The sequence below is a fragment of the Caulobacter sp. GW821-FHT09A05 genome, from assembly GCF_059418465.1.
This window is the reverse complement of the sequence record NZ_JBWKPX010000005.1, coordinates 227,685-283,141: the sequence shown is the minus strand read 5'-3', so window position 1 is coordinate 283,141 and position 55,457 is coordinate 227,685. Positions and strand designations below refer to the sequence as shown.

The 55,457-nt window shown below is 70.5% G+C and carries 49 protein-coding genes (2 of these 49 cut by a window edge); 23 read left to right on the top strand and 26 right to left on the bottom strand.

Going from position 1 to position 55,457, the window contains the following annotated elements:
- The 5 genes from AC07NX_RS07325 to lpxK all read left to right on the top strand — a co-directional run.
- On the top strand, positions 1-1,713 hold the 3' portion of the coding sequence (locus tag AC07NX_RS07325) for an ABC transporter ATP-binding protein (protein ID WP_494640402.1). It extends 93 nt beyond the left edge of the window; 1,713 of the gene's 1,806 nt are visible here — the last part of the coding sequence; its start codon lies off the left edge, out of view; it ends in the stop codon at positions 1,711-1,713.
- Positions 1,710-2,423, top strand: a complete 714-nt coding sequence (locus AC07NX_RS07320) for a lysophospholipid acyltransferase family protein (protein ID WP_494640400.1) — start codon at positions 1,710-1,712, stop codon at positions 2,421-2,423. Before AC07NX_RS07325 ends, AC07NX_RS07320 begins: the two co-directional genes overlap by 4 nt.
- Positions 2,424-2,580: 157 nt before the next feature.
- On the top strand, positions 2,581-3,579 hold the full coding sequence (locus AC07NX_RS07315) for a cation diffusion facilitator family transporter (RefSeq protein WP_494640398.1): 999 nt from the start codon (positions 2,581-2,583) through the stop codon (positions 3,577-3,579).
- Positions 3,576-4,859, top strand: coding sequence for a 3-deoxy-D-manno-octulosonic acid transferase (locus AC07NX_RS07310; RefSeq protein ID WP_494640396.1), 1,284 nt, complete (start codon positions 3,576-3,578; stop codon positions 4,857-4,859). Before AC07NX_RS07315 ends, AC07NX_RS07310 begins: the two co-directional genes overlap by 4 nt.
- Complete coding sequence (lpxK, locus tag AC07NX_RS07305; protein ID WP_494640394.1) at positions 4,856-5,863, top strand: tetraacyldisaccharide 4'-kinase; 1,008 nt, start codon at positions 4,856-4,858, stop codon at positions 5,861-5,863. Before AC07NX_RS07310 ends, lpxK begins: the two co-directional genes overlap by 4 nt.
- A 131-nt stretch (positions 5,864-5,994) precedes the next feature.
- Here lpxK and AC07NX_RS07300 read toward each other — a convergent pair whose 3' ends face one another.
- Together AC07NX_RS07300 and purD are read right to left on the bottom strand one after the other, a co-directional pair.
- Positions 5,995-7,074, bottom strand: a complete 1,080-nt coding sequence (locus AC07NX_RS07300) for a phosphotransferase family protein (RefSeq protein WP_494640392.1) — start codon at positions 7,072-7,074, stop codon at positions 5,995-5,997.
- A gap of 285 nt (positions 7,075-7,359) precedes the next feature.
- On the bottom strand, positions 7,360-8,643 hold the full coding sequence (purD, locus tag AC07NX_RS07295; RefSeq protein ID WP_494640390.1) for a phosphoribosylamine--glycine ligase: 1,284 nt from the start codon (positions 8,641-8,643) through the stop codon (positions 7,360-7,362).
- 309 nt (positions 8,644-8,952) lie between these two features.
- Here purD and AC07NX_RS07290 point away from each other — a divergent pair, with 309 nt between their 5' ends.
- Positions 8,953-9,330: a hypothetical protein gene (locus AC07NX_RS07290; protein WP_494640388.1), complete on the top strand. Its 378-nt coding sequence runs from the start codon at positions 8,953-8,955 to the stop codon at positions 9,328-9,330.
- A gap of 914 nt (positions 9,331-10,244) precedes the next feature.
- A complete protein-coding gene (locus AC07NX_RS07285) occupies positions 10,245-10,445 on the top strand; it encodes a hypothetical protein (protein ID WP_494640386.1) in 201 nt (66 codons plus the stop codon).
- Between the two features lie 77 nt (positions 10,446-10,522).
- Here AC07NX_RS07285 and AC07NX_RS07280 read toward each other — a convergent pair whose 3' ends face one another.
- Entirely contained in the window at positions 10,523-11,152 is a 630-nt protein-coding gene (locus AC07NX_RS07280; RefSeq protein ID WP_494640384.1) for a TetR/AcrR family transcriptional regulator, read from the bottom strand.
- Positions 11,153-11,412: 260 nt separating this feature from the next.
- On the opposite strand from AC07NX_RS07280, the gene AC07NX_RS07275 reads away from it, so the two are divergent.
- Together AC07NX_RS07275 and AC07NX_RS07270 are read left to right on the top strand one after the other, a co-directional pair.
- On the top strand, positions 11,413-12,243 hold the full coding sequence (locus AC07NX_RS07275) for a UDP-2,3-diacylglucosamine diphosphatase (RefSeq protein WP_494640382.1): 831 nt from the start codon (positions 11,413-11,415) through the stop codon (positions 12,241-12,243).
- A complete protein-coding gene (locus AC07NX_RS07270; RefSeq protein ID WP_494640380.1) occupies positions 12,243-13,334 on the top strand; it encodes a glycosyltransferase family 4 protein in 1,092 nt (363 codons plus the stop codon). Before AC07NX_RS07275 ends, AC07NX_RS07270 begins: the two co-directional genes overlap by 1 nt.
- A 134-nt stretch (positions 13,335-13,468) precedes the next feature.
- On the opposite strand, the gene AC07NX_RS07265 is transcribed toward AC07NX_RS07270, so the two are convergent.
- From AC07NX_RS07265 to AC07NX_RS07240, 6 genes are all read right to left on the bottom strand, one after another.
- A complete protein-coding gene (locus tag AC07NX_RS07265) occupies positions 13,469-16,102 on the bottom strand; it encodes a glycoside hydrolase family 3 C-terminal domain-containing protein (RefSeq protein ID WP_494640378.1) in 2,634 nt (877 codons plus the stop codon).
- A gap of 141 nt (positions 16,103-16,243) precedes the next feature.
- A complete protein-coding gene (locus AC07NX_RS07260) occupies positions 16,244-16,555 on the bottom strand; it encodes a hypothetical protein (RefSeq protein ID WP_494640377.1) in 312 nt (103 codons plus the stop codon).
- Positions 16,552-16,800, bottom strand: a complete 249-nt coding sequence (locus tag AC07NX_RS07255) for a hypothetical protein (RefSeq protein WP_494640375.1) — start codon at positions 16,798-16,800, stop codon at positions 16,552-16,554. Before AC07NX_RS07255 ends, AC07NX_RS07260 begins: the two co-directional genes overlap by 4 nt.
- A gap of 19 nt (positions 16,801-16,819) precedes the next feature.
- Positions 16,820-17,152 carry a DUF6481 family protein gene (locus AC07NX_RS07250; protein ID WP_494640374.1) on the bottom strand — a complete coding sequence of 111 codons (333 nt, stop codon included), beginning with the start codon at positions 17,150-17,152 and terminating at the stop codon, positions 16,820-16,822.
- Positions 17,153-17,157: 5 nt separating this feature from the next.
- Positions 17,158-17,283: a hypothetical protein gene (locus tag AC07NX_RS07245; protein ID WP_019848182.1), complete on the bottom strand. Its 126-nt coding sequence runs from the start codon at positions 17,281-17,283 to the stop codon at positions 17,158-17,160.
- Between the two features lie 407 nt (positions 17,284-17,690).
- A complete protein-coding gene (locus AC07NX_RS07240; protein WP_494640371.1) occupies positions 17,691-18,446 on the bottom strand; it encodes an enoyl-CoA hydratase/isomerase family protein in 756 nt (251 codons plus the stop codon).
- 296 nt (positions 18,447-18,742) lie between these two features.
- On the opposite strand from AC07NX_RS07240, the gene ccrA reads away from it, so the two are divergent.
- Positions 18,743-20,029 (top strand): crotonyl-CoA carboxylase/reductase, encoded by a 1,287-nt coding sequence (gene ccrA, locus AC07NX_RS07235; RefSeq protein WP_494640369.1) that lies wholly within the window; start codon positions 18,743-18,745, stop codon positions 20,027-20,029.
- Positions 20,030-20,113: 84 nt separating this feature from the next.
- Positions 20,114-21,205, top strand: coding sequence for a hypothetical protein (locus AC07NX_RS07230; RefSeq protein WP_494640367.1), 1,092 nt, complete (start codon positions 20,114-20,116; stop codon positions 21,203-21,205).
- Between the two features lie 8 nt (positions 21,206-21,213).
- Here AC07NX_RS07230 and AC07NX_RS07225 read toward each other — a convergent pair whose 3' ends face one another.
- On the bottom strand, positions 21,214-22,179 hold the full coding sequence (locus AC07NX_RS07225) for an NAD-dependent epimerase/dehydratase family protein (protein WP_494640365.1): 966 nt from the start codon (positions 22,177-22,179) through the stop codon (positions 21,214-21,216).
- Positions 22,180-22,334: 155 nt separating this feature from the next.
- On the opposite strand from AC07NX_RS07225, the gene AC07NX_RS07220 reads away from it, so the two are divergent.
- On the top strand, positions 22,335-23,807 hold the full coding sequence (locus AC07NX_RS07220) for a M20 family peptidase (protein WP_494640363.1): 1,473 nt from the start codon (positions 22,335-22,337) through the stop codon (positions 23,805-23,807).
- A gap of 115 nt (positions 23,808-23,922) precedes the next feature.
- Complete coding sequence (locus AC07NX_RS07215) at positions 23,923-25,047, top strand: Rieske 2Fe-2S domain-containing protein (protein WP_494640361.1); 1,125 nt, start codon at positions 23,923-23,925, stop codon at positions 25,045-25,047.
- A 177-nt stretch (positions 25,048-25,224) separates the two neighbouring features.
- On the opposite strand, the gene AC07NX_RS07210 is transcribed toward AC07NX_RS07215, so the two are convergent.
- The 6 genes from AC07NX_RS07210 to phnC all read right to left on the bottom strand — a co-directional run bounded on the left by AC07NX_RS07210 (position 25,225) and on the right by phnC (position 32,024).
- Complete coding sequence (locus AC07NX_RS07210) at positions 25,225-26,520, bottom strand: hemolysin family protein (RefSeq protein WP_494640359.1); 1,296 nt, start codon at positions 26,518-26,520, stop codon at positions 25,225-25,227.
- Positions 26,521-26,630: 110 nt separating this feature from the next.
- Positions 26,631-27,674 carry a substrate-binding domain-containing protein gene (locus AC07NX_RS07205; protein WP_494640357.1) on the bottom strand — a complete coding sequence of 348 codons (1,044 nt, stop codon included), beginning with the start codon at positions 27,672-27,674 and terminating at the stop codon, positions 26,631-26,633.
- A gap of 68 nt (positions 27,675-27,742) precedes the next feature.
- Positions 27,743-29,029: an OprO/OprP family phosphate-selective porin gene (locus AC07NX_RS07200; RefSeq protein ID WP_494640355.1), complete on the bottom strand. Its 1,287-nt coding sequence runs from the start codon at positions 29,027-29,029 to the stop codon at positions 27,743-27,745.
- 160 nt (positions 29,030-29,189) lie between these two features.
- Positions 29,190-30,020 carry a phosphonate ABC transporter, permease protein PhnE gene (gene phnE / locus AC07NX_RS07195; RefSeq protein WP_494640353.1) on the bottom strand — a complete coding sequence of 277 codons (831 nt, stop codon included), beginning with the start codon at positions 30,018-30,020 and terminating at the stop codon, positions 29,190-29,192.
- A gap of 175 nt (positions 30,021-30,195) precedes the next feature.
- On the bottom strand, positions 30,196-31,233 hold the full coding sequence (phnD, locus tag AC07NX_RS07190; protein WP_494640351.1) for a phosphate/phosphite/phosphonate ABC transporter substrate-binding protein: 1,038 nt from the start codon (positions 31,231-31,233) through the stop codon (positions 30,196-30,198).
- On the bottom strand, positions 31,230-32,024 hold the full coding sequence (gene phnC, locus AC07NX_RS07185; RefSeq protein WP_494640349.1) for a phosphonate ABC transporter ATP-binding protein: 795 nt from the start codon (positions 32,022-32,024) through the stop codon (positions 31,230-31,232). Before phnC ends, phnD begins: the two co-directional genes overlap by 4 nt.
- 305 nt (positions 32,025-32,329) lie before the next feature.
- Here phnC and AC07NX_RS07180 point away from each other — a divergent pair, with 305 nt between their 5' ends.
- From AC07NX_RS07180 to AC07NX_RS07160, 5 genes are all read left to right on the top strand, one after another.
- Positions 32,330-33,589: a type III PLP-dependent enzyme gene (locus AC07NX_RS07180; protein WP_494640347.1), complete on the top strand. Its 1,260-nt coding sequence runs from the start codon at positions 32,330-32,332 to the stop codon at positions 33,587-33,589.
- 248 nt (positions 33,590-33,837) lie between these two features.
- Positions 33,838-34,890 (top strand): 1,9-bis(guanidino)-5-aza-nonane synthase, encoded by a 1,053-nt coding sequence (locus tag AC07NX_RS07175; protein ID WP_494640345.1) that lies wholly within the window; start codon positions 33,838-33,840, stop codon positions 34,888-34,890.
- A gap of 240 nt (positions 34,891-35,130) precedes the next feature.
- Entirely contained in the window at positions 35,131-35,904 is a 774-nt protein-coding gene (locus tag AC07NX_RS07170; RefSeq protein WP_494640344.1) for an acid phosphatase, read from the top strand.
- Between the two features lie 52 nt (positions 35,905-35,956).
- Positions 35,957-36,442, top strand: coding sequence for a transcriptional repressor (locus AC07NX_RS07165; RefSeq protein ID WP_494640342.1), 486 nt, complete (start codon positions 35,957-35,959; stop codon positions 36,440-36,442).
- A gap of 237 nt (positions 36,443-36,679) precedes the next feature.
- A complete protein-coding gene (locus AC07NX_RS07160) occupies positions 36,680-37,627 on the top strand; it encodes a thioesterase family protein (protein WP_494640341.1) in 948 nt (315 codons plus the stop codon).
- Between the two features lie 168 nt (positions 37,628-37,795).
- Here AC07NX_RS07160 and AC07NX_RS07155 read toward each other — a convergent pair whose 3' ends face one another.
- Both AC07NX_RS07155 and AC07NX_RS07150 read right to left on the bottom strand, forming a co-directional pair.
- Entirely contained in the window at positions 37,796-38,704 is a 909-nt protein-coding gene (locus tag AC07NX_RS07155; protein WP_494640340.1) for an alpha/beta fold hydrolase, read from the bottom strand.
- A 209-nt stretch (positions 38,705-38,913) separates the two neighbouring features.
- Positions 38,914-39,705 (bottom strand): SH3 domain-containing protein, encoded by a 792-nt coding sequence (locus AC07NX_RS07150; protein ID WP_494640338.1) that lies wholly within the window; start codon positions 39,703-39,705, stop codon positions 38,914-38,916.
- 103 nt (positions 39,706-39,808) lie between these two features.
- On the opposite strand from AC07NX_RS07150, the gene AC07NX_RS07145 reads away from it, so the two are divergent.
- Entirely contained in the window at positions 39,809-40,663 is an 855-nt protein-coding gene (locus AC07NX_RS07145) for a crotonase/enoyl-CoA hydratase family protein (protein ID WP_494640336.1), read from the top strand.
- 31 nt (positions 40,664-40,694) lie between these two features.
- On the opposite strand, the gene AC07NX_RS07140 is transcribed toward AC07NX_RS07145, so the two are convergent.
- The 4 genes from AC07NX_RS07140 to AC07NX_RS07125 all read right to left on the bottom strand — a co-directional run bounded on the left by AC07NX_RS07140 (position 40,695) and on the right by AC07NX_RS07125 (position 44,893).
- Positions 40,695-41,942, bottom strand: coding sequence for a pentapeptide repeat-containing protein (locus AC07NX_RS07140; RefSeq protein WP_494640334.1), 1,248 nt, complete (start codon positions 41,940-41,942; stop codon positions 40,695-40,697).
- Between the two features lie 70 nt (positions 41,943-42,012).
- Positions 42,013-42,972 carry a magnesium transporter CorA family protein gene (locus AC07NX_RS07135; RefSeq protein WP_494640332.1) on the bottom strand — a complete coding sequence of 320 codons (960 nt, stop codon included), beginning with the start codon at positions 42,970-42,972 and terminating at the stop codon, positions 42,013-42,015.
- Positions 42,973-43,023: 51 nt separating this feature from the next.
- A complete protein-coding gene (locus tag AC07NX_RS07130; protein ID WP_029589304.1) occupies positions 43,024-43,728 on the bottom strand; it encodes a CHAP domain-containing protein in 705 nt (234 codons plus the stop codon).
- 70 nt (positions 43,729-43,798) lie between these two features.
- Complete coding sequence (locus AC07NX_RS07125; protein WP_494640465.1) at positions 43,799-44,893, bottom strand: acyltransferase family protein; 1,095 nt, start codon at positions 44,891-44,893, stop codon at positions 43,799-43,801.
- Positions 44,894-45,010: 117 nt separating this feature from the next.
- Here AC07NX_RS07125 and AC07NX_RS07120 point away from each other — a divergent pair, with 117 nt between their 5' ends.
- Entirely contained in the window at positions 45,011-45,787 is a 777-nt protein-coding gene (locus tag AC07NX_RS07120; protein WP_494640330.1) for a TerC family protein, read from the top strand.
- 165 nt (positions 45,788-45,952) lie between these two features.
- Here AC07NX_RS07120 and AC07NX_RS07115 read toward each other — a convergent pair whose 3' ends face one another.
- Positions 45,953-48,115: a primosomal protein N' gene (locus tag AC07NX_RS07115; protein WP_494640328.1), complete on the bottom strand. Its 2,163-nt coding sequence runs from the start codon at positions 48,113-48,115 to the stop codon at positions 45,953-45,955.
- Positions 48,116-48,272: 157 nt separating this feature from the next.
- On the opposite strand from AC07NX_RS07115, the gene AC07NX_RS07110 reads away from it, so the two are divergent.
- Complete coding sequence (locus AC07NX_RS07110) at positions 48,273-48,953, top strand: DUF484 family protein (RefSeq protein WP_494640326.1); 681 nt, start codon at positions 48,273-48,275, stop codon at positions 48,951-48,953.
- Between the two features lie 156 nt (positions 48,954-49,109).
- On the top strand, positions 49,110-50,048 hold the full coding sequence (locus AC07NX_RS07105; RefSeq protein WP_494640324.1) for a tyrosine recombinase XerC: 939 nt from the start codon (positions 49,110-49,112) through the stop codon (positions 50,046-50,048).
- Between the two features lie 51 nt (positions 50,049-50,099).
- Here AC07NX_RS07105 and AC07NX_RS07100 read toward each other — a convergent pair whose 3' ends face one another.
- Positions 50,100-52,136 (bottom strand): sulfatase-like hydrolase/transferase, encoded by a 2,037-nt coding sequence (locus tag AC07NX_RS07100; protein ID WP_494640322.1) that lies wholly within the window; start codon positions 52,134-52,136, stop codon positions 50,100-50,102.
- Positions 52,137-52,381: 245 nt separating this feature from the next.
- On the opposite strand from AC07NX_RS07100, the gene AC07NX_RS07095 reads away from it, so the two are divergent.
- A complete protein-coding gene (locus tag AC07NX_RS07095) occupies positions 52,382-54,364 on the top strand; it encodes a methyl-accepting chemotaxis protein (RefSeq protein ID WP_494640320.1) in 1,983 nt (660 codons plus the stop codon).
- A 294-nt stretch (positions 54,365-54,658) separates the two neighbouring features.
- On the opposite strand, the gene AC07NX_RS07090 is transcribed toward AC07NX_RS07095, so the two are convergent.
- Together AC07NX_RS07090 and lpdA are read right to left on the bottom strand one after the other, a co-directional pair.
- Positions 54,659-54,973, bottom strand: a complete 315-nt coding sequence (locus AC07NX_RS07090; protein ID WP_494640318.1) for a hypothetical protein — start codon at positions 54,971-54,973, stop codon at positions 54,659-54,661.
- A 79-nt stretch (positions 54,974-55,052) separates the two neighbouring features.
- A protein-coding gene (gene lpdA, locus AC07NX_RS07085) for a dihydrolipoyl dehydrogenase (protein ID WP_494640316.1) crosses the window boundary here: on the bottom strand, positions 55,053-55,457 show its 3' end. Its footprint extends 996 nt past the window's final position; only the last 405 of its 1,401 coding nucleotides appear in the window; the start codon falls outside the window, past its right edge; the stop codon is at positions 55,053-55,055.

Genomic DNA, 55,457 nt, shown 5'->3' with positions numbered 1-55,457 from the left:
GCGGCCATGGTCAGCGCCGCGATCGTCGCCGCCCTGAGCGCCGGCCTGGCCAAGGTGCTGGAGCCGGCGGTCGACCAGCTGATCACCCATCCCCAGCCGGGCGCGCAGTGGCGGATCCCGCTGCTGATCGCCGTCATCGCCATGTCCCGCGGCCTGTTCCAGGTGCTGCAGACCCGGTCGATCAACCAGGTCGGCAACGGCGTGGTCGGCGACATGCAGGTGCGGCTGTTCGGCAAGCTGGTGCGCTCGGACCTGGCCCGGCTGCGCGGCGCCCATTCGGGCTCGTACGTCTCGTCGATGCTGTACGACGCCACCCTGATCCGCGAGGCGGCCACCAGCGGCGTGGTCAACTACACCCGCGAGATCCTGACCGTGGCCGGCATGCTGGTGGTCATGTTCCAGCTCGACTGGCTGCTGGCGTCGGGCGTTCTGGTCATCGCCCCGCTGGCCAGCCTGTTCATGCGGCGGTTCTCGAAGAAGACCACCAAGGCCGCCAAGGGGGCCATGGGCGAGACCTCCAACCTCTCGACCGCGATCATGGAGAGCCTGGACGGCGTCAAGATCGTCAAGATGGAGAACCGCGAGGCCTATGAGGAAGGCCGGGTGGCCGCCGTGGTCGCGCGCCGCCAGCGCTTCCTGATCAAGGGCTCCAACGCCAAGGCCATGGCCGCGCCGGCCACCGAGACCTTCGGCGCCCTGATCACCGCCGCCGTCTTCGTCTATGCCGGCTGGCGGGCCAGCACGGGCGGGATGACGGCGGGGACGTTCACCGGCTTCCTGTTCGCCCTGGCCGCGGCCCTGCAGTCGCTGCGCCAGGTGGCCAACCTGCAGACGGTGTTCAGCGAGGGCTTCACCGGCGCCCGCCGCCTGTTCGAGGTCCTGGACGTCGAGCCGGCCATCATCGATCCGCCGGACGCCAAGGTCCTGCCGGCGGGCGAGGCGACCATCGTCCTCGACCGGGTCAGCTTCGCCTATGGCGACAACGCCCCGGCCCTGCACGACGTCTCGATCCAGGCCCGGCGCGGCGAGACCGTCGCCCTGGTCGGCCCGTCGGGCGGCGGCAAGAGCTCGCTGCTGAACCTGATCCCGCGCTTCTACGACGTCACCGCCGGGTCGGTGACCATCGACGGTCACGACGTGCGCGGCGTGACCCTGGCCTCCCTGCGCGACCGCATCGCCCTGGTCACCCAGGAGCCGTTCCTGTTCGACGACACCATCCGCGCCAACATCGCCTACGCCCGGCCCAGCGCCGCCGAGGACGAGATCGAGGCCGCGGCCCGCCAGGCGGCGGCCCACGACTTCATCGGCGAGCTGCCGCTGGGCTACGACACCCTGGTCGGCGAGGCCGGGACGCGGCTGTCGGGCGGCCAGCGCCAGCGGATCGCCATCGCCCGCGCCTTCCTGAAGGACGCCCCGATCCTGCTGCTGGACGAGGCGACCAGCGCCCTGGACACCGAGAGCGAGGCCCAGGTCCAGGCGGCGCTGGAGCGGCTGATGGCCGGCCGCACCACCATCGTCATCGCCCACCGCCTGTCGACCGTGAAGGACGCCGACCGCATCTATGTGATCGACCGGGGCCGGGTGGTCGAGACCGGGACCCACGCCGCCCTGGTGCGCCACAAGGGCCTCTACGCCCGCCTGGCCAAGGCCCAGGACCTGGACCATCTGCCGCCCAACCCTCAAGATGGCGTCTCCCCGGAGATCGGCGCATGAGGCCGCTGCGCTGGCCGCTGGTGATCCAGGTCGTCTCGTCGATCTTCGCCGGCTATTCCAGGCTGGTGTTCCGCACCCTGCGGATGACGCGCGAGGGCCAGGAACACGCCGAGGCGGTCTGGGCCCAGGGCCGCGAGACCGGGGTCGGGGCCATCCTGTGCTTCTGGCACGCGCGCATCCCGATGTCGCCGCTGACCTGGCCGCAGAGCCCGGACCGTCAGGACATGCGGGCCCTGATCTCGCGCTCGGCCGACGGCGAGTTCATCGCCCGCACCGTCGAAAAGCTGGGCTTCCCCGCCATCCGCGGCTCGTCGACCAAGAAGACCGACCCGGCCAAGAACAAGCACGGCGAGCAGGCCTTCCGCGACATGATCAAGTGGGTCAAGGACGGCGGCGGGATCGCCATCACCCCCGACGGCCCGCGCGGCCCGGCCGAGCGCATGGAGAAGGGCACCCCATCCCTGGCCCGGGCGACCGGCGCGCCGGTGATCTTCGTCGGCCTGGCCGCCAAGCCCTGCCTGCGCCTGGGCTCGTGGGACCGCACCGTCATCCCCCTGCCCTTCGCCAAGGCCGCCATGGTCTGGAGCGCCCCGACGACGGCCGGCCGGGGCGACGATCCCGACGCCCTGGTCGAGGCCTGGGCGGCGCAGCTGTCGGCCGTGACCCGGCGGGCGGAGGAGATCGTGGGGGCGGAGCCGGACGCGGTTTAGACCCTCCTTGATGCTCGTCATCCCGGGCCTTGTGCCCGGGACCCCTTTGTCCGCCGCAAGTGCAGCAGTGTGGCGCGCCGTCGGTTGAACCAGGGGTCCCGGGCACAAGGCCCGGGATGACGGTTGAAAGGGGGGTGGCTTGATGGGATGTAGACCCATGCCGCACGACCACGCCGACCACGATCATCACGACCACGATCACCACGCGCATGGCCCCGGCCATTCGCACGGCCACGACCACGGCCACCACCACCACGGTCCCGGCGGCCACAGCCATGCGCCGAAGGACTTCGGCCGGGCCTTCGCGATCGGCGCGACCCTGAACATCGGCTTCGTGATCGCCGAGACCATCGCCGGCCTGATGACCCACTCGCTGGCCCTGCTGGCCGACGCCGGCCACAATCTCTCGGACGTGCTGGGTCTGTTCATGGCCTGGGGCGCGGTGGTGCTGGCCAAGACGGCGCCGGCCGGGCGCCGCACCTACGGCCTGCGCAAGGGCACGATCCTGGCCTCGCTGACCAACGCCGTGGTGCTGCTGGTGGCGGTCGGGGCCATCGCCTGGGAGGCCGTGCGCCGCTTCGCCGACCCGCAGCCGATCCAGACCGGGCCGGTGATGATCGTCGCGGCCATCGGCATCGCCATCAACACCGCCACGGCCCTGATGTTCATGCGGGGCTCCAAGGAGGACCTGAACGTCCGCGGGGCCTTCCTGCACATGGCCGCCGACGCCGCCATCTCGGCTGGGGTGGTGGTCGCCGCCGCCGCCATGTGGGCCACCGGCTGGCTGTGGCTGGACCCGGTGGTCAGCCTGGGCATCGTGGCGGTGATCGTGCTGGGCACCTGGGGCCTGCTGCGCGACTCGCTGGACCTGGCCCTGGACGCCGCCCCGCGCGGCATCGACCCCAAGGCGGTCAAGGCCTGGCTGGCTGGGCGGCCCGGCGTGACCGAGGTCCACGACCTGCACATCTGGGCGATGAGCACCACCGAGACGGCCATGACCGCCCACCTGGTCCGCCCCGAGAACCCGGACAACGACCAGTTCCTGCACGAGATCTGCGGCGAGATGGCCGGGCGCTTCAAGATCGGCCACGTCACCATCCAGGTCGAGAGCGGCGGCGTGGCCACCTGCCACCTGGCCGGCGCGGACGCGGTGTGAGCCTTCCCCTATCCCTGGCCCTGTACCGGGCGGCCACCACCGTCCTGGAGCCGTTCGCGCCCCTGCTGCTGGACCGCCGCGCCAAGGCCGGCAAGGAGGACCGCGCGCGGCTGCACGAGCGGCTAGGCCGGCCGAAGACGGCGCGTCCGGAGGGCCGGCTGGTCTGGCTGCACGGGGCCAGCGTGGGCGAGAGCCTGTCGATCCTACCCCTGGTCGAGCGTCTGCGCGCCGAGCGGCCGGAGGTCGCGGTGCTGGTCACCTCCGGCACCGTGACCTCGGCCGAGCTGCTGGCCCGCCGTCTGCCCGCCGGGGCCGTCCACCAGTTCCTGCCGGTCGACACGCCCGGCGGCGCCCGGCGGTTCCTGGACCACTGGCGACCGGACCTGGCGGTGTTCGTCGAGAGCGAGCTGTGGCCCAACCTGCTGCTAGCCGCCAAGGCGCGCGGGGTGAAGCTGGCCCTGGTCTCGGCCAAGCTGTCGGACAGGAGCTACGACGGCTGGCGGGCGCGGCCGTTCGCGGCCTTCGAGCTGTTCGGCGGCTTCGACCTGATCCTGGCCCAGGACGGGCGCGCGGCCGAGCGCCTGTCCAGCCTGGGCGGGACCGTGGCCGGCGAGGCCGACCTGAAGTTCGGCGCGGCCCCGCTGCCGGTCGACGCCGCCGCCCTGGCCAGCCTACGCGTGCGGCTCAGCGACCGGCCGCTGCTGCTGGCCGCCAGCACCCATCCGGGCGAGGACGAGGTCGTGCTGGCGGCCTGGCGCGCCCTGCCGGCCCATGGCGGCGACGGGCGTCCGCGCCTGGTGATCGTCCCGCGCCATCCCGAGCGCGGCCCGGTCATCGCCGACAGGGCCCTGGCCGCCGGCGCCACCACCTGCCTGCGCAGCCGCGAGCCCGACGACTCGGCCGAGGTCATCGTCGCCGACACCCTGGGCGAACTGGGCCTGTGGTACCGGCTGGCCGACCTGGCCCTGGTGGCCGGCAGCCTGGTGGAAGGGATCGGCGGCCACAATCCGCTGGAGCCGGCGCGGCTGGACTGCCCGATCGCCTCCGGCCCGCATGTCGAGAACTGGCTGACCGCCTATGCCGACCTGCGCGACGCCGACGGCGTGACCTTCGCCGACGCCTCGGTGCTGGGCCCGCGCCTGGCCGACCTGCTGGCCCGGCCCGACCTGCTGCGATCGCGGGCGGACCACGCCCGGGCCTTCGTCGCCCGCCGCGACGCCGAGGCCCGGGCGGGCCTGGACCGCATCCTGCGCCTGCTCGACGCGGAGGCGCGGGCATGAAGCTGGCGACCCCGCGCTGGTGGTATCGCCGCGACGGCGCCCCCAGCCCCCTGACCCGGGCCCTGCTGACCCCGCTGTCGTGGATCTGGGCCGCCCAGACCGCCCGCCGCATCGCCCGGACCCAGCCGCGCGGCGCCGACTGCGCGGTGCTCTGCGTCGGCAACTTCACGGTCGGCGGGGTGGGCAAGACGCCGATCGTCCGCGAGCTGCTGCTGACCCTGACCCAGCGCGGCCGCCGCGCCCACGGCCTGTCGCGCGGCTATGGCGGCCGGCTGAAGGGCCCGGTCCAGGTCGACCCAGCGCGCCACACCGCCCGCGACGTCGGCGACGAGCCGCTGATGCTGGCCCAGGACTTCCCGATCTGGGTGTCGCGCGACCGGGTGCTGGGGGCGCGCCGGGCCGCCGCGGCCGGGGCCGAGGTGGTGGTCATGGACGACGGCCACCAGAACCCCGACCTGCGCAAGACCCTGTCGCTGGTGGTGGTCGACGGCGAGACCCGCGAGGACGAATGGCCGTTCGGCGACGGCAAGGTGTTCCCGGCCGGGCCGATGCGCGAGCCGCTGGCGGCCAGCCTGGCCCGCACCGACGCGGTGATCGTGCTGCTGCCGGACGACCTGCCGGCGGCCGCCCCCGACCTGCTGGCCCTGTTCGGCGACACCCCGGTGCTGACCGCCCGCCTGGAGCCCGCCGCCCCGCCGCCCAAGGGCCGCCAGGTCGGCTTCGCCGGCATCGGCAAGCCGTGGAAAGTGGAGCGGGCCCTGAAGGCGGCCGGCTGCCACCTGGTCGACTTCGCGCCCTATCCGGACCATGGCGACTATGACGAGGCGACGCTGAAGTTCCTGGCCGACCGCGCGGCGGCCTACAGCGCCGGGCTGGTGACCACCGAGAAGGACTGGGTGCGCCTGCCCCAGGCCTGGCGCGACCGGGTCACGCCCTGGCCGGTGCGGGCGCGGTTCGAGGACGAGGCGGCGCTGGGGAAGTTGCTGGAGAGCGTGGGGCTGTGATCACTTGCCCCCTACGGATCGCTTCGCGATCGTCTTCCCCCAGAGGGGGAAGAGCCTAAACACGCGAGGCTCCGCCCCCTATGGGGGCGGACAGACCGCGAAGCGGTCAGGTGGGGGCAGGTGTTCGCCCCTCAAGCCCCCGCCTTCCTGGCGAACGCCCACGCCCCCCGCGCCAGCACCGGCACCCGCGCCTCCATCTGTTCGGCGTGGGCGCTGGCGGCGGTGCCGTCGCGCACCCGGCCGACGATGCCCTGGCAGATGCCCGCCAGGCGGAACAGGTTGTAGCTGAAGTACCAGTCCAGGTTCGGCAGGCCGTCGCGGCCGGTCAGCCGGCAGTACTGGGCCACGGCCTCCTCGATGGTGGGCACGCCATAGGCGGTCAGGTCGGCGATCTCGGCCAGGCCGCCGCGCTGGTCGGACGGCATCACCCAGTTCATCAGGAAGTAGCTGAAGTCGGCCAGGGGGTTGCCCAGGGTCGACAGCTCCCAGTCCAGCACCGCCGCCACCTTCGGCTCGGTGGGGTGCAGGATCATGTTGTCCAGCCGATAGTCGCCATGGACGATCGAGGTCTGGTCGTCGGCCGGGCAGGTGGCCGGCAGCCAGGCGATCAGCCGGTCCATGTCCTCGATCACCTTGGTCTCGGACGCCTTGTACTGCTTGGTCCAGCGGTCGATCTGGCGGGCGAAGTAGTTGCCGGGCTTGCCGTAGTCGGCCAGGCCCACGGCCGCGTAGTCGACGGTGTGCAGCGCCGCCAGGGTGGCGATCTCGGCCTCGTAGATCGCCCGCCGCTCGGCCGGCGCGTAGTCGGGCAGGGTCCCGTCCCACAGGATCCGGCCTTCGACATTGTCCATCACGTAGAAGATCGTGCCGATCACATCCTCGTCCAGGCACAGGGCGTAGGCCTTGGCGACGGGGAAGCCAGCCTTGTTCAGACCCGAGATCACCTTGAACTCGCGGTCGACGGCGTGGGCGCTGGGCAGCAGCTTGCCCGGCGGCTTGCGGCGCAGGACGTACTTCCTGCCGGGCGTGACCAGCTGGTAGGTCGGGTTGGACTGGCCGCCCTTGAACTGACGCACCTCCAGCGGGCCCTGGTAGCCCTCGACATGGGCCTCCAGCCAGGCCGCCAGCCGGCCCTCGTCGATGGCGTGGCGCGGGTCGACGGGCTTGGTCCCGGAATTGAGGTCCTGGACGGACGGTTCGGCCGCGGCCATGCGCTTGCTCCCCAACGCTTGTTTGAATGAACATTAGAGCCTGGGCGCCGCGACGCAACCCTCCAGCTGCGGGCCGCATGGCGGCGGGCGGCATCCTGGTGGAGGTGGCGCACCGACCGTAGCCCCCTCCGTTGTCATCCCGGAAAGCGCGCAGCGCTTGTCCGGGACACAGGGGAACCGCAAGGCCTTAGCCCAGTCCCCTGGGTCTCGGACAGCCCCTGCGGGGCTTCCGGGATGACAACGATTAAAGCTTAGGAGTCAGGACAGGCGCCTGTCCCCGGCCGGTCAGTGCTGGCTCAGCGCCCGCCAGCCGATGTCGGTGCGGTAGAACCCGCCCTCCAGCGACACCGTGCCCAGGGCGGCGTAGGCCACGTCGCGGGCCTCGTGCAGGGTCGCGCCCAGGGCGCAGACATTGAGCACCCGGCCGCCGGCCGCCACCAGGCGGCCCTCGGCGTCGCGGGCGGCGCCGGCGTGGAAGATCACCGCCTCGCCGCCGAACTCGCTGTCGGCGCCCTGGATCAGGCCGCCGGTCACCGGCGCGTCGGGATAGCCCTGGGCCGCCAGCACCACGCAGATCGCCGCCTCTTCGCGCCAGACCGGCGGCGCGGCGGAGGCCAGCTGGCCCTTGGCCGCGGCCAGCAGCAGCGGCACGAGGTCGCTTTCCAGCCGCAGCATCAGGGTCTGGCACTCGGGATCGCCGAAGCGGGCGTTGTACTCGACCAGCCTGGGCCCCTGCTCGGTCAGCATCAGCCCGGCATAGAGCACGCCGACATAGGGACAGCCCTCGGCGGCCATGCCGGCCACGGTGGGCTCGACCAGCTCGCGCCAGGCCTGGTCGACCAGGGCCTGGGTCAGCACCGGCGGCGGCGAATAGGTGCCCATGCCGCCGGTGTTGGGGCCCACGTCGCCGTCATAGGCCCGCTTGTGGTCCTGGGCCGCGCCGAACAGCACGGCGGTCTTGCCGTCGCAGATCGCGAACAGCGAGGCTTCCTCGCCGTGCATGAACTCCTCGATCACCACCCGCGCCCCGGCCGAGCCAAAGCGGCCGCCCAGCATGTCCAGCACGGCGGCGTCGGCCTCCGCCCGGTCGGCGGCGATCACCACGCCCTTGCCGGCCGCCAGGCCGTCGGCCTTGATCACGAACGGCGCTTCCAGGGTGTCGAGGAAGGCCCCGGCCGAGGCCGCGTCGGTGAACACGCCATAGGCCGCGGTCGGCAGGCCGTGGCGCTGGCAGAAGTCCTTGGTGAAGGCCTTGCTGGTCTCCAGCCGCGCGGCCTGGGCGCTGCCGCCGAAACAGGGGATGCCGGCCTTGGCCAGTTCGTCGGCCAGCCCGGCCTCCAGCGCCGATTCAGGACCGACCACCACCAGGTCGGCGGCGATCTCCCGGGCCAGGGCGACCAGGCCCGCCACGTCGGTGGCCTTGACGGCGCGCAGCTCGGCGACCTGCTCGATCCCCGGATTGCCCGGTGCGGCGACCAGGCGGCCGCACAGCGGCGACTGGGCGATCTTCCAGGCCAGGGCGTGCTCGCGCCCGCCGGACCCGACGAGCAGGATGTTCAGCTTTTCCATGAGGCCGGGGTGTCGCGCGGGGGAGCCCTGGGGTCAAGGCGGGTCGTGCGTGGCGAAAGTTATCCACAGGGTCGCGATCGGGGACGCGCCCGCGCGGCGCGCGGCCCCCTCCGGCCCTTCGGGCCACCTCCCCCAGAGGGGGAGGATCTATCGAGGCGCGGATGCTCCCCCTCTGGGGGAGCTGTCGGCGAAGCCGACTGAGGGGGTTTATCCCCGCGAAATCCGGATCCGTCCTCAACAAAATCAACGCGCTACACGAAAACGCACGTTTCCTGTCCCCACCCTCCGGGGCGGGCGCACACTCGTGTCATGACCCAGCCCCAACACACCCCCGCCCCGTCCCTGGCCTGGTGCCAGGCCCTGCAAGCCAAGCTCATGACCGCCCTCGACGCGGCCTGGGCGACCCTCGAGCGCAGCAATGACCCCGCCGAGATCCGAAGGGTCCGCGAACGGGCCAGGGCCATCGGCGACCTGGCCGCCCAGGCCCGCAAGGTGGCGCTGATCACGCCCAGGGAGCCGAAGGCCGACGCCAATGTCGCCGCCAAGGCCGAGATGCTGGCCCGGGTCATGGCCCCCGGCCTGGCCGCCGAGGCCCTGGTCGCCGCCCGCGCCCCCGCCGCCGCCCAGGCCGAGCTCTCCCGCCGCGCGCTGGACAAGCTGAAGGGCGGCGGCCGCGCGCGGCTGTGAGCGTTCTAAAACACCGCTCATCCCGGCGAACGCCGGGACCCAGATCCCCTAGCGGTGTGGCGGATTGGAAAGACTCAGCGCTCTTGGCGTCAGCCCCAAAGCCATTCCATCTGGGTCCCGGCATTCGCCGGGATGAGCGGAGGAAGAGGAACGCGGCGGTCTCGTTATCCGCCCGCCCGCAGCGGCGAGGCCTCGCCTTAAAGCCTTGGAGGCGAGCCTGCTCATTTAAGATCAGACCCATTCGGGGCGGATGGGGCTTACGCCACCGGACGTTTCGAACTTCCGTTCGGGGTGGTTGCCAAGCTATGGGCGCAATACCCTTCGAGCGTATTTCAAGCTAGGCTTTAGTTGCGCCATCTCAGTGGGGACTTGAATGTCTGTAGGGTTGCTTCTTGCCGCCGCGCTCACCGCGTCGCCACCTCAAGGCGGGGTGCTGCCGGGAGAGGCCGCTGCCTACGACGCCATGTTGGCCAGTCGGGCACGATCAGCGAACGATTTATTCGCCGGCGTCGCCTGCGCCGACGCCAGGGTCGAAGCCATCTCGACGAGACCATGGAAGATCATGGGCCAACCCGACCTGATCGTCTGGCGTGAAAAAGTGCGCGTCACGGGCTGCGGCCATACAGCTGTCGAGAACGTCAATATCGGTCGTGTAGGTGGCTCTCCACCGTGGCGAATGACCACGGGCCTTCCGGGAGAAAGCCTTGCGGAAATGGACCTCCAGGCCTCCACATTTCCGGCGGCGGTCGCCGAAGCCAGGATGGGATTGGCCGCCGAATGCCAGTCGGTGTCGCTGAACGACGTGTATGTAGCAGCGCTTCCTGGCGGTGTTGATATTTCGCCGCCGGATGCTCTCCCCCCCTCAGGCCCACGGGCGCCGCCCCGCGGTCAGCCTGCCGGACACCGCCAAGCCCATGTTGGACAAGCTCGCCCTGTCCGACGCGTGGATGGAGGTCTGGCCCTTCAACATATGCGGGCACGATCGCACGCTTGGTGTGATTTTCATCCCATCGAAGGATCATTCGGCGAGCGTCCGCCTGTTCATGCCCATCTGGCAACAGGTTGAAGCCAACGGCCCTGGCGCGCGACCGGCCGCCGTCGCGCCGCCCGAATAGGCGAACACATCAAGGTCCAACTGGGGTCGCGAGCAGTCGTTGACGCCCGTCCCGAAAGCCGACGCCCCCGCCCAACCTCAGTCCGGCCACAGATCCTGCACGTCCCCCTTGCGGTTGAGCATGTGCGTGGCCCGCTTGATCAGCGTCAGCAGCCGCTCGCGCCGGCCGTCGCTGTCATAGGTCAGGGACGCCCGCGCCAGGCCTTCCAGCATGAACCTCGCCAGGTCGCGGCTGGCCTGGAAGCGCGGGCCGGCGCCGGCGTGGAGGATCTTCAGGAAGTGGTCGCCGGCCTGGGCGCGGTCGAACTCGGCCTGGGCCGGGGCCAGCAGGGCCTGGACCGCCGGATCGGTGCGGCCGGCCGCCTCCAGCTCGGCGAAGGCCAGGAACGGCACGGTGTGCAGCAGGTCCCAGTAGCTGTCGATCGCGTGCTCGGTGACGTCGGCGCCGGGGGGCAGGCCGTCGGCGGCGGCGCGGAACAGGGCCGAGCGCTCGGCCTGGACGTGGGCCACGGCCGCCTCGACCAGGGCCTCGCGGGTGGGGAAGTGGTAGAGCATCGCCCCGCGCGTCAGCCCCGCCGCGTCGGCGATCACCGGATTGGTCGCCTCATGGTAGCCGATCTCGGCGATCAGGCGCATCGCCTGGTCGAGAATCCGCGCCCGGGTCTTCAACGACTTGGGCGTATCCTTGGCGAGGCGGGCGGCGTCCATGACCCTGATCTAGTCCAAAGCCATGTTGCGCTGCAACAGCCCAGGGCCCGCGCGGCTTCGCCTCGACCGGCAAGATCGATCCGATGGTGAAAATTCGGGCGTTGGTGCGGCGCGGCGTCGCGTCGCGGACGCAGGGCGTTTCACGAAAGCGACATGCAATCAGCTTAATCGCCGCCCTGAGCGCTCCGACAGGACCGGGGCCGCGACCGGTCCGGGGGGACCGGCTTGGAACGCCGACCAGACCGCCGGAGGGGCAAGCCATGGTCACCGACACCGACATCGAAATCCGCCGCTACCGCTCGATCTTCATCAGCGACGTGCACCTGGGCACCCGCGGCTGCCAGGCCGAACTGCTGCTCGACTTCATCCGCCACGTCGAGTGCGACCGGCTCTACCTGGTGGGCGACATCATCGACGGCTGGAAGCTGCGCAGCGGCTGGTACTGGCCCCAGAGCCACAACGACGTGGTGCAGAAGATCCTGCGCCTGGCGCGCAAGGGCGTGGAGGTGATCTACGTGCCCGGCAACCACGACGACCGGGTGCGCGACTTCTGCGGCGTCCACTTCGGCGGGGTGGTGGTGGCCCGCGACATGATCCACGAGGCGGCCGACGGCAAGCGCTACCTGGTGGTGCACGGCGACGAGTTCGACGGGGTGGTGCAGCACGCCAAGTGGCTCGCCTTCCTGGGCGATTGGTCCTATAGGACCATCCTGATGCTGAACACCTTGCTCAACCGCGCGCGTCGGAAGCTGGGGTTCGGCTACTGGAGTCTTTCGGCCTATCTGAAGGTCAAGGTGAAGAACGCGCTGCAATTCATCGAGAATTTCGAGGCCGCGGTCGCCGACGAGGCGCGCCGGCGGGGCGTCGACGGCGTGATCTGCGGCCACATCCACAAGGCCGAGATGCGCGAGATCGACGGCGTGCTCTATGTGAACGACGGCGATTGGGTGGAAAGCTGCACCGCGCTCGTGGAACATATGGACGGACGGCTCGAAATCCTGGAATGGTCCAAGCTTAGGTCCTGGTCGGTGATCGACCGGGCAAGGGCGCTCACCGTCGAGCCCCCGATAGCGGAGCCTGCCGCCGCCTGATGCGGATACTACTCGCCACAGATGCTTGGGAACCGCAGGTCAACGGCGTGGTTCGGACCCTCACCAAGGTGATGGCCGAGCTGAAGGCCATGGGCCATGAGGTCGACGTCGTCAGCCCCGACCAGTTCCCCACCTTTCCGCTGCCGACCTATCCGGAGATCAAGCTGGCCATCGGCGCCTACGAGCCGGTGATGGAGCGCTTCAAGTCGTTCGAGCCCGAGGCGATCCACATCGCCACCGAGGGCCCGATCGGCCTGGCCGCCCGCCGCATCTGCCTGGAATGGAAGCTGCCGTTCACGACCAGCTATCACACGCGATTCCCCGAATACGTGTCGGCCCGCCTGCCGCTGCCGCTGTCGGCCGGCTACACCTACATGCGCTGGTTCCACAAGCCGTCGGGCCGGCTGATGGTGGCCACCCCGACCATGCGCGACGAGCTGGTCCGCCACGGCTTCCGCAACATCTCGCCCTGGACGCGCGGCGTCGACACCGACGTGTTCCGCCCGCGCCAGGCGGGCGAGCCGGACGTGTTCGAGGGCCTGGCCCGGCCGATCTTCCTCAATGTCGGCCGCGTGGCCGTCGAGAAGAACATCGAGGCCTTCGCGGGCCTGGACCTGCCCGGCACCACCGTGATCGTCGGCGACGGCCCGCAACGCGAGGAGCTGGCCGAGAAGTACCCGAACGTGGTGTTCGCCGGGGCCAAGTTCGGCGACGAACTGGCCCGCTATTTCGCCTGCGCCGACGTCTTCTGCTTCCCGTCCCTGACCGACACCTTCGGCCTGGTGATCCTGGAGGCCATGGCCGCCGGCGTGCCGGTGGCGGCGTTCTCGGCCCCGGGGCCGATCGACATCATCCCCGGCTCGGGGGCCGGCGTACTGGCCCCGGGCCAGGCCGACGGCCTGCGCGAGGCCTGCCTGGCGTGCCTGGACATCGACCACGGGACGGTGCGCAAATTCGCCGAGGGCTTCTCGTGGCGCGCCTGCGCCGAGGAGTTCTACAAGAACCTGCAGCCCTATCCCGAGCCGGAAAAGACCCGCTTCTGGCGCCGGCTGCGGCGGCTGGCGCGGCTGCGAAGGAAGCCGGCGGCCTAGGAACGCCGTCCACTTGCCCCCTACGGGTCGCTTCGCGACCGTCTTCCCCCAGAGGGGGAAGAGCGCTCCGCCCCCTCTGGGGGCGGACAGACCGCGAAGCGGTCAGGTGGGGGCAAGTAGGATCCCCCGCCCCCCTAGTTCCCCACCGCCTTGCTCCCGTCGACCACGAACCGCGCCTCGACCCCCGCCGCTTTCTCGAGCCCCGGCCGCGCCATCGGCTGGCCGCCGCCGATCCACAGCTTGACCGGCCCCGCCGCGATCGAGCGCGCGCCGTCCGGCCCCACCACGCTCATCGCCGCGCCGTCCAGCGCGAACCGCACCCGGCGGGTCTCGCCGGCCTTCAGGCGGACGCGCTGGAAACCTTGCAGCGACCGGACCGGCGCGCCCGGGACGTCACGCGAGACGTAGAGCTGCACCACCTCGTCGCCGTCCCGCGCCCCGCTGTTGGTGACGTCGACCGAGACGGTCTGGGCCTCGCCGGCCTTCACCGCCGCCCGTTCCAGCACCGGCTTGCCATAGGCGAACCGCGTGTAGCTGAGGCCATGGCCGAACGGATACAGCGCCTCGCCGGCGAAATAGCGATAGGTGCGGCCGGCCATGCCGTAGTCCTTGAACGGCGGCAGCTGGTCGGCCGAGCGGTAGAAGGTCACGGGCAGGCGGCCCGACGGGCTGAAGTCGCCCGCCAGCAGGCCGGCGACGGCGCGGCCGCCCTCGCCGCCCGGATACCAGGCCTCGACGATCGCCGGCAGGTGGGCGTCGGCCCAGTTCACGCCCAGCGCCGAGCCGTTCATCAGCACCAGGACGATGGGCTTGCCGACGGCGCCCAGGCGCTCCAGCAGCCCCTGCTGGGCCGCGGGCAGGTCGAGGCTGGTGCGGTCGCCGCCCGCGAAGCCCTTGGCCCGCACCGACATCTCCTCGCCTTCCAGCCTGGCGGTCAGCCCGCCGACGAAGACCACCAGGTCGGCCTCCCGGGCGGCCGCCACGGCGGCGTCGGCCCCACGGCTGGGCCGGCTCCATTGCAGGCGCAGGTCGCCGCGCGAACCGGACTGGTTGGCCTCGACGACGATGGCGTGGGCCTGGCCGGCGTTCAGGACCGCCTCGCCGTCGGGCGCGGAGTCGGGGGCCCGCGTCCAGGCGTCGACGACGGTCCTGCCGTCGACGATCACCCGATAGCCGCCCTCGCCGCTGACCGAGAAGCGGTGAACGCCGGTCTCGGTGGGGACCAGGACCCCGGTCCAGCGCATCGAGGTCCGGCGCTCCTGGCGCTGGGGCCGTCCCCAGCCGAAGCTGACATTGGCCGCCGCTTCGGTCGACGTCGCCGGCCCGGCCAGGTCCAGGCCCTGGAAGGTCTGAACCTTCAGGTCCTTCAGCGCCGAGTCCGGCACGGCCTCGCGCGGCGCCTCGGTCCAGCCGCTGCCCTCGACGGCGTCGATCCGGGCGTTCGGGAACCGCTCGCGCAGGCCCGCCAGCACGGTCACCGGCCTGGACGGCGTGCCGTTGTAGTTGCCGACCAGGGCGTCGACGCTGTCGGCGTTGGGCCCGATCACCGCGATCCGGGCCGGCGCCGTCTTCAGCGGCAGCAGGCCGTCGTTCTTCAGCAGCACCAGCGAGGCCCTGGCCGCCTCCAGCGACAGGGCGCGGTGCTCGGGCGTGTCGTTCTGGGCGGCGGCGATCCTGAAATAGGGGACCTTCTCGGGCGGATCGAACAGGCCCAGCTTCAGGCGGGCGACGAACAGCCGCCGGATCGCCTGGTCGAGCTGGGCTTCGCCGACCAGGCCGTGGCGGACCGCGTCGACGATCGGCGCGATGTCGCTGCTCTTGTCCGGCCCGAACTCGCCGCAGAACAGGTCGGTCCCGGCCTTCAGGCTGACGGCGGCCGCCTGCTCGGCGGTCTTCACATAGCCGTGCGAGGTGGGCAGGAAGACGTCGGCGATGGCCGCGCAGTCCGAGACCACATGGCCGGAAAAGCCCCAGTCGCGCCGCAGCCGGTCGGCCAGCAGGGCGGTGTTGGCGCAGGCCGGAACCCCGTCGACGGCGTTGTAGGCGCACATCACCGCCTCGACCCTGGCCCGGGTCACCAGGGCCTTGAAGGCCGGCAGGTAGGTGTCCTCCAGGTCGTGGGCCGAGGGATGGATGTCGTCGCGATGGCGGTCGGCCTCGGGGCCGCTGTGGACCGCGAAGTGCTTGGCCGTGGCCGCGGTCTTGTAATAGGTCGGGTCGTCGCCCTGCAGGCCGGTGGCGAAGGCCACGCCCAGCTCGGCCGTCAGGTGCGGATCCTCGCCCCAGGTCTCCTGGCCCCGGCCCCAGCGCGGGTCGCGGAAGATGTTGATGTTGGGCGACCAGACGGTCAGGCCGCGATACTGGGCCGAGCCGCCGTCGGGGGCGCGCGTGGCGACGTACTTGGCGCGGAACTCGGTGGCGATGGTGTCGGCGACGGCATGGATCATCGGCGCGTCCCAGGTGGCGGCCATGCCGATGGCCTGCGGGAACACCGTCGCCTCGCCCGCCCGGGCCACGCCGTGCAGCCCTTCGCTCCACCAGTTGTAGGCCGGCACGGAAAGGCGCGGGATGGCGGGGGCGGCGTGCTTCAACTGGCCGGCCTTCTCCTCCAGGGTCATGGCCGAGACCAGGGCGGCGGCGCGGGCCTCCGGCTTCAGGGACGGATCCAGGAACGCGGCCGGCGCCTGGGCGCGCGCCGCCCCGGCGGCCGCCAGGGCCAGGACCAGGGCCAGGACGCCGCCGGACGGAATGATCACTGGAGCCTTCATGCGTTTCCCCTCGTCGCGCGACCCTTGCAGGGTCGTCTCGTCGCCGGTGCGACACCGGTGTCAGAGAACATTTAGACACAGGCCGGGGATCGGGAACAGCAAAAAGGTACCGGTACCTTCATGGCGCCGGACGCGTCGGCCCTATCCCGCCAGCCAGGCCACGGCGCGCCGGACCAGGGCGACCAGGCCCGCGCCGAGCGCCGCCGCCAGCACCCCGGCCGGGACCAGCATCAGCAGGCTTCCCCAATTCAGGCCGCCGGCGGTGCGGGCCGCGATCAGGGCCAGGGCCAGCACCAGGGCGGCGAGGCCCACGGCCGCCCACAGGCCCGCCCGCGCGCCGGGCCGACGCGGCGCGCCCTGCCAGCGCACGAGGCCGCCGTTCCCGCGCCAGGGCCCGATCCGCCTGGACCCTTCGCCGCGGGACCGCCGCCGCCGTCCGGTCGAGGACGTCATCGGCGGAGCGCCTCGATGATCCGGCAACACACGCTCCAGCCCTCGCCGCCGCGATCGGTGAAGTCGGTGACCACCAGTTCGTAGACCTCGCCGTCCTGGCTGAGCGTGCAGAGGTCGCCCACCCGCATCGGCCGGGCGTGGCGCGAGCGGATATGGGCCTCGCGCAGGGTGATCAGGTTGTCGCACAGCAGTTCGTAGTCCTGCGACCCGAACGGCGAGGCCGGGACGGGGGCGCGCTTGGCCATCAGCCTGGGGCCCGGGCCATCAGAGGCGCGACTTGCGGGCCGCGTACTTGGCGTCGCGCCGGTCCTTGGCCTCGGCCGCGGTCGGCGCCTTGGCCCGCTTGCGCGCGGCCCGCTGCTCGGCCGCGGCGGTCGCTTCGGCGGCGGCCGCGTCGGCCGCGCCCTGCCTGACCTTCCGGACCGCCTGGCGTTCGGCGCGCACGGCCTTCAGCTCGGCCGCCGCCTCGACGCCGCGCTCGGCGAACAGCGGATCGGCCACCGCCGGCCGGGGCTTGAACTTGGCCAGCAAGGCCTGCCTGGCCTCGGCGGCGGCCTTCAGCCGATCGGTCAGGCTGGCGCCCTTGGTCTCGGTCATGGCGATCAGGTCTTCGTGCCGCGCAGGGCGTCGGGATCGATGGGCCGGGGCCGCGTGGGCTGGCCGCCCGTCGAGCGGGGGTCGTTCAGGCCCTTGGGGCCCGAGGGCCGGGTTCCGGGATAGGTCTTCATGGGCGATGTCCTTCGATCGGAGGGAAAGGCGGCGGCTATTTCTTCTTGACGCCCAGCGGGGCCAGCAGGGTCGGCGCGGCGGCGGCGATCACCTTGGGCTTGGCGGTCTTGGGCTTGCGGACTTCGCGGTTGCCTTTGGACATGGATCGTTCCTTTTCGGGAAGAGGCGCGCGCGATCAGGCGCCCGGGCCGGACGGCCCGGCGCGACGCGCGCGGGGATGGCGATATCAGGGCCGCGAAGGGCGCTGGTCGTGGCGATTGACGGTCATGCGACCCCTTCCCGGGGTGCGTCGAGACGGCCCGCCAAGCGGACCGGGACTCGCCGGCGGCGCGTCCTAGCGCCTTGCGGGGAGCTTAGCACATCGCGGGATGGGGCGGTGGAAATACGGTGGGCGCGCCCGATCCGCCTATCCGCGCCGGAACAGCGCCGAACGCTTGGCCATGAACGCCGCGACCGCTTCGCGATGGTCGGCGCTGGCCACCAGGGCCGGCAGCTCCTCCTCGACATAGGACCGGCCGTCGACGACCCGCTTGGTGGCCTCCACCGCCAGGGGCGCGCGCGAGGCGATCCACTCGGCCAGGTGGAAGGCCTCGGGCAGGAGGCGCTCGGGCGCGTGGACGGCGGTGACGATCCCGTCGGCCAGGGCGCGCTCGGGACCGAACTGGGCGCCGGTCAGCAGGTGGGCCTTGGCCCGCGCCACGCCGATCAGCCGGGGCAGGCGCGCGACCGAGGCCATCAGCCCGATATTGACGCCCGAGGCGGCGAAGGCCGCCCGGTCGCTGGCCAGGCGGATGTCGCAGGCCAGGGCCAGCTCCAGCCCGCCGCCGAAGCACCAGCCGTCGATGGCGGCGATCAGCGGCGTGCGCAGGGCCTCGATCCAGTCCATCAGCCGGTTGAAGTTCTCGACCGCCGCCAGGGCGTCGGGCGCGGTGCGGCCCCTTTCTAGGCGTATGGCGGCCTCGCGCAGGTCGTCGCCGGCGCAGAACACCCCGCCCCGTCCGGTCAGCACCACCGCGCGCACCTCGTCGTCGGTGGCGATCTCGTCGAGGATCTTCACCAGCTGGGCCCGCATGCCCAGGCCCAGGGCGTTGGCCGGCGGGGCGTCCAGCTCCAGCAGCAGGATCGAGCCCGTGGGGCGGCTGACATGGATCATCGCGCTCATCGGCCGAACGTGGCGGATGAGGGCCCGTTTGGAAAGCTGAGCCGTTCTTTCCTCCGCTCATCCCGGCGGGTTGAAGAGAATGGGTCGTTTCATGCGCAACCATGCTGCGGCGCAGCAGATTCCCCCTTGCCAGATTTAAACGCTTGTCACAGCCTAGATCGCCGCTGTGATGAGATTTCCGTCACAGGGCCCATAATGACGGAGCGACGGCCGGTTTTACCCGCGCCGAACGATCCACGGAGCGCGGGGAACCGTTCGCGCGTTATGTTGCAGCGCCGAAGAGACCGGGGAGTGAGATGACCGACACGCTGGCCCAGACCGGAAGCCCGACCGAGCTGAAGGACCTCTACGAGATCGGCGAGATCCCGCCGGCCTTCCATGTGCCCAAGACCATGTACGCCTGGGCCATCCGCAAGGAGCGCCACGGCAAGCCGTCGCAAGCCATGCAGGTCGAGGTCGTGCCCACCTGGGAGATCGGCGAGGACGAGGTGCTGGTCCTGGTGATGGCCGCGGGGGTCAACTACAACGGCGTCTGGGCCGCCCTGGGCGAGCCGATCAGCCCGCTGGACGGCCACAAGCAGCCCTATCACGTGGCCGGGTCCGACGCCTCCGGGATCGTCTGGAAGGTGGGCGCCAAGGTCAAGCGCTGGAAGCCCGGCGACGAGGTGGTCATCCACTGCAACCAGGACGACGGCGACGACGAGGAGTGCAATGGCGGCGACCCGATGTTCTCGGCCAGCCAGCGCATCTGGGGCTACGAGACCCCGGACGGCAGTTTCGCCCAGTTCTGCCGGGTGCAGTCGCGCCAGCTGATGCCGCGCCCCCGGCACCTGACCTGGGAAGAGGCCGCCTGCTACACCCTGACCCTGGCCACCGCCTACCGCATGCTGTTCGGCCACAAGCCGCACGAGCTGAAGCCCGGACAGAACGTGCTGGTCTGGGGGGCCTCGGGCGGGCTGGGCGTCTTCGCCGTGCAGCTGGCCGCCGTGGTCGGGGCCAACGCCATCGGCGTGGTCAGCGACGACGACAAGATCGACTTCGTCAGGAGCATGGGCGCCAAGGCGGTGCTGAACCGCAAGGAGTTCAACTGCTGGGGCCAGCTGCCCAAGGTCAACGGCCCCGAATTCGCCGACTACATGAAGGAGAGCCGCAAGTTCGGCAAAGCCATCTGGCAGGTCACCGGCAACAAGGACGTCGACCTGGTGTTCGAGCACCCGGGCGAACAGACCTTTCCGGTCAGCGTGTTCGTGGTCAAGCGCGGCGGCATGGTGGCCATCTGCGCCGGCACCAGCGGCTTCAACCTGACCATGGACGCCCGCTTCCTGTGGATGCGCCAGAAGCGCGTCCAGGGCAGCCACTTCGCCAACCTGATGCAGGCCAGCGCCGCCAACCAGCTGGTCATCGACCGCCGGGTGGACCCCTGCCTGTCGGAAGTCTTCCCCTGGAACGACATCCCCGCCGCCCACGAGAAGATGCTCGCCAACCAGCACCTGCCCGGCAACATGGCCGTGCTGGTCTGCGCCCAGCGGCCTGGGCTGCGGACGTTCGAGGCCGTGGTGGAGCTGGGCGGGGGGCTGGGCTGAGATGTGCTCGCACGCCGTTCGCGCCCAAGGATGCAACTCAGGTTGCACCATGCTAGAGCTTCCCCCGTAGCTTGGGGAACAGTGTTGCGCTTCATCAGAGTCCTGGCCTGTTTGACCCTTTTCGGTCTGTCGGCCTGCGAGCCGGTCAAACCCAAACTGGCGACTGGCGCCGAATTCGTCGACGAGTTCCACACCCTTTGTCCGCGCGCCCTTCGCTCAGCCGACGACGCGCGCAACGCCTTCGCGGCGGCCGGCGCCTATAAGACGCGACCGGTTATGAACCTGTTCGTGCAGACCCATGCCGCACCCGCCGGCCTTCCGGGAGTCTCGCCTCTGGAACGCGGCGGCGTTCAATGGCGCTATGACGGCCGGCATTGGCTGGGCATCGCCAGTGTCACCGAGACGGTGACACCGGGCGGCGTAGAGATCCGCTGCAAGGTCCAGATCCCCACCGGCCAGGGCGAACTCGTCGACTGGCTGATGCAGTACAGCAGCGGGTCCCTGCCCGTGGCCGCGGACCTGAGCCACGGAGCGCGGGTCCTGCTGTTCAAAGACAACAACGCCAGACCCGAGGTCTCGGCCTACTATGTGCTTTGGCGCGACCTCCCAGCGGCCGCCTGGGGCGCCAAGCCGAGCCTGGTCCTGCAATATGTTGTGCGCACCGGCCCTGCCCATCGGGATCCCGTGATCTTCCAGACGCCGCAAACCGCGGCGCTGGCGCGCCTAGACCGTTATTGCGCCGATCCCGAGCCCGACGTGGTGGCGGCTCAGGTGTCGGCGAGCGGCAACGGCCAGCTCGACCCGGACTACGCGGCCGAAGACGCTCAATTTCGCCAGACGCGGCGATCACGGACGTGGATCATGCGCGACAGCGACGAATGGCGCCTACATACCAACCGTTCCGTCAATCCTGTCGCGCCGCTCGACCAGTGCGTTGTGCGCATGGCGGGGATGCACACAGCATCAATGATCGACGCCCTGGTCGATGACCCTCGCATGGCGCTGTTCAATGACGAGGTCTCGCGAGGTCAGCGGACTCTGGAGTTCCGTTTCCTGAAAGGAGACCGCACACTGCTCTATCAGACCAAGGCCGGCCCCGACGAGCCGATGAAGAGCCACAGCCTAACACTCGTAAAAGGCGCGGCAGCCTTGCGCGAGGCCACGGGCCACAACTGACGCGCGCGCTACCGCCCCATCTCGTCGGCCACGGTCCGGGCCAGGGCCTCGTCGAAGTTCGTCACCTCGGCATAGCCCAGCCGGCGGCGGATCCTGGCGTTGTCGACGAACAGCGGGTAGCCGAGGTCCAGGCCCGACACCGCCTTGGCCAGGGCGCCGCGCGCCACGTCGGGATGGGCCAGCTGGACCTCGCCCGGCCAGGCCAGGTGCTCGGCGAAGGTCGCCGCCCAGGCCAGGTTGGTCGGGGTGTTGGCGCGGCCCAGGTTGAAGGTCTCGCCGCCGGCCCGGGGGTGCACGGCCGCCAGGGCGATCCCCGCCGCCACGTCGTCGACATAGCCGAAGGTCGCCCGCCAGCTGGCCCACGGGTGGGGGATCACGAAGCGCGGCCGGCCCTGGACCATCGGCCGGATCGCCCACGAGAACCGCCGCTGGCGGTCGCCGGGCCCGAACACCATCGGCAGGCGCAGGATGGTCGCCTCGAAGCCGGCGGCGGCGCGGGCCGCCTCTTCGAGCGGGATCTTGTCGTAGTCGTCCATCCAGGCCTGGGGATCCCCGGCCGGGCGGGGCCTGGCCAGGCGGTAGGGGAAGCGGCTGTCGCGCAGCGGGGCGTCCTCGGTCAGCCGGTCCCAGATCGGCGTCGGCCGGCCTTTGCGGTGCAGGCCCTCGTAGTTGCGATAGACGTCCACCGAGCTGACCAGCACGTAGCGGGCGATCGCCCCCGACAGCGCCTCGAGCAACGGCAGGGTGTCGGCCTGCGTGTAGGCGATCAGGTCGACCACCGTGTCGGCGCCCAGCGCGCGCACGGCGGCCAGCACCGCCGCCGGGTCGCGGCGGTCCAGCACCACCGAGGCCGCCCCGGTCGCGACCGGGCGCGCGCCGTGATGGGCGACCCCCGTCTCGACGCCGTCGGCCAGCAGCCGCGCGACCACGGGGCCGCCAATGAAACCCGTCCCCCCGAGGACCAGGACGCCCATGCCGCTTCTCGAAACTCCTGACTCGCGAGCGCCAGCCTATGCGCGAGGTGAGGCCGCAAGGCAAACGCGGCGTCCGGACCCCGCGCACTTGGCGGTTGGCAGCCCCGCCAACTCGTCGCACAGTCGCCCCAAACAAGCGTTCGGGGGCGTGGACCATGGGCTGGAAGAGCAAGGCGGCGCTGACGGCCGTGGGGCTGGTGCTGGCGGTCGCAGCCGTGGTGGCGGTGCGCACGGCGATGTTCAAGGCCCCCGTGGCCGACACCTCCGGCGTCCGCCTGGCCTCGGCCCGACCGGTCGACGTCGACCTGGCGGCCCGGCATCTGGGCGAGGCCGTACGCTTCCGGACCGTCAGCCACCAGGATCCCGCCGAGGACCAGCCGGCCGAGTGGGACAGGCTGCACGCCTGGTTGCAGGCGACCTATCCCGACGCCCACCGGGTGATGGCCCGCGAGGTCGTGGCCGGCCACGCCCTGGTCTACACCTGGAAGGGGACCGACCCGTCCCTGGCCCCGATCGTGCTGATGGCCCACCAGGACGTGGTGCCGGTGACGCCGGGCAGCGAGGGGTCGTGGACCCATCCGCCGTTCGACGGCGTGGTCGCCGACGGCGCGGTCTGGGGCCGGGGCGCGATCGACGACAAGGGCAGCCTGGTCACCCTGTTCGAGGCCCTGGACGGCCTGGCCAGGGCCGGCTTCGTTCCCCGGCGCACGGTGATCCTGGTCAGCGGCCATGACGAGGAGGTGCGCGGCGGCGGCGCCCGGGCGGCGGCGGCCCTGCTGAAGTCGCGCGGGATAAAGGCCCAGTTCGTGCTCGACGAGGGCATGGTGGTGGTCGAGGACCACCCGGTCACCAACAAGCCCGTCGCCCTGATCGCCACGGCCGAGAAGGGCTACGCCACCCTGACGGTGACGGCCCCCGCCGTCGGCGGCCACTCGTCGGCCCCGCCGGCCCAGACCGGCGTGACCACCCTGGCCAAGGCCGTGCTGGCCATCGCCGACCATCCCTTCCCGATGAAGTTCTCCGGCCCCGGCGCCGACATGCTGAAAAGCCTGGCCCCGCACAGTTCCACGACCATCAGGATGGCAGCGGCCAACACCTGGCTGTTCTCGCCCCTGCTGGTCGACCAGACCGCCAAGACCCCGGCCGGGGCGGCCATGCTGCACACCACCATCGCCCCGACCATGCTGAAGGGCTCGCCCAAGGAGAACGTGCTGCCGCAGGACGCCACGGCCTGGATCAACTACCGCATCGCCCCGGGCGACAGCTCGGCGCAGGTGATGGCCCGGGCCAGGGACGCGGTCGGCGACCTGCCGGTCAGGCTGGCCTGGGTGAAGGCCCCGGACGAGCCCAGCAAGGTCTCGTCGACCACCTCGGAAGGCTGGAAGGTCCTGGCCGCCCTGGCCGGCGACGAGAGCCGCGCCCCCGTCGCCCCCGCCCTGATGACCGCCGCCAGCGACAGCCGCTACATGGGCCCGATCGCCGACGACATCTACCGCTTCCAGCCCCTGGCGCTGTCGGTGAAGGACACCGAGATGATCCACGGCACGGACGAACACATGACGATCGCGAATGTCGAGCGCATGGTGCGGTTCTACCAGCGGCTGGTGGAGACGGCGGCGGCCCGTTAGGCGGCGTTCCAGGCCGAGGATCTCCGACACAAACTCTTCACAGGACCTTGGCCGCGCGATCGGGCCTATTGCCGCCTGGTACGGCGCGCGGGGGCGCGGAGGGCGGGCGACCGGCATGGCTGACGATGCGCAAGGGCTGGTCGCGCGGCCGGTCTCGAAGGCCGTAGCGTTCGGCGAGGGCTACGTGCTGGACGCCTGGTACGTGGCGGCCCTGTCGCCCGAGCTGAAGCCGGGCCGGATGGAAAGCCGGGAGTTTCTGGGCGAACCGGTCGTGATCGGCCGCACCCGGGCCGGCGCCGTCTACGCCCTGCGCGACATCTGCCCGCACCGCGCGGCCAAGCTGTCGGCCGGCAAGGTCCGCGCCGAGCCGCCCCATGGCGAGGATGGCGGCCGCGAAACCATCGAGTGCCCCTATCACGGCTGGCGTTTCCGCACCGACGGGGCCTGCGCCAGGATCCCGTCCCTGGCCACCGACAGCCCGCTCGACATCGCCAAGGTCCGTGTGCGGACCTATCCGCTGGTCGAGGCCCAGGGGCTGGTGTGGATCTGGATGTCGGCCGACCCGCGCTTCGAGGGCCAGCCGCCCTTCCCGCCCCCGGCGATCCCCGGCGTGGTCGGCGGCAAGCCCAAGCTGGTCGACCATCTCGACTACGACATCCATGTCGACCACGCCGTGCTGGGCCTGATCGACCCCGCCCATGGCCCGTTCGTGCACCAGCAGTGGTGGTGGCGCACCGGCGCCAGCCAGCACGAGAAGACCAAGGCCTTCGCCCCGTCCGAGGCCGGCTTCACCATGACGCGGCACGCGCCGTCCAGCAATTCGAAGGCCTACGCCATCCTCGGCGGCGCGCCCCTGACCGAGATCACCTTCCGCCTGCCGGGCCTGCGCTGGGAGCATGTGAGGGTCGGCGACCGGCAGGTTCTGGCCCTGTCGGCCATGACCCCGATCAACGCCGGCAGGACGCGGATGAACCAAGTCATCTGGTCCGACCACCCGGCCTTCACCGCGCTTTATCCGGTGATCCGCCTGGCCGCCCGCGCCTTCCTGCGCCAGGACGGCCGGATCGTCGAGGCCCAGACCCGGGGCCTGCGCGACAACCCGCCCCTGCTGTGGATGGGCGACGCCGACCAGCAGGGCCGCTGGTACCACCAGCTCAAGCGCGAATGGAACGCCAGCCGCCGCGAACGCCGGGCGTTTCGCAACCCGGTGGAGGCGGCGACGCTGCGGTGGCGGACGTGAGGGGGCGAGCCTTGGTCTCCTAGCCAACCTGCCGCGAAATCCGTTGTCATCCCGGAAGCCTCGCAGAGGCTGTCCGGGACCCAGGGGACTGGGCAGATGCCTTGCGGTTCACCTGGGTCCCGGACAAGCGCTGCGCGCTTTCCGGGATGACAACCGTCGGGGGGGCGAGGCCGCCCCCTAATCCTTCGCGGACACGCACCGTAGGATCAGCTTGTCGATCCGCGAGCCGTCCATGTCGACCACCTCGGCGTCGAAGCCGCCCAGCGCCACGATCTCGCCCTCGCGGGGGATGCGGCCCAGGCGGTCCAGCAGCAGGCCCGCCACGGTGTGGTAGCCGCCCTCGGCCTCGAAATTCTCGCCCAGGGCGTCGTTCAGCTCCTGGATGTCCACCCGCGCATCGACCAGCCAGGTCCCGTCCTCGCGGCGCAGGATGCGGGTCTCGGTCTCGTCATGGTCCTCGGGGAAGTCGCCGGCGATCATTTCCAGCAGGTCCAGCGGGGTGATCGCCCCCTGGATCGAGCCGAACTCGTCGACCACCAGGGCCATGTGCAGCGGCGTCTGCTTGAACACCGCCATGGCCCGCAGCAGCGACATGGTCTCGGGGATGGCGATCGGCTGCTGGACGTGGCTGCGGATGTCGATCGTCTCGCCGCCCAGGCAGGCGTCCAGCAGGTCCTTCTTGAGGATCACCCCGATGTCGCCGTCCAGGTCGCCCTCGCTGGCCACGACAATGCGCGAATAGGGGCAGTCGCGGATCTCCTGGAGGATCTCGTCCTGGCTGTCGGTCAGCGAGATCCAGAACAGGTCGCGGCGCGGGGTCATGGCCACGCGCACGGGGCGGTCGCCCAGGCGCAGCACCTCGTTGATCATCGCCCGCTCCTCGGGCTCGATCAGGCCGGCGTCGGCGCCCTCGGCCAGGACCGTCTCGACCTCCTCGGCGGTCATGTCGTTGGTCCGCTCGTCGCGCACGCCCAGCAGCTTGAGGATCGCGGCGGTCGAGACGGTCAGCAGGGTGACGAACGGGCGCAGCACCGTGGCCACCACCGCCAGGAACGGCGACATGCGGCGGGCGATCACGTCGGGGAACAGCAGGGCCAGGCGCTTGGGCACCAGCTCGCCCAGAATCACCGAGACATAGGTCAGGCCGATGACGACGATGGTGGTGGCGATCGCCTCGGAATGGGCGCCGACCACCGGGAAGGGCTTGAGATAGAGGTCCAGGGCCCCGGCGATCGTCGCCTGGCCATAGGCGCCGGCCAGGATGCCGATCAGGGTGATGCCGACCTGCACGGCCGACAGGAACCGCGTCGGGTGCTCGGCCATGGCCAGGGCCAGCTTGGCGCCCTTGTCGCCGCGGTCGGCGAAGGTCTGCAGCCGGGCGCGGCGGGCCGAGACCACCGCCAGTTCGGACATGGAGAAAACCCCGTTCAGGAGAACGAGGAACAGGACGACGGCGAGCGCGAGGAGGATCATGGCCCTTCAGGGTTGGCGCGCCCCAGCGGGCGCGGTTGGGCCAGTATACAAAAGAAAACGCCGCGGCCCACTGGGGACCGCGGCGTCGTCTCGTCGGACGCTGTCTGGCCTTACTGGGCCGGGCGCGCCATCACCGTCTTGTTGGCGACGGCCTGCTTCTGGGCGGCGTGCTGGCCGGGGGGCAGCGGGATCAGGCCGCGGCCTTGCAGATAGCCGCCGCGACCGGTCGCCGCGTCGGAGGTGAACTCCTGGACGAACTCGGCCAGGCCGGGGGTCACGCCGAGATTGGACTTCTTGACGTAGATGAACAGCGAGCGCGACAGCGGGTAGGAGCCGTCGGCGATCGTCTGGGCCGAGGGACGCACGCCGTTGACCGCGGCGCCCTTGATCTTGTCCATGTTCTCTTCGAGGTAGGACCAGCCGAAGACGCCGACCGAACCCGGGGTCTTGGTCAGGGTGCCGACGATGGCGTTGTCGTTCTCGCCGGCGTCGATCCAGCCGTCGTTGCGCAGCGGGTCGACCAGCGACTTGAACTTCTTCTCGTTGTCCGAGCGGATGGCGTCGGCGGTCGGGAACTTGCGGGCGCCGGCCTCGATGGCCAGTTCCACGAAGGCGTCGCGGGTGCCCGAGGTGGGCGGCGGGCCATAGACCTGGATGCGGTTGCCCGGCAGGCCCGAACCGATCTCGTCCCAGGTCTTGTACGGGTTGGCGACGAACTGGCCGCCCTTCAGCACTTGCTTGGACAGGCCCAGGTACAGGTGCTCGGTCTTGAAGTTGTAGTCGGCGCCGTCCTTGTCGGTGGCCACGACGATGCCGTCGAAGCCGATCTTGATCTGGATGATGTCCTTGACGCCCTTGGCGGCGCAGGCGTCGAATTCCGACTTCTTCATCGGACGCGAGGCGTTGGCGATGTCGGGGAAGCCTTCGCCGGCGCCCGAGCAGAACAGCTTGATGCCGCCGCCGGTGCCGAGGCTTTCGACCTTCGGGGCCTTCTTGCCGGTCTTCTTGGCGAAGTTCTCGGCGGTGCGGGTGGCGAACGGGAACACGGTCGAGGAACCGGCGGCCCAGACATAGTCACGGGCGGCGTGGGCGGGGGCGGCGGCGAGGCCCGACAGGGCGACGGCGGCGGCCGCGCAGGAAAGCAGCTTCTTCATGGAGGACTCCTGGAGTCTCTGGAGCGTTGCGAGAAGATCGGGCCGACCTTCCGGCCGGCCCGTGAGTCTTAGAAGTCCAGCTGGGCGCGCAGCTGGAATTGCTTGATGTCCGTGCCGCGGTTGGCCACCACCGGATCGACGGAGCCGTCGGTGTAGTTGGCCTGGAAGCGGACATAGGCGGTCGGGTAGTAGTTCACGCCCAGGGTCCAGGCGGTGTACTTGCCGGCGTCCTGCGACAGGGTCCTGCTGGCCGCGGTCGAGGCCGTCTTGTAGGCGTCGGTCAGGTCGGCGTAGTCGTAGCGCAGGGCCAGTTCGACGCCGCCGAAGCCGCCGGCGGTGATCGGGTTCAGGATCTTCGGACGCTTGATCTCGCCGGCGACCGGATCGTAGTTGCGGGTCTCGCCCGTCGGCCAGAAGCTGACGAAGGCGTAGCCGACCTTGACGTCCGGGTTCGAACCCGGGGCGGTGGTGGCCAGGCGCTCGACCGAGATGTTCGAATACTCGCCCTGGATCGAGAACGGACCGTGGATCCAGGCGCCTTCGGCGGCCAGGGTGGTGTCGCGGTCGGCGATGGCGCCGGTCTTGTAGTACAGGCCGTTGGTGCCGTAGTTGGTGCCGGTGCGGCCCTGGTAGTTGAAGGCGCCTTCGTTGCCGTGGTTGCGGTAGCGGGCCGAGACGGCCAGGTGGACCTTGTCGGTGTCGCTCACCAGCGGGGCGTAGTGGACGCGGCCGGTGAAGCCCAGGCGCTCTTGCGAGTTCTGGTTGGTGTTGGTGGCCGACGAGGTGTTGTTGATGTCGGCGTTGTTGATGCTGTCGCCCTGGACGGCGCCGGTGACGCTCCAGTTGGGGCCCTGCACCTTGCCCACGACGCTCAGCAGGTAGCTGTCGACGCCGAAGTCACCGTACGGACCGCGGTCCATGAAGGTGGTGAAGCGGGTCGAGGTCAGGTTTTCCAGGCCGGTGGCCTTGATGTTACCGATCAGGATCGAGGTGGTCTCGGTCGGCTTGACCTCGATGACCACGTCGTCCCAGCTGGGGCTGCCGCCGTTCACCCAGCCGCCTTCGGCCTTGTAGGCGATGTAGTTGTTCAGCTTGCCTTCGATGCCGATGAACACCTGGCGGCCGCGGATGTTGCTGGTCTTGTAGTCGGTCGCCGCGCCTTGGCGGTCGACGTCCTGGAACACGCCGTCCACCAGGATCCGGCCGCGGACCTTGAAGTAGACATCGTCGTTCGTCCACTGCGGAGCGCCCTTCCAGGCGATCGTGTTGTCTTGCGCGTGAGCCGCGACGCCGAGGCCGCAGGCCAGCATGGCGCCCAGCGCCGCGCCGCAGACCAGCGAGGTCTTGTTCCGCATGTGAGAATTCCCCTTTAGGCTTTGCCCCCTGCCCGTTGGTCCGGATCAGGTAGGAGCGCTTTACGGGGGTCCCGTGACGGTTCCGCCACCCTTTGATGACAGACCGATGACAAGCCTTTTCAACGCGTTAATTGTGGCTGGAAGGCCACAGAAACGGTCCTCAAAGCAGACGTGTGCGGATGATCTGGGACAACAGGTCGATCAGCGAAACCGCCACCACGATGACCAGGACGATGCAGCCGGTCTGGTCGTACTGGAAGCCGTTGATCGAATCGAGCAGCACCTGGCCCACGCCCCCGGCCCCGATCAAGCCCAGGACGGTGGCCGACCGGCTGGAGCTCTCGAAGCGGTAGAGGGCGTAGCTGGTCCACAGCGGCGCCACCTGCGGGATCACGCCCCAGACCACCTCGGCCAGCTTGACCGCGCCGGTGGCCCGCACGCCCTCGACCGGGCCCTTGTCGATCGACTCGACGGCTTCGGCGAACAGCTTGGCCAGCACTCCGCCGGTGTTGAACATCAGGGCCATCACCCCGGCGAACGGCCCCAGGCCCACCGCCGTGATGAAGATCAGCGCCACCACCAGGTCGGGGATCGAGCGGATCAGGTCCAGCAGGCGGCGCACCGGCTGCTGGATCCACCACGGGCTGATGTTGCGCGCGCCCAGCAGGCCCAGCGGGATGGCCACGACGATGGCCAGGGCCGTGCCCCACAGGGCCATCTGGATCGTCTGCCACATCTTGCCGATGTACAGGTCCCAGTCGGCGGCCATGAACGCCTTGGGATCGCCGAACGGCGAGAAGAAGCCGCTGGCGAAACCCTGCATCTTGCTGGCGTCGGTGAACAGCTGCGGGAACTTGTCGATCTCGGCCGGCTTGAAGCTGACCACCAGCAGGGCGATCACCCCGCCCCACAGCAGCAGGTCGAAGGCGCGCGCGGAGAGCGGCTTGCTGGGCGGGGGCGGGATCGTGTCGCTCATGGCTGTTTGGCTCATGGGGGCTCAGGCTTCGCTCTTTGAAACCCCTTTGATCCGCTCATCCCGGCGAATGCCGGGACCCAGATCATAAGGCGGGGCTTCTCGGATGAATCCTAAAGGCTCAGGCTGGATCTGGGTCCCGGCATTCGCCGGGATGAGCGGATGGATGTTGGTGCATGAGAGCATCGCCCCCTCAGTTGGCCGGCGCGGCCAGGCCGGCCTTGCCCTCGGCGGCCAGGCGCTCGGCCTTGATGCCGGCCAGGGTCTTCTCGGCCGCGGCCAGCTTGGCCCGGTCGCCGGACTCGCGGGCCAGGCCCACCTGCTCCAGGGCCTCCATCTCGCGCACCACCAGCAGGTGCGAATTGTCGGCCGCCTTGAAGCCGCCCATGCTCAGCCGGGCGAGGTTCTTGCGTTGCTGGACCGCGACGGGGGTGTCGCCCTGGCCGTAGGTCAGGAAGAACTGGCGCAGCTTTTCCTTCACGACCGGGTCGAGGTCCTTGCGCCAGACGATCGGGTCTTCCGGCAAGGTCGGCGATTCCCAGATCACCTTGACCTTGCCGGCCTGGGCGTTGCCCTTGAAAGCGTTGAGCTTCAGGGCCGTGGAGTTGTTGGTGGCCGCGTCCAGCTTGTGGTTGGCCACCGCGAACAGGTTGGCGTCATGGCTGGCGCTGAGCACGGTCTTGAAGCAGGTCTCGGGCTTCTTGTCGGCCGGAATGAACAGGTAGGTCATCGGGGCCAGGGTGCCCGAGGTCGACTTCTTGTCGCCGATCCCGAAGTTCAGGCTCTTGTCGCACTTGAGCAGGCCTTCGACCGTCAGCTTGCTGTCGGCCGGGACGATGATCACCGACTTGTAGCCGTCGGTCCCCGACGGGTCGAAGGTGCGGGCGAAGACCTCGCCGCCCGAGCGGCGCACCGCCTCCAGGCCGGAGGCGTTGGAGAACCAGCCCACGTCGGTCTGCTTGGCGCCCATGGCCACGATCAGCGACGAATAGTTGGACGAGAAGAACGGCTTCACCTTCAGGCCGGTCGACGCCTCCATGTCGGCCAGGATCGGCTTCCAGTAGCTCTCCATGTTCTGGGCCGACTCGGTCGACAGGATCGAGAACACGATGGTGTCCTTGGGCGCGGCCGGGCCGGCGGCCTTCTTCTCCCCGCACGAGGCGAGCGTCAGGGCGGCGACGGCGGCGAGGCCGGCGGCGGCGAGGCGCGAGACGGCGGTGCGGCGGATCATTGCGGGGCTCCTTCCCAGAACACGTCCTCGAATTCCGGGCCGTAGATGTCGATGAGCTTGTCGCGGCCCAGGCCGCTGGTCGGGCCGTCATAGACCTTCTTGCCGGCCTTCAGCGCCACCACCCGGTCGCAGTAGCGCAGGGCGTAGTCGACCTGGTGCAGGGTGACGACCACGGTCAGGCCGTCGGTCTTGTTCAGATCACGGAGGATCTCCATGACCTTGCGGGCCGAGACCGGGTCGAGCGAGGCGACCGGCTCGTCGGCGAGGATGATCTTGGCCCTCTGGACCAGGGCCCGGGCGATGGCGCCGCGCTGCTGCTGGCCGCCCGACAGGGTGTTGGCGCGCTGGGCGGCGTAGTCGGCCACGCCCACCCGGTGCAGGGCGGCCATGGCGGCGGCGCGGGTCTCGGCCGGCCAGGCGCCGAACAGGCCCCGCACCGTGCCGATCCGGCCCAGGGAGCCCAGGGCGACATTGGTGAACAGGGTCAGGCGGCCCACCAGGTTGAACTGCTGGGCGATGAAGCCGATGCGGATGCGCGCCTTGCGCACCTGGTCGCTGACCTTGCCCCGGGCCTGGACCGGACCGCCGAAGGCGGTGATCGTTCCCTCTCCCTCGTCCACGGTCTGCAGGCCGTCGATCGAGCGCAGCAGGGTCGACTTGCCCGAACCCGAGGGACCGATGAGCGCGATCATCTCGCCCCGACCCACGTCGAGCGAAACGGCGTCCAGCGCCCGGCGCGACCCGAAGGTCTTGGAGGCGGCGCGGATCGAGAGAACAGGGTCCGACGTCATGGTCGGGGCGAATCCTTACCGTGGTTTCAGGCGCTGGGAAATGCGTTCGTCGGTTTGGGGCACGGACGCAACGGATTTGTGACAGACGGTGGATCAATTCCCCCGCCGCCCCCAGGGCGTGCGGGATGCAAACTGCGCCGCAAGCCTGGCCGGGGCGGGGTTCGCGCCCCGCGGGACCCCCGCGTCCAAAAGACTCTTTACATCCTCTGGGTATGACCCTATTTCGCTCGCTCCGGCGGACCCGAAGTCCTCATAAGCGCTGCTAACGCCGGCCTGGGTTTAACTTCTGCAGGGGTCTACGTGAATTGCACACGTACCATAATCCCCTGGACCTGGTCCGTGAGCGGTCACCGGAACGTCCCGTCGCACTCGTGCGGCCCGACGCGGTTTCCGTAGCGGCGCGCTGGTTCCAGGCTGAATTCAAGGGCGATGTCTTTTACGCGGTGAAGGCCAACCCTTCGCCGTGGGTGATCCGCGAGCTGGCGGACGCCGGCGTGCGGTCCTTCGACGTCGCCTCGCTGAACGAGGTCGAGCTGGTGAGCGAGCACGCCCCCGGCGCGCGCATGGCCTTCATGCACCCGGTGAAAAGCCGCGTGGCGATCTCGGCCGCCTATTTCGACCACGGCGTTCGGACCTTCTCGTTCGACACCCACGAAGAGCTGGCCAAGATCCTGGACGCCACCGGCCAGGCCAAGGACCTGAACCTGATCGTCCGCATGGGCGTGCAGGCCGAGGGCGCGGCCTACAGCCTGTCGGGCAAGTTCGGCGTCGAGCCGCACAACGCCCCGGCCCTGCTGCTGGCGGCCCGCCGCTCGACCCAGGACCTGATGGGCGTGTCGTTCCACGTCGGCAGCCAGTGCATGCGCCCCACCGCCTACCAGGCGGCCATGGCCCAGGCCTCGCGCGCCCTGGTGCGGGCCGGCGTGCTGGCCGACGTCGTCGACGTGGGCGGCGGCTTCCCGTCGATCTATCCGGGCATGGTCCCGCCCGACATGTCCGAATACCTGGCCGCCATCGACCGGGGCTTTTCGGACATGATGGTCCACGAGACCACCGAGCTATGGTGCGAACCCGGCCGGGCCCTGGTGGCCGAGGCCTCGTCCCTGCTGGTCAAGGTCGAGCTGAAGAAGGGCGACGCGCTGTATCTGAACGACGGCTCGTACGGCTCGCTGTTCGACGCGGCCCACATGAAGTGGCCGTTCCCGGTCAAGCTGTACCGCAAGAACGGTGAAGTGGTGGAAGAGGGCCTCAAGCCCTTCCGCTTCTACGGCCCCACCTGCGACAGCGTCGACCACATGCCCGGCCCGTTCTACCTGCCGGAAAGCGTCGACGAGGGCGACTACATCGAGATCGGCATGCTGGGCGCCTATGGCGTGGCCATGTCGACCCGCTTCAACGGCTTTGGGGAGACCGACATCGCCCAGGTTTCGGACGCCCCGATGGCCTCGATGTACGGCCTGGCCAAGCGCTCGATCCCCACCCCGCGGCCCGAGGCCGAGGAGCGCAAGATCGTCCGCTTCTCGCGCCCCAAGGGCGCGGCCGGCAAGAAGCGGCGGCGGCGGTAGAGGCCGTCGCTGATTTGACGTCTTAGGCGTTTAGACTTCTAACGCCGTGGAAGACCCCCTCAGTCGCTCCGCGACAGCTCCCCCAGAGGGGGAGCATCTGGAGCGATGGATCCTCCCCCTCTGGGGGAGGTGGCCCGAAGGGCCGGAGGGGGTTCCACGGCGCAAACCTGTTCGCCCCCGCCGGTCGCTCCGTCCCGGTGGACGGCCAGTTTCAACGACGGGCGTCCAAAGTCAGGGAAACCGAAGCGATGAACGCTCCCGTTCCGAACAACACCAAGGCCGAGCTCCTCCAGAACGTCGTCGAGCACATCGACATCACGGCCTTCGACGCCCGCCCGATCATCGACTCCATGCGCAAGATGTCGTTCAGCTCGCGCGACACCGCCCGCGCGGCCGACATCTTCAACATGGCCCTGGCCGACCAGGACTGCTCGCCGTGGCTGATCCTGGCCGGCTCGACCTCGGCCGGCGGCTGCATGCACGTCTATCGCGACATGGTGAAGAACGGCATGATCGACGCCGTGGTCGCCACCGGCGCCTCGATCGTCGACATGGACTTCTTCGAGGCCCTGGGCTTCAAGCACTACCAGGCCGCCGGCCCGGTCGACGACAACGTGCTGCGCGACAACTATATCGACCGCATCTACGACACCTATATCGACGAGGAAGAGCTCCAGAATTGCGACCACACGATCCTGGAGATCTGCAACCGCCTGGAGCCGCGCGCCTATTCCTCGCGCGAGTTCATCTGGGAAATGGGCAAGTGGCTGTCGGAAGGCAACGCCAAGAAGCCCGGCTCGCTGATCCAGACCGCCTACGAGGAAGGCGTGCCGATCTTCTGCCCGGCCTTCGTCGACAGCTCGGCGGGCTTTGGTCTGGTCAAGCACCAGAAGGAGCGCATCGCCGCCAAGCAGCCCTATCTGATGATCGACGCGGTGGCGGACTTCCGTGAACTGACCGACATCAAGATCGCGGCCGGCACCACGGGCCTGTTCATGGTCGGCGGCGGCGTGCCCAAGAACTTCGCCCAGGACACCGTGGTCTGCGCCGAGATCCTCGGCGTCGAGGCCGACATGCACAAGTACGCGGTGCAGATCACCGTGGCCGACGTGCGCGACGGCGCCTGCAGCTCCTCGACGCTGAAGGAAGCCGCCTCGTGGGGCAAGGTCTCGACCACCTACGAGCAGATGGTGTTCGCCGAAGCCACCACCGTGGTGCCGCTGATCGCCTCGGACGCCTATCACCGCGAGCACTGGAAGGGCCGCGAAAAGCCCCGCTGGCAGAAGCTGTTCGGCAAGTAGGCCGGCGCCGACTTCGCCTTCGCTTCCTCCATCGTTGTCATCCCGGAAGCCCCGCAGGGGCTGTCCGGGATCCAGGGGACCGGGCGAATGCGGTGCGGTTCACCTGGGTCCCGGACAAGCGCTGCGCGCTTTCCGGGATGACAATGGTTGGGGGGCCTTAAGCACGCGCCGACTTTGCGCTCTTGATACGGACGAACCGAGACTGCAGGGTCCCCGAAGTTTGCTTCGGGGACTTTTTTCATGCGCGTCGGCTTGATGATCGGGATGACCGCCGTGGCGCTGGCCGGCTGCGCCAGCCTGACGGGATCCCAGGCCGATCCCTACCTCGCCCGGGGCGCCTACGACGCGCGCCAGGCCGTGCCGCCGCCCCCGCCGGCGGGGTCCGCCGCCGACCAGCGGGACCGCGCCATCTTCCTGGCCACGCGCCGACTGAAGGACACGCCGCGCTGGTCGCTGGCCAGGCAGGACGCACGCAAGGCCGCGATCGCCGAGGCCTACAGCTGCGCCCTGGGCGTGACGCCCAGCCGCCAGGCCACGCCCCGGTTGGCGTCGCTGCTGGAGCGGATCGCCCACGACGTTCGGCCGGCCGTGGCGGCCCCCAAGCGGCTCTACGACCGCAAGCGTCCCTATCAGGTCGACCGCGGCGCGATCTGCGTGCGCAGCGGCCTGGTCACCGCCCTGACGCCCGACTACCCCTCCGGCCACGCCACCTGGGGCTGGACCGTCGGCCTGGTGCTGGCCAGGGCCCAGCCGGAGCGGGCCGAGGCCATCCTGGCCCGGGCCAGGGCCTATGGCGAAAGCCGCGTGGTCTGCGGCGTGCACAACGCTTCCTCGGTCGAGGCCGGCCGGCTGAACGCGACCGCCCTGGTGGCGGCCCTGGAGACCTCGCCCGCCTTCGCGGCCGACCTGGCCGCCGTCGGCCGCGAACTCGACGCCGCCCGGGCGGCCGGCCCCGTTCCCAACCCCGCCCGCTGCGCGGCCGAGGCGGCGGTGCTGGCTGGACCGCCGTACTGACCGCGACGCCAACGCGGTTGCAACGGGCCCGCGTCGCCTCTACCTCTTGGCCATGGCCCATCACGCCGCGTGCGATCACGACCACCACAACCACGGCGTCGCCGGTTCGGCCCTCGCGGCCGAGCTGGACGCCGCCGAGGCGCGCTGCGGCGCCGCCGACCAGCGCCTGACCGCCCCGCGCCGCCGGGTGCTGGAACTGCTGTTGCAGGCCGGCCAGCCGGTGAAGGCCTACGACCTGATCGCCAGCTTCGCCGTCGACGGTCCGCCGGCCAAGCCGCCCACCATCTACCGGGCCCTGGACTTCCTGGAGAAGCAGGGCTTCGCCCACCGCATCGAGAGCCTTAACGCCTATGTCGCCTGCCGCAAGGAGGCCGACGGCCATGCCGCCGCCTTCCTGATCTGCGACTGCTGCGGCGCGACCCGCGAGATCGAGCCCAAGGCCAGCGCCGAGATCATCGCCGCCGGCGCCAGCGCCGGCTACGCCCTGACCGCCGTGACGATCGAGGCCCACGGGCTGTGCGCCGATTGCAGAGGGTGACCCGGGCGCATTGAACGGCGGGCGGGGCCGGTGACGCCCCCATAAATCCTCCCCCTCTGGGGGAGGTGGCCCGAAGGGCCGGAGGGGGCCGCGCGGCCTCCGCCGAGCGGGCCCCCTCAGTCGCTCCGCGACAGCTCCCCCAGTGGGAAGCATCTGTTGTCCGCTCTGGGCCGATTGCGAAACCTCGACGAACCCCGCTACTCTCGAACACCCGTTCACCTCCGCCGAGCCGCCGCCATGACGCCCACCGAGACCTTCCCCGGCGTCGAGATCTGGCGTGGCGGCGTCAACACCTGGGACTGCGACGAGATGGGGCACATGAACGTGCGCTTCTACGTCACCCGGGCCATGGAGGGGCTGGCGGGGCTGGCGGCCGAGCTGGGCCTGCCGCACGCCTTCTCGCCCTGGGCCAACGCCACCCTGGTGGTCCGCGAACAGCACATCCGCTTCCTGCGTGAAGCCCACCCCGGGGCGGCGCTGCACATGCTGGGCGGGGTGATCGACATCTCCGACACCGAGGCCCGGGTGCTGCAGCTCCTGGTCCATACCGCCACCGGCCAGCTGGCCGCCACCTTCCAGACGACGATCGCCCACGTCACCCCGCGCGAGGGCGAGGCCTTCGCCTGGCCGCGGGTCGTCCACGAGCGGGCGGCGACGCTAAGGGTCGAGCCGCCCGACCAGGCCCGGGCCCGCAGCCTCGACCTGTCGCCGTTCGCCCCGACCGCCAGCATGGCCCGCGCCGAGGCCCTGAACCTCAAGCGCATCGGCCTGGGCGCCCTGTCGCCGACCGATTGCGACGTGTTCGGACGAATGCGCGCCGAGCAGTTCATCGGCCGGGTCTCGGACGGCATCGGGGCGTTCATCGGCCCGTTCCGCGACGTCGTGGTCAGCCACGCCGAGGCCAAGCCGGCGCGGGTGGGCGGGGCGGTGCTGGAGTATCGCCTGGCCCAGCTGGCCTGGCCCCGGGCCGGCGACCGGGTCGAGCTGCGCTCGGGCCTGGTCGGGACCGAGGGCCAGGCCATGCGCGTGGTCCACTGGATGCTGGACCCCACCACCGGCCAACCCTGGGGAACCTCCGAGGCCGTGGCCGTCACCTTCGACCTCGACGCCCGCAAGGTGGTGCCGATCAGCGAGGCGGCGCGGGCCGAACTGACGGCGCGGGCGGTGGCGGGGCTGGCGCTATAGGTCCCGAAGGCCACGTCGCGGAGGCGATCGCAAAGGGATCCCCAAAACTGTCATCCCGGGCGTAGCGAAGCGAAGACCCGGGACCGCCGCAAGCGCCTGCGTCCACGCCCCGGTCCCGGATCTTCGCGCTGCGCGCTCGTCCGGGATGACAGCCGTCCAGGGCGAGCCCTACCCCGCCGCCATCTCGAAGATCGCCTCGCGCGCCAGGTCCGGGCGCTCCATCGGCAGGAAGTGGCCGGCGCCGGCGATCGTCTCGACCCGGATCAGCGGATGGCGGCGCATCACGCCCGCGCCGTCGCCGATGTGGCAGGTCGAGCCCTTCTCGGCCTTGAGGATCCGCGCCGGGCAGGCGATGCGGCCCATGGCCCGCCAGGGGTCGTGGGCCTGGGCGCTGTAGTTGGAGGCTTCCCAGGCCGGGGCGCAGGCCAGCTCGACCTTGCCGTCGTCGCGGTCCTTGAAGCCGCCGCCGACATAGTCGGCCAGCATGGTCTCGGGCCAGGTCCTGAACGCCCCCCGCCCGCGATAGGCGGTGAAGGCGGCCTCGCGGTTGTCGAACACGGCGCGGCGGCGCAAGGCGCCCTGCACCAACGGCAGATGCTTCCACAGCGCCCCGGACGTCCAGGGCATGTGGGCGTAGAAGGCCATGATCCGGGGCATGATCACCGGGTCCAGCAGCACCAGGCCGCGCACCTTGTCGGGCGCCGCGGCGGCGGCCAGCAGGCTGACGGTGGCGCCCATCGAGTGGCCGGCCAGCACCAGGGCGCCCTGGTCCAGGACGGTCAGCAGGGCCAGCAGGTCGTCGCGCAGGTCCAGCCAGTTCCGGCGGCGCTCCGGATTGGCCGCCAGCCGGCTGGAGCCGTGGCCGCGCTGGTCCACGGCCAGCACCCGCAGGCCGGCCGACAGCGGGGCCACCAGGGCGCGGTAGGTCTGGCCGTTGAAGCCGTTGGCGTGGACGAAGACCACGTCGACCGGCCGGTCGGCGGGGCCGAACTCCAGCACCGCCATCTCGCCGGCCCCGGCGCGGCTGGCGATCGGGATGAAGCGTCGGCGAGGCTCTCGAAAGACGGCCGCGTCCATGGCGGAAGGCTCCTGTTGCGGCGGCTGCCCCCTAAGTTAGGCGCGCGGCCGCGACATTGGGAGTCCGCACTTGCCCCCTACGGGCCTTCGGCCGTCTTCCCCCAAAGGGGGAAGAGCGCTCCGATGCGAAGGCTCCGCCCCCTATGGGGGCGGACAGGCGGCGAAGCCGCCAGGTGGGGGCAAGTGTCTAGGCCACGCTCAGACCGCGATCAGGCCGCCGTCAGCTGCCACTCGCCGCGGTCGTCCTTGCAGGCGCTGTAGCGCTCGGTCGTCGGGCGGTCGTTGCGGGTGCTGATCGAGGCGTTGATGATCCGGCAGCTGGGCTCGGGCCCATAGCCGCTCTGGTTCAGCAGCGCGGCCGAGACATAACCGACGCCGTAGCCGTCGCGGCCGACCAGCAGCCAGTTGCTGTTGGGCGCCCCGCCCAGCACCTCGACCCGCTGGCCGGCCGACAGCTTGCCCACCACCTTGCCGGTGGTCGACGGGCCCGAGCGCAGGTTGGCGGTCCCGCGGGCGGTATAGTCGCCGCCGACGGCGTCGTAGCTGCGCAGCACCTGGACGCCGCGCTCGAAGCGCAGGGTTTCGCCGCTGATCGGCGGGCCGTAGGACGAGGACACCACGTCGATGCGGCCCGAGGCGCCGGTGCGCGAGTTGCTCCAGCTCTCCGAGCGGCCGCTGTCCAGGGCGCGCTTGGTGGCCTGCTGGGCCATGGCCTGGTCGGTCGACTGCATGCGGCAGCCGATATAGGCCCCCGCCGCCGCCCCGGCCGCCGCGCCCAGCACGGTGCCCAGGGTCTTTTCGTTCTTGCTGACCGCGCGGCCGACCAGGGCCCCGGCGGCGGCGCCGATCAGGGCTCCGCCCTCCTGCTTCTTGCCCGAGCCTTCGCAGCCGAACAGGCCGCTGATCCCCTTGGACTGGGCCACCGCCGGCAGCGGCGCGGCGACCAGCGAGGCGAGAACGGCGCCGACGCTGAGCGCGGTGGCGATCGATTGTTTGGCCATGGGGGAAGGTCTCCTCTGGAAAGCGGCGGACCTTCGAAGGAAGGCCCGTTGGCGTCCGACGCCCCCGTGATACAGAGTGATCAACGATAAGGGAGAAACGAGCGTGCCGGACAAGCCAGACTATAGCTGCTTCGATGTCGAGATCGAGACAGGCGTGGCGCATCTGCGCCTGAAACGCCCCGAGGCCCTCAACACCATGACCCGGGCGTTCTGGAACGAGCTGCCGGCCATCGTCCGCGACATCGACGACAACGCCCGCGCCCGCTGCATCGTCATCTCCTCGACCGGCAGGCACTTCTGCGCCGGCATGGACCTGTCGGTGTTCACCGACGGCGAGGGCGTGACCGGGGGCGAGCCCGCCGACCGCTTCGTGGCCGCCGAGAGCTTCCGCCGCCACGTCCACCACCTGCAGGACACCTTCAGCTGCCTGGACGAGGCCCGCATGCCGGTGATCGCCGCCATCCAGGGCGGCTGCATCGGCGGGGCGGTCGACTTCGCCAGCGCCTGCGACATCCGCTACGCCAGCGCCGACGCCTTCTTCACGATCCACGAGATCAACATCGGCATGACCGCCGACGTCGGCACCTTCCCGCGCCTGTGCAAGCTGATCCCCGAGGGCTGGGTGCGCGAGCTGGCCTATACCGGCCGCCGCCTGCCCGCCGCCCGGGCCCGCGACATCGGCCTGGTCAACGAGGTGTTCGCCACCCATGAGGAGGTGGTCGCCCACGCCCTGGAGACCGCCCGCGAGATCGCCAGCAAGTCGCCCCTGGCCGTGGCCGGCAGCAAGGTGATGATCAACTACGCCCGCGACCACTCGATCAGGGACGGGCTGGACTACATCGCCACCTGGCAGACCGGCATGTTCTCGCCGCCGCACATGATGGAGGCCTTCCAGGCCAAGGCCCAGAACCGCGAGCCGGTCTATCCGGACCTCGTGCCGCTCAGGAAGCGGATGTAGGGGCCTTGGCGGGGAAGGCTCACGGCCTGCCCTAGCCTCCAGCCTCCTCCGGCAACTCCGCCTGGGTCAGGTCGCAACCGTCGAGCTTGGTCCGGGTCAGGTCGGCGTCGATCAGGCGCACGCGGCGGGCGTCGGCGCCGGTCAGGTCGGCGCCGTGCAGGGCGGCGCGGCTGAGGTCCGTCCGCAGGACGCGGCCCTGGGCGATGGTCAGCGGCCCCAGCCTGGCGCCGGAGAGGTCGGCCCGCGACAGCTGGGCCCCGACCAGCCGCGCGCCGCGCAGGTCGGCCCCCCGCAGGTTGACGCCACGCAGGTCGGCGTCGGACAGGTTGGCGCCCTGCAACTGGACGGCCTCCAGGTCCATGCCGAAGAAGATCGCGCCGGGCGCGGACAGGCCGGCCAGCCGCCGGCCGCGCAGCCGCCGCAGCGGCCGGAAATCGACCGCCGGGACCTTGGCCGGCGCGCCCTCGCGACCATCGCTGCCCACATACAGCTCGTGCGCCTCGAGGATCTCATGCAGGGGCGCGTCGTCGACATAGACGATCGGCGGCGGGGCGCGCAGCACCTGGGTCAGGTCCGCGCCCTCGAAGGTGGTCCCGGCCAGGTCGGCGCCGGTCAGCACCGCCCGGCGCAGCGAGGCTCCCCCGAGGTCGGCGTTGTAGAGATTGGCCCGGGACAGGTTGGCGCCGTCCAGGGTGGCGCGGTTCAGCCGGGCGCCCTTCAGGCTGACCCCGGCCAGGTCGGCGTCGGTCAGGTCGGCGACCCGGGCGAAGGCGCCGCCCACCTGGGCGCCGTCCAGCCGCGCGCCGCGGGTCAGGGCGTGCTCCAGCTCGCCCTGGCGCGTCCGGTGCCGCAGGATCCGGAAGCCGTCGACGCTGTCCTGGGTGGCGATGACGCCCTCGCGCAGGTCGCAGCCCGACAGGTCGGCCCCGCCGAGATTGGCGCCGCGCAGGCAGGCGCCGCGCAGGTCGCAGCGCGACAGGTTGGCCTCGCGCAGGTCGGCGTCGCGCAGGTCGGCGCCGTAGAGGGTGGCGCGGGTCAGGACCGCGCGCGCCAGCAGGGCGCCGGCCAGGCGCACGCCGGTCAGGTCGGCCTCGGACAGGTCGACGCCCTCCAGGTCGACATTGTCGAGATCCACGTAGGAAAGATTGGCGCGGACGCCCGCCGGCAGCCCCTTCAGGTAGCGCAGGTGCGCCGTGACCGCGGCCTTCAGCGCGGCGGGCGCGAGGGTGCGGATCAGCGGGGGCTGGGGAGATCGATCGGATAGGGCGGGGGCGGACATGCGACGGCGCTCGTTTTCGGCGAACCGTGTCATGCGACCTTTAAGGAAACGTTCAGTTTATCCCGAAACCTCAGAGCCATCCGCGTCGCCTGAACCACAGCAGGGGCCCGGCCGCGGCGATGAACATCAGCGCCAGGGCGAACGGATAGCCGTGCAGCCAGTTCAGCTCGGGCATGTGGGCGAAGTTCATGCCGTAGATCCCCGCCACCAGGGTCGGGGGCAGGAACACCACCGAGAACACCGAGAAGATCTTGAAGATCGCGTTCTGCTCGATGTTGATCAGGCCCAGGGCCGCGTCGAGCAGGAAGGTGATGTTGCCCGACAGATAGCCCGAATGGTCGGTGAGCGACTGGACGTCGCGCTGCAGCGACTTGAGGTGTTCGCGCAGTTCCTTGTCGCCCTCGAACTGGTCGGCCAGGGAGGCGAAGCTGAGCAGGCGGGCCAGGCTGACCAGGCTGTCGCGGGCCTTGGAATTGACGATCTGGGCCCGGCCCAGGCGGTTGAGGATCGCTTCGAAGGCCCCGCCGCGCGGGCGGCTGAAGATGATCCGCGACTGGGTCTCGACCTCGCCGGCGGTGCGCTCGAGGATGTCGGCGGTGCGGTCGATCACCGCGTCCAGCAGGCCCAGGAAGGTCTGGGCGCCGCCCGGGCACAGGCTGGGCTGGCGTTCGGCCTGGGCGGCGAACACGGCGAACGACTTGGGCTCGACATAGCGGATGGTCACCAGCCGGTCGCCGGTCAGCACGAAGGTCACCGGCGCGGCGGTCGGCAGGTCGCCGTCGGCGTTGACCAGCACCGTGGCGGTCATGAAGGTGCCGCCGTCCTCCTGGTACAGGCGCGAGGAGGCCTCGATCTCGGCCATTTCCTCGCGGGTGGGCAGCAGCAGGCCGATCGACTTCTCGACCGCCACTTCCTCGGCGCGGGTGGGGCTGACCAGCTCGATCCACACCGCGTCGGCGGGCAGCGCCCAGTCGGGCGTCAAGCCGCCGGGCTCGAAACCCGGCGCGCCATGGCGCAGCACCCTCAGCATGGGATATCAGCTCTGTTCACGCCCTGGGCATGACCCAGAGCGCGCACGGCGTCAACGCGGAGCTTGCGGCTTGTCGGCGTCCTGCGCCTGGCCCGAGGACTGGGACTGCGAGATCAGGGCCGCGATGCGGTCGGTCGAATCGGCGGCCTGGTTGATCATGTCCAGCGGCGAGCTGGCCCGAACCGAGGCGGCGACCTGGTTGGCGGCCGACTTGGCCAGCGAGACGGCGGCGTTCTGGGCCAGGGCCAGCTTGCTGGTCGCGGCGGCGATCGTGACCGCCTGGTTGTTCTGGTAGATGAAGCCGTGGGTCGGATAGACGGTCGAGCCGAGATCGCGGATCGGGTCGTACCAGACCTTGACCTGGCTCCAGTCGCCGGCCGGCGAGACGTCGACGACGGTGACGTCCTTCTCGATCTGGCCGCGGCCGCCGTCGATGATCGACCAGTTGGCGTGGGTGACCTGGATCACGCGATCGGTCAGCACCTGGCTGACGAAGGCGACGTGGCCGAGGTTCATGCGGCCGGTGGGCTTGAAGCAGAGCACGGCGCCGGCCCGGGGCACGAAGCCCGTGTCGTACTTGCCGACGGCCTGGCTCCACCATGTGCGGGCGTCGCCGAAGATCTGGATGCCCGACATCAGACGCGCGAACGGGACGCATTGCCAGTACCCGTCGGCCACCGCGCCGGACATCGGCACGAGGCTGATCATGGCGGCGGCGGCCAGGGAACCCCAGAGGGTTCTCGTCCGTTTCGTCATGCTGTGGGTACTCCCCCGCGTCACTGGGCTAAGGGATAACCCTCTCAGGGAAATATGAAAAGTCTGTTTATCAGGCTTCCGCCGTGGCAGGACGTCGCCCTCGCCAGTCCTTCGCCCAAGCTTTCATCCGCTCGCGCGCCGGCTTTTCGATGATGTGATACGACATCGCCGACAGCGGGACCAGTGCGGCGACAATCAACAGCCAAGCATAGAGCGGCAACTGATCCCCCTCGATGTTCAGAAGCTTGAGCGCGGCATTGACCGCCAGGATCTTCCAGGGGATGCAGATCATGTAGGTCGAGTAGCTGATCTCGCCCAGATACACGAGCGGAGCCTGGCTCGCGAAGCCCGAGCCGGCCGCGGCCAGGGCCGCCAGCATGACGATCAGCGCCCCCAGGGTCATGACGATGACCGGGTCCGGCGCCCCGAAATGCACCGCCAGCAGCACCGCGGCGCCCGCCAGACAGGCGCCCAGGCCCGAGAAACGCCCGGTAACGGCGCCCGAGCGCCACAGGGCGTGCAGGGCGCAGCCATAGGCGAAGCACGGGACGATGCGCAGGAAGCCCCAGCGGATGGTCGCCTCGGTCAGGGGAAAGCCCGCCAGCCTCTGGAAGACCGGATAGAGGGCGGCGATCAGGACCAGGGCCAGGCCCACGGCCAGGCGCGGCCGGTCACGAAGCCGCCAGGCGGCCCAGGCGAAGGCCGGGAAGCTGAGATAGGCGAACCACTCGGCCGAGATCGACCACGACGGATGGTTCCAGCCCGACACCGGCGCGAAACCCCAGGCCTGGACCAGCAGCAGGTTGGCCGGCAAGGCGCTCCAGGCCAGCATGTTCTGGTCGACGGCGACGCCCGCCACGCCCGCCGCGGCGGCCATCAGCCCGACGCCCGCCAGGGTGACCAGGTGCAGCGGATAGACCCGCGCCAGCCGGTTCCACAGGAAGTCGCCGTAGCGGAACGTCCCGCTCCCGACGCCCTGCAGATAGACGTGGCACAGGATGAAGCCCGACAGGGTGAAGAACGCCTCGACCCCCAGATAGCCCTTGCCGATCATCGCCGGCGGAACCGCCGCCGAGAGGTTCGGCCAATAGTGGAACATCACCACCCAGAACGCGGCGAAGAAGCGAAGGGCCGTCAGGGGCTTGATATTGGCGGCGTCTGGCATCATCTCGACTCTCGGTTTGGCGAAGCCTGGGGGCTTCCGTCGCGTTCCTTGCATGAACGGCGCCTACGGAGGGGTAGGCGATGACGCGTTTTCCGAACCTGAGCTTAGATCGGTACGATGAACGAACTCCTTCACCTCGCTGCGGACCCAGCCGCCTGGGCCGCCCTGGTCACGCTGATCGTCATGGAAGTCGTGCTTGGCATCGACAACCTGGTGTTCATCTCCATCCTCTCCAACAAGCTGCCGCCCGAACAGCGCCAGAGGGTGCGCCGGATCGGCATCTCCCTGGCCCTGATCATGCGGCTGGCGCTGCTGTCGACCATCGCCTTCATCGTGGGCCTGACCGCCCCGGTGTTCGACCTGGGCCTGGCCGGCCCGCTGTCGCACGGCGAGCCCACCTTCGAGACGGCCTTCTCCTGGCGTGACCTGATCCTGATCGCCGGCGGCCTGTTCCTGATCTGGAAGGCCACCAAGGAGATCCACCACAATGTCGATCCCGACGCCGACGAGTCCGCGCCGGACGTCAAGACCGCGGCGATCTCGAACGTCGGCGGGGCGATCTTCCAGATCATCCTGCTGGACATCGTGTTCTCGATCGACTCGATCCTGACCGCCGTGGGCATGACCGACCACCTGCCGATCATGGTCGTCGCCGTGATCGTCGCGGTGACCGTGATGCTGCTGGCCGCCGACCCGCTGGGCAACTTCATCAACAACAACCCCACCGTGGTCATGCTGGCCCTGGGCTTCCTGCTGATGATCGGGGCCGTGCTGATCGCCGAGGGCTTCGGGGTGCACGTGCCCAAGGGCTACATCTACGCCGCCATGGCCTTCTCGGCCGGGGTGGAAGGCCTGAACATGCTGTCGCGGCGCAAGGGCGCGAAGAAGGAATAGCCTTCACGCCCTGCGCGCTCACTTGCCCCCTACTGGCCTTCGGCCGTCTTCCCCCATAGGGGGAAGAGCCTGACGCACGAGGCTCCGCCCCCTATGGGGCGGACAGACCGCGAAGCGGTCAGGTGGGGGCAAGCGGGGGTCAGGCAAAGCCGAACCGGCTGGGTTCTACAAGAAACTGTAAGGATCCACGTCGAACACCACCCGCACGGAGTTCGGGACCTTGGCCCGGGCCCGCCAGGCGGCCAGGAAGCCCTGCAGGTCCACCGAGCGATCGGCCCGGACCAGGAACCGCTTCCTCCGCCGTCCCCGCACCAGGGCCAGGGGCGCGTCGGCCGGGCCGAACACCTCGACCCCGTCGGCATTGGGCGTGGCGGCCGCCAGGGCGTTGCAATAGGCCTCCAGGGCCACGGGGTCCGGTCCCGAGGCGATCACCGCCGCCAGCCGTCCGAACGGCGGCAGGCCGGCCTCCTGGCGCATGGCCATCTCGGCCTCGACGAAGGCGTCGCGGTCCTGGGCCTTCAGGGCCTGCAGCACGCCGTGCTCCGGCGCATAGGTCTGCAGCAGCGCCCGCCCCGGCTTTTCGTGCCGCCCGGCCCGGCCGGCGGCCTGGGCCAGCAGCTGGAAGGTCCGCTCGCCGGCCCGCAGGTCGCCGCCGCGCAAGGACAGGTCGGCGTCGACCACGCCCACCAGGGTCAGGTTGGGGAAGTTGTGGCCCTTGGCGGCCGCCTGGGTGGCCACCAGGATGTCGATCTCGCCGGCCGCCATGCTGTCGACCAGGGCCCGGGCCCCGGCCGCGTCGAACACCGTGTCGGACGAGAACACCGCGATCCGCGCGTCGGGGAACAGGTGGCGGGCCTCCTCCTCGACCCGTTCCACGCCGGGGCCGATCGAGGTCAGGCTGTCCTTGGCCCCGCAGTGCGGGCAGGCCTCGGGCTTCTTCATCGAAAAGCCGGTCAGGTGGCAGACCAGCCGGCCGGTATAGCGGTGCTCGACCAGCCAGCTGTCGGTGTCGGGCGACTTCATCTTCTCGCCGCAGGCCTTGCACAGCACCAGCGGCGCATAGCCCCGGCGATTGAGGAACAGCAGGCTCTGCTCGCCGCGCGACAGGGCCACCGACACCGCCTTGACCAGCGGCGGCGACAGCCAGCGGCCCGGCTCGGGCGGGGTCTCGCGCATGTCGATCAGGCCGATGTCGGGCAGCTGGGCCGCGCCGTGGCGGGCGCTGAGCCGCAGCCAGCGATAGCGGCCGGCCTGGGCGTTCCACAGGCTCTCCAGCGACGGGGTGGCCGAGGCCAGCACCACCAGCGCGCCCTCGATCTTGGCGCGGGCCACGGCCAGGTCGCGGGCCTGGTAGATGAAGCCCTCCTCCTGCTTGAACGAGCCGTCGTGCTCCTCGTCGACGACCACCAGCCGCAGCTTGCGGAACGGCAGGAACAGGGCCGAGCGGGCCCCGACCACGATCCGCGCCGCACCGGTGGCCACGCCCTCCCAGGCCCGCCGGCGCCGGGGCGGCGAGACGGCCGAGTGCCACTCGACCGGGGCGACGCCGAACCGGGCCTCGAAGCGGGCCAGCACCGCCTGGGTCAGGGCGATCTCGGGCAGCAGGATCAGCACCTGGCTGTCGGGGTCGGCGGCCAGGGCGGCGGCCACGGCCTCCAGATAGACCTCGGTCTTGCCCGAGCCGGTCACCCCGTCCAGCAGGGCGGCCTGGAAGCCGCCGGCCGCCAGCATCTCGCCCAGCACGTCGGCCGAGGCCTGCTGGCTGGGATTGAGCGCCTGGGACGGGCGCGACAGGTCCGGCTGCGGAAAGCGGGTGTCGGGTTCGATCCAGGTGACGGCCAGCACGCCCTCGTCGACCAGGCCCTTGACCACGCCGGCCGAGACCCCGGCGGCGGTCGCCAGGACGCCGGTCGCCATCGGCCCCGCCTCGGCCGCCGCCAGCACCTTCAGCCGCGCGGGGGTCATGCGGGCCGGCTGGGCGCCGGTCAGGACCAGGGCCTTGTCGGGCTTGGCGGCCGGATGGCGCAGGCCGCGCAGGGCCATGGCCAGGGGCCAGCCGGGAACATCCACCGAATAGCGCGCCGCCCACTCCACGAAGGCCAGGACGCCGGGCGGCAGCGGCGGGTCGTCGACCCGCTCCAGGACCGGCTTGAGCGGCCGGTTGCCGCCCGTCCCGTCGCGCAGGGCGGTGACCACGCCGCGAATCACCCGCGGGCCCAGCGGCACGGTCACGTGGTCGCCGACCCTGAGGTCCAGGCCCTCCGGCTCGGCGTAGTCGAACGCCTCGGGCAGCGGCATGGGCAGCAGGACGGAGGCGATGCGGGGCATGGGACCTGACATGGGGGACGATCGGTTCTGCCCTGGAAACGTCGGAAGGTCGAGAGGCGGCGGGGCGGCCATCAAGCGGCTGTTAACCGAACTGGGGCTTCATCGATCGGTCCCCCAACACATGGGGACGGCCCGAGTAACGGAGTAGACCCGCCCCATGACCGACGCGACGCAAGCCAGACTGTTTCCGGCGGTCGACCCGGCGCTCGTCCGCGACTTCCTGAGGGCCGAGCCTGACTTCCTGCGCCAGGATCCCGACCTGCTCAGCGACCTGGGCCTGCGCCCCGACGCCAGCAACATCGTCGACTTCGGCCCCGCCGCCCTGGCCCGGGTCTCGGCCGCCCACGAGCGCGAGGCCCTGGTCCGCCGCCAGATCGAGGCCACGGCGCGCGCCAACTTCTCGGCCCAGGCCCAGACCCACGCCGCGGTGATCGACCTGCTGGACGCCCGCAACCATTCCGACCTGGCCCGCCGGGTCGACGAGATGGCCATCCTGCGCTTCGGCCTGGCCGCCGGGGTGATGGTGCTGGAAGGCCCCGGCCGCGTCCCCGCCGGCTGGCACGCCCTGATCGCCGGCCAGATCGACATGACCATGGGCGACCACGGCGTCGCCCGCATGGGCTTCCACGCCCCGGCCCTGGGCCTGTTCGGCGACCGCGTCGGCGAGATCCGGAGCATGGCCCTGGTCCGCATGGCCCTGTGGGAGCCCTCCCGCCAGGGCCTGCTGGCCTTTGGCTCGGCCGACCCCGAGGGCTTCACGGCCGACATGGGCTCGGAGCTGGTCGCCTTCCTGGCCCGCGTCGTCGAACGCACGGCCGAACGCTGGCCGGTGCTGTGACCCTTCTCCTCCCCCGAGAAACGGGGGAGGTGGCGCGTCGCCATCAGCGACGTGACGGAGGGGGCGTCCCAGCGTCGATCGCCCTGCCCTCCAACGCCCCCTCCGTCACGATGCGTATTCGCATCGCGCCACCTCCCCCGCTTCGCGGGTGAGGAGATGAACGCCCGCGCCGCCCTCGCCGACTGGCTGGACCACCTGGCTCTCGAGCGGCGCGCCTCGCCGCGCACGGTGCGGGCCTATGGCGACAACGTCCTGGCCTATCTGAACTTCCTGGAGCGCCATCGCGGCGAGACCCTGTCGGTCGCCGACCTGGGCGGGATCACCGCGGCCGAGCTGCGCGCCTACCTGGCCTTCCGCCGCGAGCCCCCCTCTTCCCGGGAAGGCGACGACCGCGAGGGCCTGTCGCCCCGGTCGCTGTCGCAGAGCCTGTCGTCGATCCGCGCCTTCCACCGCTATCTCGACCACCGGCTGGACACCCCCAACGCCGCCATCGGCCTGGTGCGGGGACCCCGCATCAAGGTCGGCGCGCCCCGCCCCGTCTCCGAGGACCAGGCCCACGGCCTGATCGCCGAGCTGTCGCTGGACCCCGACCGCGAGGACTGGGAAGTGGCCCGCGACGAGGCCGTGCTGACCCTGCTGTGGGGCTGCGGCCTGCGGATCTCCGAGGGCCTGTCCCTGGCCCGCCGCGACGCGCCCCTGGCCGACAGCCTGCGGATCACCGGCAAGGGCGGCAAGACCCGGGTCGTGCCGGTGCTGGATATCGTCCGTGAGCGGATCGACCTCTATCTGGCGGCCCTGCCCTTCGCCCTGCAGCCCGACGACCCGCTGTTTCGCGCCCGGCGCGGCGGGCCGCTGTCGCCGCGCCATGTCCAGGCCACGATGCAGACCCTGCGAAGCCGCCTGGGCCTGTCGGACCGGGCCACGCCCCACGCCCTGCGCCACTCGTTCGCCACCCACCTGCTGGGCGCGGGCGCCGACCTGCGTTCCATCCAGGACCTGCTGGGCCACGCCTCGCTGTCGACCACCCAGCGCTACACCCAGGTGGACGCCGCCGGCCTGCTGGCGGCCTATGGCAAGGCCCATCCGCGGGCGTGAGGCCCTCCCAATATTCCGCTCATCCCGGCATTCGCCGGGATGAGCGGAGTTTTAGAGATCCCTGGCCTCCAGCTCGGCCAGCAGCGCCGCCAGCCGGTCGGCCTCGGCCTGGACCTCCGCCGCCACGAACGGCTGGGGCAGATCCGTCCGCGCGGTCAGCGGCGAGGCCACCCGCACCAGATTGACCGCCTCGTTCGGATCCCGCTCCAGGTCGTACATCTCCCATTCCTGAGGCGCCTGGTCGGACGGGTCGAAATAGCGGCTGAGCTTGTGGCGCGCGGTGCGCACGCAGCGCACGTGGTTGGGCTGGCGCACCGCGCCCGGCGCCAGGTTCACGGCCGGGTGCTCCTCGTTCACCGTGGCGACCACCCGCTTGTAGACCTCGAACTCCTTGTCGCACTTGAGGTTGGCCGGGTCGTCGTTGGAGGCTGACGGGGCGGTGATCTCGTCGTCGGTGATGAACAGCACGCCCTGGCGTTCGCGGCCGTCCGGCTCGACCACGCGGTGCGTCTCGCCCTTCAGCAGGCCCGACAGGTCCACGCCCGGCAGGGGCGGCACGGGACGGTGACGGCCCAGGCCCTCGGCGATCGTCGCCCGCTGCTGCGGCGTCACCCCGGCCAGGCCCAGCACGGTGGGCAGGATGTCGATGTGGCTGGTCAGGGCGTCGATCTGGCGCGGCGTGAAACCCAGCGGCCCCTCGCCCGTCCCCGGCTCGTCCTCGACCACCTTGGTCGACGGCGGGAAGCGCACGATGACCGGCACGTGCAGGGCCTCCTGGTAGGCCGTGTGCCACTTCTCGATCATCATGCCGTGGGCCGCGCCGTATTCTCCGTGGTCGGCCAGGAAGATGACGATGGTGCTCTCGGCCTGGCCGGTGTCCTCCAGCGCCTTCAGGACCGCCGCCACATGGACGTCGACGATCGAGTGCAGCCAGGCATAGAGCTGCAGGAACTCCAGGGCGTAGCGCTCGGGCTCGTCGCTGAGCTGGAACGGCAGCACGCCGTTCAGGGCCTGCTGGACCGCGATCTGCATGGACTGCTCATCGTCCAGCAGGTCGCCCTTCGCCAGATTGGGGAACTTGTCGTCGACCTTGGTCTTGGCGGTGCTGACGATGTTGAAGCCGGTCTTGGCGTTCAGGGCCAGGCCCACCTTGTAGGCGTAGTCGTGCTGGCAGCTGGGCTTGTCGGCCAGGGACTCGTTCTGGGTGGGCGAGGGCCGGGCGCAGTCCTGCGGGAAGCCCCGTTCGTTGAGCGGGATCTGGATCGTGCCGGCGGTCGGCGGCGGCGTCTTCTGGCCGATCGTCGGCGTGGTCAGCGGACCGAAGATCGACTGCGTGCCCGAATTGTCCGGGGTCGGCAGGGCCTGGGCGATCACCGCCGGATAGGTGGCGATGTCGTGGGGATTGGTGAACGAGGCGACCGCGAACCAGGGCGGGATCGCGTCGACGTCGGGTCCGCTGGCGTAAGGGTCCTGGGCCTGCTCGACGGCCTGGGCGCGGTTGTAGTTCAGGGCCAGGGCCTTGCGGCGGATAAAGGCGCAGGCCTGGTCGGTGAAGCCGGCGTCGCGATAGATCCCCAGATTGTTGATCGCCGCCCCGTGGGGCTCGGGATAGGACTCCTCCCAGTCGTCGAAGCCGTAGCGGTCCAGCGAGTGCTCGGGCGGGTTGCTGACGTGCCACTTGCCGAAATAGTGGGTGGTGTAGCCGGCCGCGCGCATCCAGGTCCCCAGGGTGGGAACGCCGTCGGCCGCCAGCCAGGGGAAGTTGTAGGAATCCCCGCTCTTGAACAGGCCGTCGGTCTGGGTGACCCCGGTCCTAGTCCCGTACTGGCCGGTATAGATCACCGCCCGGCTGGGCGTGCAGGCGCTGGCGGCGATGGTGTGGTTGCGCAGCAGCGCCGCGTTCTCGCGCAGCGCCAGCAGGCCGGGGAAGTACTGGGCGTAGGGGTTGTCGGGGTCATCCTCGCGCTGGAACCCGAGGATCCGCTTCAGCGGCTCGTCGAAGCCCGCCTCCGCCCCATAGGAGAACCTTGGAAACCGGTACTGGTCACAGGTGATCAGCAGGATGTTGGGCCGGTTCGCCTGGGTCATGGTGCCCTCCCCTTCGCGCGCCGAACAGCGAAGCTTGAAGAATACACGATAAGGTTGCTAAGTCGATTCACGATTATCTAGAGGTGCACGCCTTCCGGAAGCGCCGCCGTCACGCTGTGACATTCCGTCGCCCGAAGCGGCCAAAACCTGGCGGTTAACTGCACTTTTACGGCCCGGGCGCCTTCTGGAGGCCAAGACCGGAGCCCGTCCCATCTTTTTGGGCCCGACCGGACACGGGGTTAGAGATGAAGTTCGAAGATCTGAAGATCTCCACCAAGGTGGCCCTGCCAGCCGTCATCCTGACCGTGGTCGCCCTGGCGATCACCGGCGTCGGCGCCTGGCAGGCGCAGGTCGCGGAAGCCGCCACCAAGGTGCTGGTCGAGCAGCGCGCGCCCGCCGCGCTGGAAGGTGCGCGCTTCAACCGCCGGGTCGTGACCATCGGCTACGCCGCCTACCGCACGATCGCGAACAACGCGGCCTCGACCGAAGCGAAGGACGCCAGCGCCGAGATCGACAGCGCCTACAAGGAGGGCAAGCTCGCCCTCGGCAAGATCAAGGCCGCCGACCCCGCCGCCGCCAAGAAGGTCGCCGACTTCCAGGTTCGCCTGGACCGCATCTATTCCAGCGCCCGCCAGGGCGCGGACCTGGGCCTGCAGGACGCCAACGACGCGGCCAAGATGGTCATGGCCGTGATCGACCCGGACATCGCCAGCCTGAGCAAGGACGTCTCGACCTTCACCAACACCCACAGCGACGAGACCCGCGCGATGGTGGCGCAGGCCGCCGACCACGCGCAGACCGGCATGGTGATGACCATCGCCTTCGGCCTGATCGCCTCGGCCGCCGCCCTGGTCTTCGCCCTGTGGATCGGCCGCACGAAGATCGCCGCGCCGCTGAGCAACCTGGCGCGCACCATGGAAGTGCTGGCTCAGGGTTCGGTCGACGTCGAGGTGGTCGGGGCCCAGCGCAAGGACGAGGTCGGCGCCATGGCCCGTTCGGTCCAGGTGTTCAAGGACAACGCCCTGGCCCTGCGCACCGCCGAGGCCGCCCAGCAGCGCGCCGCCGCCGAGACCGAGGCCGAGCGCCGCCGCAACCAGGAGACCGCCGAGGCCGCCGCCCGCGAGCAGGCCTTCGTCATGGAGCACATCGCCACCGGCCTGAACCGCCTGGCCGACGGCGACCTGACCTATCGCGTCGACGCCCAGTTCCCGCCGGCCTACCAGCGCCTGCAGAGCGACTTCAACGGCGCCATCACCCAGATGGAAGAGGCGATGCGCACCATCGTCCACGCCGCCAACAGCATCGGTTCGGGCTCGGACGAAATCGCCTCGGCCGCCGACGACCTGTCGCGCCGCAGCGAACAGCAGGCCGCCAGCCTGGAGGAGACCGCCGCCGCCCTGGACGAGATCACCGCCACGGTGAAGCGCTCGTCGGCCGGCGCCGTCGAAGCCTCGCGCGTCGTCACCTCGACCCGTTCGGACGCCGAACGCTCGGCCGTGGTGGTGCGCGGCGCCGTCGACGCCATGAACCAGATCGAGAAGTCGTCGCAGTCGATCAGCCAGATCATCGGCGTCATCGACGAGATCGCCTTCCAGACCAACCTGCTGGCCCTGAACGCCGGCGTGGAAGCGGCCCGGGCCGGTGACGCGGGCCGAGGCTTCGCGGTCGTCGCGCAAGAAGTGCGGGCCCTGGCGCAACGCTCGGCCGACGCGGCCAAGGAGATCAAGACCCTGATCTCGACCTCCTCGCAGCAGGTCAGCCAGGGCGTGTCGATGGTCGGCCAGACCGGCGAGGCCCTGCAGGCCATCGTCGGCAAGGTCAGCGAGATCGACGGCCTGGTCAGCGAGATCGCCGCCTCGGGCTCGGAACAGGCCACCGGCCTCAACCAGGTCAACGCCGCCGTCAACCAGATGGACCAGACGGTGCAGCAGAACGCCGCCATGGTCGAGCAGTCCACCGCCGCCAGCCACGCCCTGAAGGGCGAGGCCAACGGCCTGATGCAGATGATCGGGCGTTTTCAAGTGAGCGGCGCCAGCGCCGCGGTGCGCGCCACCACCCGCCGCGCCACGCCGCCGACCCAGGTGACCCGTCCGGCCCCGCGCCCGGCTGTCGCCCCGGCCACGACCGCCAACCGCCCCGGCGCCAACCCGGTCGGCGCCGCCCAGGCCAAGCTGGCCGCCTTCGTCGGCTCGGCCCAGCCCAGCAGCGACGACTGGGAAGAATTCTAGGGTTCAGTCGCGTACCGCCCTCGCGTGACGGGGGCGTCTCCTCCCCGCGAGGACTTCAGGAAGCCCCGCCGGATCGCCCCCGGCGGGGCTTTTTCCTTGATCCGGTGAGCGCGCCTCTTTCGTTCTCGAACGATCGCCCCCAGGTCCGCTCACCCCGGCGAACGCCGGGGCCCGGATCCCGTAGCGACGGGGATGATTGGACAAGCTCGGCGCTCCTGGCGTCAGCCCAGAGCTATTCCATCCGGGTCCCGGCATTCGCCGGGATGAGCGGATTCATGGGGAGCGGCAGCCGCCCTAACGTCCGACGTTGAACCGAACCGTGGACGACACCGGACAGCCGTCGACACTGCGCAGCACCGTCAAGGTGTGATTGGCCTGCGGCAGGTCGCCCAGCTTCTTGACCGCAGCGCGGGTCGCGGGCTCGGCGTCGACGGCCAGTTCGACGCCCGATTTCTGGCAGGCCGCGCGCGCCTTGAGGGTGGCGCGAACCTCTTTCATGGAACGATAGAACGTCGTCTGGCCCGCGCCCATCGGGTCACCCAGCGCGGGCGGGGCCGGCGTCGGCGCGGCCTGGACGGCGGACGCCAGCAGCAGGGCGGACAAAAGCATGGCGGGGCTCCGTTTTCGAAACCCCGCCACTCTACGTCCGATCGAGCCAAGGCGCTCGTTAACTCTTGGACAGCAGGCCTTAGGCCTGCATCGTCCAGCCTTCGACGCCCATGGCCGCCTGGCGGAAGGCTTCCGAGCGGGTGGGGTGCGGGTGGCAGGTGCGGGCGACGTCTTCCGACGAACCGCCGAACTCCATGGCCACGCAGATCTCGGCGATCATGTCGCCGACGTTCGGACCCACGGCGTGGGCGCCCAGGATGCGGTCGGTCTTGGCGTCGGCCAGCACCTTCACGAAGCCGTCGGTCTCGTGGTTGATCTTGGCGCGGCTGTTGGCCAGGAACGGGAACTTGCCGACCTTGTAGGCGACGCCCGCGGCCTTCAGGTCGTCTTCCGTCTTGCCGACGGTGGCGACTTCCGGCTTGGTGTAGATGACGCCCGGGATGATGTCGTAGTTCACGTGGCCGGCCTTGCCCGCGATCAGCTC

Excerpts from the sequence above, each read along its gene's own strand:
- AC07NX_RS07245 (WP_019848182.1), bottom strand. The coding sequence starts at position 17,283 with ATGAAGACCTATCCCGGAACCCGGCCCTCGGGCCCCAAGGGCCTGAAC.
- AC07NX_RS07205 (WP_494640357.1), bottom strand. The coding sequence starts at position 27,674 with ATGAAGAAGCTGCTTTCCTGCGCGGCCGCCGCCGTCGCCCTGTCGGGC.
- AC07NX_RS07125 (WP_494640465.1), bottom strand. The coding sequence starts at position 44,893 with ATGCCAGACGCCGCCAATATCAAGCCCCTGACGGCCCTTCGCTTCTTC.
- AC07NX_RS07285 (WP_494640386.1), top strand. The coding sequence starts at position 10,245 with ATGTTGGACAAGCTCGCCCTGTCCGACGCGTGGATGGAGGTCTGGCCC.
- AC07NX_RS07255 (WP_494640375.1), bottom strand. The coding sequence starts at position 16,800 with ATGGCCAAGCGCGCCCCCGTCCCGGCCTCGCCGTTCGGGTCGCAGGAC.
- AC07NX_RS07225 (WP_494640365.1), bottom strand. The coding sequence starts at position 22,179 with ATGGGCGTCCTGGTCCTCGGGGGGACGGGTTTCATTGGCGGCCCCGTG.
- ccrA (WP_494640369.1), top strand. The coding sequence starts at position 18,743 with ATGACCGACACGCTGGCCCAGACCGGAAGCCCGACCGAGCTGAAGGAC.
- AC07NX_RS07175 (WP_494640345.1), top strand. The coding sequence starts at position 33,838 with ATGAACGCTCCCGTTCCGAACAACACCAAGGCCGAGCTCCTCCAGAAC.
- phnD (WP_494640351.1), bottom strand. The coding sequence starts at position 31,233 with ATGATCCGCCGCACCGCCGTCTCGCGCCTCGCCGCCGCCGGCCTCGCC.
- AC07NX_RS07135 (WP_494640332.1), bottom strand. The coding sequence starts at position 42,972 with ATGCTGAGGGTGCTGCGCCATGGCGCGCCGGGTTTCGAGCCCGGCGGC.
- AC07NX_RS07095 (WP_494640320.1), top strand. The coding sequence starts at position 52,382 with ATGAAGTTCGAAGATCTGAAGATCTCCACCAAGGTGGCCCTGCCAGCC.
- AC07NX_RS07140 (WP_494640334.1), bottom strand. The coding sequence starts at position 41,942 with ATGTCCGCCCCCGCCCTATCCGATCGATCTCCCCAGCCCCCGCTGATC.
- AC07NX_RS07155 (WP_494640340.1), bottom strand. The coding sequence starts at position 38,704 with ATGGACGCGGCCGTCTTTCGAGAGCCTCGCCGACGCTTCATCCCGATC.
- AC07NX_RS07090 (WP_494640318.1), bottom strand. The coding sequence starts at position 54,973 with ATGCTTTTGTCCGCCCTGCTGCTGGCGTCCGCCGTCCAGGCCGCGCCG.
- AC07NX_RS07315 (WP_494640398.1), top strand. The coding sequence starts at position 2,581 with ATGCCGCACGACCACGCCGACCACGATCATCACGACCACGATCACCAC.
- phnE (WP_494640353.1), bottom strand. The coding sequence starts at position 30,020 with ATGAGCCAAACAGCCATGAGCGACACGATCCCGCCCCCGCCCAGCAAG.
- AC07NX_RS07240 (WP_494640371.1), bottom strand. The coding sequence starts at position 18,446 with ATGAGCGCGATGATCCATGTCAGCCGCCCCACGGGCTCGATCCTGCTG.
- AC07NX_RS07300 (WP_494640392.1), bottom strand. The coding sequence starts at position 7,074 with ATGGCCGCGGCCGAACCGTCCGTCCAGGACCTCAATTCCGGGACCAAG.
- AC07NX_RS07200 (WP_494640355.1), bottom strand. The coding sequence starts at position 29,029 with ATGCGGAACAAGACCTCGCTGGTCTGCGGCGCGGCGCTGGGCGCCATG.
- AC07NX_RS07215 (WP_494640361.1), top strand. The coding sequence starts at position 23,923 with ATGGCTGACGATGCGCAAGGGCTGGTCGCGCGGCCGGTCTCGAAGGCC.
- AC07NX_RS07210 (WP_494640359.1), bottom strand. The coding sequence starts at position 26,520 with ATGATCCTCCTCGCGCTCGCCGTCGTCCTGTTCCTCGTTCTCCTGAAC.
- AC07NX_RS07115 (WP_494640328.1), bottom strand. The coding sequence starts at position 48,115 with ATGCCCCGCATCGCCTCCGTCCTGCTGCCCATGCCGCTGCCCGAGGCG.
- AC07NX_RS07320 (WP_494640400.1), top strand. The coding sequence starts at position 1,710 with ATGAGGCCGCTGCGCTGGCCGCTGGTGATCCAGGTCGTCTCGTCGATC.
- AC07NX_RS07130 (WP_029589304.1), bottom strand. The coding sequence starts at position 43,728 with ATGACGAAACGGACGAGAACCCTCTGGGGTTCCCTGGCCGCCGCCGCC.
- AC07NX_RS07220 (WP_494640363.1), top strand. The coding sequence starts at position 22,335 with ATGGGCTGGAAGAGCAAGGCGGCGCTGACGGCCGTGGGGCTGGTGCTG.
- AC07NX_RS07170 (WP_494640344.1), top strand. The coding sequence starts at position 35,131 with ATGCGCGTCGGCTTGATGATCGGGATGACCGCCGTGGCGCTGGCCGGC.
- AC07NX_RS07265 (WP_494640378.1), bottom strand. The coding sequence starts at position 16,102 with ATGAAGGCTCCAGTGATCATTCCGTCCGGCGGCGTCCTGGCCCTGGTC.
- AC07NX_RS07290 (WP_494640388.1), top strand. The coding sequence starts at position 8,953 with ATGACCCAGCCCCAACACACCCCCGCCCCGTCCCTGGCCTGGTGCCAG.
- AC07NX_RS07275 (WP_494640382.1), top strand. The coding sequence starts at position 11,413 with ATGGTCACCGACACCGACATCGAAATCCGCCGCTACCGCTCGATCTTC.
- AC07NX_RS07150 (WP_494640338.1), bottom strand. The coding sequence starts at position 39,705 with ATGGCCAAACAATCGATCGCCACCGCGCTCAGCGTCGGCGCCGTTCTC.
- AC07NX_RS07165 (WP_494640342.1), top strand. The coding sequence starts at position 35,957 with ATGGCCCATCACGCCGCGTGCGATCACGACCACCACAACCACGGCGTC.
- AC07NX_RS07260 (WP_494640377.1), bottom strand. The coding sequence starts at position 16,555 with ATGACGTCCTCGACCGGACGGCGGCGGCGGTCCCGCGGCGAAGGGTCC.
- AC07NX_RS07270 (WP_494640380.1), top strand. The coding sequence starts at position 12,243 with ATGCGGATACTACTCGCCACAGATGCTTGGGAACCGCAGGTCAACGGC.
- phnC (WP_494640349.1), bottom strand. The coding sequence starts at position 32,024 with ATGACGTCGGACCCTGTTCTCTCGATCCGCGCCGCCTCCAAGACCTTC.
- lpxK (WP_494640394.1), top strand. The coding sequence starts at position 4,856 with ATGAAGCTGGCGACCCCGCGCTGGTGGTATCGCCGCGACGGCGCCCCC.
- AC07NX_RS07105 (WP_494640324.1), top strand. The coding sequence starts at position 49,110 with ATGAACGCCCGCGCCGCCCTCGCCGACTGGCTGGACCACCTGGCTCTC.
- AC07NX_RS07280 (WP_494640384.1), bottom strand. The coding sequence starts at position 11,152 with ATGGACGCCGCCCGCCTCGCCAAGGATACGCCCAAGTCGTTGAAGACC.
- AC07NX_RS07160 (WP_494640341.1), top strand. The coding sequence starts at position 36,680 with ATGACGCCCACCGAGACCTTCCCCGGCGTCGAGATCTGGCGTGGCGGC.
- AC07NX_RS07250 (WP_494640374.1), bottom strand. The coding sequence starts at position 17,152 with ATGACCGAGACCAAGGGCGCCAGCCTGACCGATCGGCTGAAGGCCGCC.
- purD (WP_494640390.1), bottom strand. The coding sequence starts at position 8,643 with ATGGAAAAGCTGAACATCCTGCTCGTCGGGTCCGGCGGGCGCGAGCAC.
- AC07NX_RS07110 (WP_494640326.1), top strand. The coding sequence starts at position 48,273 with ATGACCGACGCGACGCAAGCCAGACTGTTTCCGGCGGTCGACCCGGCG.
- AC07NX_RS07120 (WP_494640330.1), top strand. The coding sequence starts at position 45,011 with ATGAACGAACTCCTTCACCTCGCTGCGGACCCAGCCGCCTGGGCCGCC.
- AC07NX_RS07100 (WP_494640322.1), bottom strand. The coding sequence starts at position 52,136 with ATGACCCAGGCGAACCGGCCCAACATCCTGCTGATCACCTGTGACCAG.